At 40.1% G+C, this 57,671-nt stretch carries 55 protein-coding genes, 1 other RNA gene and 1 pseudogene; 46 read left to right on the forward strand and 11 right to left on the reverse strand.

Annotation, left to right across the window (positions count from 1 at the left end):
- Both BM266_RS12215 and BM266_RS12220 read right to left on the reverse strand, forming a co-directional pair.
- Nucleotides 1–262: transposase (locus BM266_RS12215; RefSeq protein WP_139220638.1), on the reverse strand; the 262-nt coding region annotated here is incomplete at its 3' end.
- Between the two features lie 356 nt (nucleotides 263–618).
- Nucleotides 619–1,893: a carboxypeptidase-like regulatory domain-containing protein gene (locus BM266_RS12220; protein WP_245760439.1), complete on the reverse strand. Its 1,275-nt coding sequence runs from the start codon at nucleotides 1,891–1,893 to the stop codon at nucleotides 619–621.
- An 839-nt stretch (nucleotides 1,894–2,732) separates the two neighbouring features.
- On the opposite strand from BM266_RS12220, the gene BM266_RS12225 reads away from it, so the two are divergent.
- The 23 genes and pseudogenes from BM266_RS12225 (at nucleotide 2,733) to BM266_RS12330 (ending at nucleotide 27,416) form a co-directional block, all read left to right on the forward strand.
- Complete coding sequence (locus tag BM266_RS12225) at nucleotides 2,733–3,839, forward strand: Fic family protein (RefSeq protein WP_093410136.1); 1,107 nt, start codon at nucleotides 2,733–2,735, stop codon at nucleotides 3,837–3,839.
- A gap of 1,227 nt (nucleotides 3,840–5,066) precedes the next feature.
- Nucleotides 5,067–5,858 (forward strand): annotated as a pseudogene (locus tag BM266_RS12230) (mannose-1-phosphate guanylyltransferase); the annotation flags it as partial.
- A complete protein-coding gene (locus tag BM266_RS17605) occupies nucleotides 5,841–6,071 on the forward strand; it encodes a hypothetical protein (RefSeq protein WP_394333127.1) in 231 nt (76 codons plus the stop codon). The pseudogene BM266_RS12230 and the gene BM266_RS17605, both read left to right, overlap by 18 nt.
- Nucleotides 6,072–6,077: 6 nt before the next feature.
- Nucleotides 6,078–6,500 carry a DUF2061 domain-containing protein gene (locus BM266_RS12235; protein WP_093410139.1) on the forward strand — a complete coding sequence of 141 codons (423 nt, stop codon included), beginning with the start codon at nucleotides 6,078–6,080 and terminating at the stop codon, nucleotides 6,498–6,500.
- A 7-nt stretch (nucleotides 6,501–6,507) separates the two neighbouring features.
- Nucleotides 6,508–7,098 (forward strand): adenylyl-sulfate kinase, encoded by a 591-nt coding sequence (gene cysC / locus BM266_RS12240; RefSeq protein ID WP_093410142.1) that lies wholly within the window; start codon nucleotides 6,508–6,510, stop codon nucleotides 7,096–7,098.
- Nucleotides 7,098–8,012 (forward strand): sulfate adenylyltransferase subunit CysD, encoded by a 915-nt coding sequence (cysD, locus tag BM266_RS12245; protein WP_093410144.1) that lies wholly within the window; start codon nucleotides 7,098–7,100, stop codon nucleotides 8,010–8,012. The genes cysC and cysD overlap by 1 nt, the downstream gene beginning before the upstream one ends.
- A 95-nt stretch (nucleotides 8,013–8,107) precedes the next feature.
- Nucleotides 8,108–9,364, forward strand: a complete 1,257-nt coding sequence (locus tag BM266_RS12250; RefSeq protein ID WP_093410147.1) for a sulfate adenylyltransferase subunit 1 — start codon at nucleotides 8,108–8,110, stop codon at nucleotides 9,362–9,364.
- Nucleotides 9,365–9,428: 64 nt separating this feature from the next.
- Complete coding sequence (locus BM266_RS12255; protein ID WP_093410149.1) at nucleotides 9,429–10,277, forward strand: 3'(2'),5'-bisphosphate nucleotidase CysQ family protein; 849 nt, start codon at nucleotides 9,429–9,431, stop codon at nucleotides 10,275–10,277.
- A 44-nt stretch (nucleotides 10,278–10,321) separates the two neighbouring features.
- Nucleotides 10,322–11,197: a glucose-1-phosphate thymidylyltransferase RfbA gene (gene rfbA, locus BM266_RS12260; protein ID WP_093410152.1), complete on the forward strand. Its 876-nt coding sequence runs from the start codon at nucleotides 10,322–10,324 to the stop codon at nucleotides 11,195–11,197.
- A gap of 6 nt (nucleotides 11,198–11,203) precedes the next feature.
- Nucleotides 11,204–11,797, forward strand: a complete 594-nt coding sequence (gene rfbC, locus BM266_RS12265; protein ID WP_093410154.1) for a dTDP-4-dehydrorhamnose 3,5-epimerase — start codon at nucleotides 11,204–11,206, stop codon at nucleotides 11,795–11,797.
- On the forward strand, nucleotides 11,769–12,695 hold the full coding sequence (gene rfbD, locus BM266_RS12270; protein WP_093410157.1) for a dTDP-4-dehydrorhamnose reductase: 927 nt from the start codon (nucleotides 11,769–11,771) through the stop codon (nucleotides 12,693–12,695). Before rfbC ends, rfbD begins: the two co-directional genes overlap by 29 nt.
- Nucleotides 12,696–12,715: 20 nt before the next feature.
- A complete protein-coding gene (rfbB, locus tag BM266_RS12275) occupies nucleotides 12,716–13,762 on the forward strand; it encodes a dTDP-glucose 4,6-dehydratase (RefSeq protein WP_093410159.1) in 1,047 nt (348 codons plus the stop codon).
- A gap of 82 nt (nucleotides 13,763–13,844) precedes the next feature.
- A complete protein-coding gene (locus BM266_RS12280) occupies nucleotides 13,845–15,125 on the forward strand; it encodes a flippase (protein ID WP_262506704.1) in 1,281 nt (426 codons plus the stop codon).
- A 1-nt stretch (nucleotide 15,126) separates the two neighbouring features.
- Nucleotides 15,127–15,687, forward strand: coding sequence for an acyltransferase (locus tag BM266_RS17265; protein ID WP_139220640.1), 561 nt, complete (start codon nucleotides 15,127–15,129; stop codon nucleotides 15,685–15,687).
- Nucleotides 15,687–16,628, forward strand: a complete 942-nt coding sequence (locus tag BM266_RS12290; protein WP_093410164.1) for a sulfotransferase family protein — start codon at nucleotides 15,687–15,689, stop codon at nucleotides 16,626–16,628. The genes BM266_RS17265 and BM266_RS12290 overlap by 1 nt, the downstream gene beginning before the upstream one ends.
- Nucleotides 16,629–16,651: 23 nt before the next feature.
- A complete protein-coding gene (locus BM266_RS12295) occupies nucleotides 16,652–17,548 on the forward strand; it encodes a glycosyltransferase family 2 protein (RefSeq protein WP_093410167.1) in 897 nt (298 codons plus the stop codon).
- A gap of 3 nt (nucleotides 17,549–17,551) precedes the next feature.
- Nucleotides 17,552–18,670, forward strand: coding sequence for an EpsG family protein (locus BM266_RS12300; protein ID WP_093410169.1), 1,119 nt, complete (start codon nucleotides 17,552–17,554; stop codon nucleotides 18,668–18,670).
- An 8-nt stretch (nucleotides 18,671–18,678) separates the two neighbouring features.
- Nucleotides 18,679–19,875 (forward strand): glycosyltransferase, encoded by a 1,197-nt coding sequence (locus BM266_RS12305; RefSeq protein WP_093410172.1) that lies wholly within the window; start codon nucleotides 18,679–18,681, stop codon nucleotides 19,873–19,875.
- Nucleotides 19,876–19,945: 70 nt separating this feature from the next.
- Nucleotides 19,946–21,070 carry a DUF1972 domain-containing protein gene (locus tag BM266_RS12310; protein ID WP_093410174.1) on the forward strand — a complete coding sequence of 375 codons (1,125 nt, stop codon included), beginning with the start codon at nucleotides 19,946–19,948 and terminating at the stop codon, nucleotides 21,068–21,070.
- Between the two features lie 99 nt (nucleotides 21,071–21,169).
- Complete coding sequence (locus tag BM266_RS12315; RefSeq protein WP_093410177.1) at nucleotides 21,170–22,513, forward strand: exopolysaccharide biosynthesis polyprenyl glycosylphosphotransferase; 1,344 nt, start codon at nucleotides 21,170–21,172, stop codon at nucleotides 22,511–22,513.
- Nucleotide 22,514: 1 nt separating this feature from the next.
- Nucleotides 22,515–23,918, forward strand: coding sequence for a capsule assembly Wzi family protein (locus tag BM266_RS12320; RefSeq protein WP_175494804.1), 1,404 nt, complete (start codon nucleotides 22,515–22,517; stop codon nucleotides 23,916–23,918).
- Nucleotides 23,919–24,202: 284 nt separating this feature from the next.
- A complete protein-coding gene (locus tag BM266_RS12325) occupies nucleotides 24,203–25,000 on the forward strand; it encodes a polysaccharide biosynthesis/export family protein (protein ID WP_093410182.1) in 798 nt (265 codons plus the stop codon).
- A gap of 7 nt (nucleotides 25,001–25,007) precedes the next feature.
- Entirely contained in the window at nucleotides 25,008–27,416 is a 2,409-nt protein-coding gene (locus BM266_RS12330; RefSeq protein WP_093410185.1) for a GumC family protein, read from the forward strand.
- Between the two features lie 1,081 nt (nucleotides 27,417–28,497).
- Here BM266_RS12330 and BM266_RS12335 read toward each other — a convergent pair.
- A complete protein-coding gene (locus BM266_RS12335; protein ID WP_093410187.1) occupies nucleotides 28,498–28,971 on the reverse strand; it encodes a UpxY family transcription antiterminator in 474 nt (157 codons plus the stop codon).
- A gap of 594 nt (nucleotides 28,972–29,565) precedes the next feature.
- Here BM266_RS12335 and BM266_RS12340 point away from each other — a divergent pair.
- The 12 genes from BM266_RS12340 to BM266_RS12400 all read left to right on the forward strand — a co-directional run bounded on the left by BM266_RS12340 (nucleotide 29,566) and on the right by BM266_RS12400 (nucleotide 40,059).
- The gene (locus BM266_RS12340; protein WP_093410190.1) at nucleotides 29,566–29,814 is read left to right on the forward strand and encodes a DUF6364 family protein; all 249 of its coding nucleotides are present in this window, start codon (nucleotides 29,566–29,568) and stop codon (nucleotides 29,812–29,814) included.
- On the forward strand, nucleotides 29,815–30,237 hold the full coding sequence (locus tag BM266_RS12345; RefSeq protein WP_093410192.1) for a type II toxin-antitoxin system VapC family toxin: 423 nt from the start codon (nucleotides 29,815–29,817) through the stop codon (nucleotides 30,235–30,237).
- A 521-nt stretch (nucleotides 30,238–30,758) separates the two neighbouring features.
- Nucleotides 30,759–31,391: a Crp/Fnr family transcriptional regulator gene (locus BM266_RS12350; RefSeq protein WP_093410195.1), complete on the forward strand. Its 633-nt coding sequence runs from the start codon at nucleotides 30,759–30,761 to the stop codon at nucleotides 31,389–31,391.
- Nucleotides 31,392–31,526: 135 nt separating this feature from the next.
- Nucleotides 31,527–32,324, forward strand: coding sequence for a sulfite exporter TauE/SafE family protein (locus BM266_RS12355; protein WP_093410197.1), 798 nt, complete (start codon nucleotides 31,527–31,529; stop codon nucleotides 32,322–32,324).
- A 948-nt stretch (nucleotides 32,325–33,272) separates the two neighbouring features.
- Nucleotides 33,273–34,520: an NAD(P)/FAD-dependent oxidoreductase gene (locus tag BM266_RS12360; protein WP_093410200.1), complete on the forward strand. Its 1,248-nt coding sequence runs from the start codon at nucleotides 33,273–33,275 to the stop codon at nucleotides 34,518–34,520.
- Between the two features lie 14 nt (nucleotides 34,521–34,534).
- Entirely contained in the window at nucleotides 34,535–34,987 is a 453-nt protein-coding gene (locus BM266_RS12365) for a methyltransferase family protein (RefSeq protein WP_093410203.1), read from the forward strand.
- Between the two features lie 603 nt (nucleotides 34,988–35,590).
- Nucleotides 35,591–36,889, forward strand: a complete 1,299-nt coding sequence (locus BM266_RS12375; RefSeq protein WP_093410208.1) for a cytochrome ubiquinol oxidase subunit I — start codon at nucleotides 35,591–35,593, stop codon at nucleotides 36,887–36,889.
- A gap of 2 nt (nucleotides 36,890–36,891) precedes the next feature.
- Nucleotides 36,892–37,929, forward strand: coding sequence for a cytochrome d ubiquinol oxidase subunit II (locus BM266_RS12380; protein ID WP_093410211.1), 1,038 nt, complete (start codon nucleotides 36,892–36,894; stop codon nucleotides 37,927–37,929).
- Between the two features lie 33 nt (nucleotides 37,930–37,962).
- Nucleotides 37,963–38,580: a class I SAM-dependent methyltransferase gene (locus tag BM266_RS12385; RefSeq protein WP_093410213.1), complete on the forward strand. Its 618-nt coding sequence runs from the start codon at nucleotides 37,963–37,965 to the stop codon at nucleotides 38,578–38,580.
- Between the two features lie 6 nt (nucleotides 38,581–38,586).
- Nucleotides 38,587–39,198 (forward strand): class I SAM-dependent methyltransferase, encoded by a 612-nt coding sequence (locus tag BM266_RS12390; protein WP_093410216.1) that lies wholly within the window; start codon nucleotides 38,587–38,589, stop codon nucleotides 39,196–39,198.
- 57 nt (nucleotides 39,199–39,255) lie between these two features.
- Nucleotides 39,256–39,567: a hypothetical protein gene (locus tag BM266_RS12395; RefSeq protein ID WP_093410218.1), complete on the forward strand. Its 312-nt coding sequence runs from the start codon at nucleotides 39,256–39,258 to the stop codon at nucleotides 39,565–39,567.
- Nucleotides 39,568–39,570: 3 nt separating this feature from the next.
- Nucleotides 39,571–40,059: a DUF2231 domain-containing protein gene (locus BM266_RS12400; RefSeq protein ID WP_093410221.1), complete on the forward strand. Its 489-nt coding sequence runs from the start codon at nucleotides 39,571–39,573 to the stop codon at nucleotides 40,057–40,059.
- Between the two features lie 128 nt (nucleotides 40,060–40,187).
- Here BM266_RS12400 and BM266_RS12405 read toward each other — a convergent pair whose 3' ends face one another.
- From BM266_RS12405 to BM266_RS12420, 4 genes are all read right to left on the reverse strand, one after another.
- A complete protein-coding gene (locus BM266_RS12405) occupies nucleotides 40,188–41,849 on the reverse strand; it encodes a bifunctional metallophosphatase/5'-nucleotidase (protein ID WP_093410223.1) in 1,662 nt (553 codons plus the stop codon).
- 31 nt (nucleotides 41,850–41,880) lie between these two features.
- Nucleotides 41,881–42,306, reverse strand: a complete 426-nt coding sequence (locus BM266_RS12410) for a DsrE family protein (RefSeq protein WP_093410226.1) — start codon at nucleotides 42,304–42,306, stop codon at nucleotides 41,881–41,883.
- 37 nt (nucleotides 42,307–42,343) lie between these two features.
- A complete protein-coding gene (locus tag BM266_RS12415) occupies nucleotides 42,344–42,745 on the reverse strand; it encodes a DoxX family protein (RefSeq protein ID WP_093410228.1) in 402 nt (133 codons plus the stop codon).
- Between the two features lie 72 nt (nucleotides 42,746–42,817).
- Nucleotides 42,818–43,183 (reverse strand): hypothetical protein, encoded by a 366-nt coding sequence (locus tag BM266_RS12420; RefSeq protein ID WP_093410230.1) that lies wholly within the window; start codon nucleotides 43,181–43,183, stop codon nucleotides 42,818–42,820.
- 137 nt (nucleotides 43,184–43,320) lie between these two features.
- Between BM266_RS12420 and BM266_RS12425 the strand changes: the two genes are divergently transcribed.
- From BM266_RS12425 to BM266_RS12435, 3 genes are all read left to right on the forward strand, one after another.
- Complete coding sequence (locus BM266_RS12425; protein ID WP_093410232.1) at nucleotides 43,321–44,694, forward strand: hypothetical protein; 1,374 nt, start codon at nucleotides 43,321–43,323, stop codon at nucleotides 44,692–44,694.
- A 334-nt stretch (nucleotides 44,695–45,028) separates the two neighbouring features.
- The gene (locus BM266_RS12430; protein ID WP_093410340.1) at nucleotides 45,029–45,922 is read left to right on the forward strand and encodes a sterol desaturase family protein; all 894 of its coding nucleotides are present in this window, start codon (nucleotides 45,029–45,031) and stop codon (nucleotides 45,920–45,922) included.
- A gap of 12 nt (nucleotides 45,923–45,934) precedes the next feature.
- Complete coding sequence (locus tag BM266_RS12435; protein WP_093410235.1) at nucleotides 45,935–47,290, forward strand: rhodanese-like domain-containing protein; 1,356 nt, start codon at nucleotides 45,935–45,937, stop codon at nucleotides 47,288–47,290.
- A 74-nt stretch (nucleotides 47,291–47,364) separates the two neighbouring features.
- On the opposite strand, the gene BM266_RS12440 is transcribed toward BM266_RS12435, so the two are convergent.
- Complete coding sequence (locus BM266_RS12440) at nucleotides 47,365–47,787, reverse strand: PepSY-like domain-containing protein (RefSeq protein WP_093410237.1); 423 nt, start codon at nucleotides 47,785–47,787, stop codon at nucleotides 47,365–47,367.
- Between the two features lie 187 nt (nucleotides 47,788–47,974).
- On the opposite strand from BM266_RS12440, the gene BM266_RS12445 reads away from it, so the two are divergent.
- Complete coding sequence (locus BM266_RS12445) at nucleotides 47,975–48,460, forward strand: acyl-CoA carboxylase biotin carboxyl carrier protein subunit (protein ID WP_093410240.1); 486 nt, start codon at nucleotides 47,975–47,977, stop codon at nucleotides 48,458–48,460.
- Between the two features lie 47 nt (nucleotides 48,461–48,507).
- Nucleotides 48,508–49,950, forward strand: coding sequence for an acetyl-CoA carboxylase biotin carboxylase subunit (gene accC, locus BM266_RS12450; protein WP_093410242.1), 1,443 nt, complete (start codon nucleotides 48,508–48,510; stop codon nucleotides 49,948–49,950).
- Between the two features lie 32 nt (nucleotides 49,951–49,982).
- On the opposite strand, the gene BM266_RS12455 is transcribed toward accC, so the two are convergent.
- Nucleotides 49,983–51,674 (reverse strand): M23 family metallopeptidase, encoded by a 1,692-nt coding sequence (locus BM266_RS12455; protein ID WP_093410245.1) that lies wholly within the window; start codon nucleotides 51,672–51,674, stop codon nucleotides 49,983–49,985.
- Between the two features lie 185 nt (nucleotides 51,675–51,859).
- On the opposite strand from BM266_RS12455, the gene BM266_RS12460 reads away from it, so the two are divergent.
- From BM266_RS12460 to rny, 4 genes are all read left to right on the forward strand, one after another.
- Nucleotides 51,860–52,150, forward strand: a complete 291-nt coding sequence (locus tag BM266_RS12460; protein ID WP_093410248.1) for a hypothetical protein — start codon at nucleotides 51,860–51,862, stop codon at nucleotides 52,148–52,150.
- Between the two features lie 9 nt (nucleotides 52,151–52,159).
- Nucleotides 52,160–52,450, forward strand: a complete 291-nt coding sequence (locus tag BM266_RS12465; RefSeq protein WP_093410251.1) for a cell division protein ZapA — start codon at nucleotides 52,160–52,162, stop codon at nucleotides 52,448–52,450.
- Nucleotides 52,451–52,500: 50 nt separating this feature from the next.
- Nucleotides 52,501–52,615: non-coding RNA, 6S RNA (gene ssrS / locus BM266_RS12470), on the forward strand.
- Between the two features lie 50 nt (nucleotides 52,616–52,665).
- Complete coding sequence (gene rny / locus BM266_RS12475; protein WP_093410253.1) at nucleotides 52,666–54,228, forward strand: ribonuclease Y; 1,563 nt, start codon at nucleotides 52,666–52,668, stop codon at nucleotides 54,226–54,228.
- A 78-nt stretch (nucleotides 54,229–54,306) separates the two neighbouring features.
- Here rny and BM266_RS12480 read toward each other — a convergent pair whose 3' ends face one another.
- Nucleotides 54,307–55,269, reverse strand: coding sequence for an aldo/keto reductase (locus BM266_RS12480; protein ID WP_093410255.1), 963 nt, complete (start codon nucleotides 55,267–55,269; stop codon nucleotides 54,307–54,309).
- Between the two features lie 94 nt (nucleotides 55,270–55,363).
- Nucleotides 55,364–56,260, reverse strand: a complete 897-nt coding sequence (gene xerD / locus BM266_RS12485; protein ID WP_093410258.1) for a site-specific tyrosine recombinase XerD — start codon at nucleotides 56,258–56,260, stop codon at nucleotides 55,364–55,366.
- 112 nt (nucleotides 56,261–56,372) lie between these two features.
- Between xerD and BM266_RS12490 the strand changes: the two genes are divergently transcribed.
- Entirely contained in the window at nucleotides 56,373–56,969 is a 597-nt protein-coding gene (locus tag BM266_RS12490) for a porin family protein (RefSeq protein ID WP_093410260.1), read from the forward strand.
- 161 nt (nucleotides 56,970–57,130) lie between these two features.
- On the forward strand, nucleotides 57,131–57,625 hold the full coding sequence (locus tag BM266_RS12495; protein ID WP_245760440.1) for a hypothetical protein: 495 nt from the start codon (nucleotides 57,131–57,133) through the stop codon (nucleotides 57,623–57,625).
- The last annotated feature ends 46 nt before the right edge of the window (nucleotides 57,626–57,671 follow it).

Consider the following 57,671-nt stretch of genomic DNA (forward strand, 5'->3'; position numbering starts at 1 on the left):
CCCGCAGGGCTTGTTCAATTTTTCGGGAAGAATAAATGTTGCGTAAATAGGCATAGATAACAACTTTGAGAAGCATCCGCGGATGATAGCTTGAAGTGCCACCACCTTTATAGCTCTTCTCCAAAGCAGAGATGTCTATATGTTCGATAATTGTATTTACTATTCGTACGGGATGATTCTTGGGAACTAAATCATCATAACTGGGAGGAAGAAGACTTAACTGGTCCTGTTGGTAAGTCTTGAATACTACTTTGCTGCTCATGCTTAAAAATAAACATGATCACTTAATTATACAAAAAAGAGGCTGCCTTTTTAGACAGCCTCTTTTTTGTTTCTATTTCTGCAATGGATTAAGTCAACTTCGGTCGCTTTTTCAAATATTAGATCGATAGCATCCGGTATGGAAGGAGTGAGTATAACTAATGTCACCCAGAGCTTGACTCAGGATCCCATAGGAGTGGGCTAATTATGTACGCCCGCTTCAGATCAAAAATCTATCTTAGATAATAACCGGCAAAAAAGAATAAACCGGGAAACCGACAATAATTAAGGACTACCGTCAACGACTATAAACCAAATTATATCGGGACTAAAGACCATCGCCTAAAGACTAATAAACTAATCCAGTTGTTCCCGGATCTTATCTATAGCGTTCTGAATATCTTTATCGGGTTCAATGATGTTGTTGCTGCCCCAGAATTCAGGATCGCTGAAGCCCGAAACGTCATCGGTCATCACCACGGTGGGCTTTAAGTAACTATCGCTTCTCCTCGGGTTAACATCTCCGGGATCGGGTTTCCATCCGGTAACCGCCATTTCGCTGTGGACATAGTACCGGGAGTTAAATAACTTCCGCTTCCAGTTCACCACGAAGGTAAGGTCGGCGCTGCCGTAGCCGTAGAACCATTTTCCGTCCTGCTGCTGGTAATCTATCAGGTATTTAACTTCAATAGGATACACCCGCGTGCTTCCGGGTTTCTTGCTCACAAAAAGCCTGGAGGCTACCGAGCGGTTATCGACGTTTAAGTTGAGCTCTGCCCTAACCAGGGTATGGCTCTGCGCGTCTATATACAGCTTTCCGAAGTACCAGGGAGCACTTCTTTCCCTGGCTTCAAAATCCACCACATAAAGATACCGGCCATCGATCTGGGTAGGCTCATCAAAACTGAAACTGTAATCGCTGATATCATCGATATAGAAAACATATTCCGGATACTTCATTACATCAACATAAAGCGCGTTGTAAGGTCCTCCGCGTAATTTAAGGGCCAGAGTATCTAACTTATCATAATCGGCGGTCTTACGGGCTTTTATCAGCTCTATTTCTTCTTTTCGGGAGGAGGTGTAAGGTTTTTTATGAATCCTGATCACCGCCTCGCTCAGGGAAACGTTCTTGCGCCCCTTGCGGATACTCTCCCGGTAAAAGGCCGTCATATTGGTATTCTGATTCAGGTAATTATCTTCCCGCTTAGAGAGCATAGTTCTAACCAGTTTCCCCGCATCTTCTGCCTGGAAGATACTGATCTCGCTGAGTTCCTCTACGGAAGGCTCCAGGAAGATCTCGGTGTTTTCCTCGCTGAAATATTCTAACGCGACGTTCTTGCTCTCAAATCCCAAATAGCTTACCCGCACCACAACCTGACTTAAATTGGAGGGCACCTTCAAAGAAAACTCTCCATCGGCATTGGTAACCGTTGCAATATTGGTATTGAGAACGGTGAGTTGGGCAGAACCCACAGGTCTTTCCCGGTCGCTGCTAAGCACCCGACCTTTATATTCGGTGTATTCCTGGTCCTGTTGCAGGTCCTGGAAAACCGCGGCTGCCTGAATTTCCGGGGAAACGGGAAACAAGACTGCCAGTATGAACAATATATTTATAACAAAAATTTTCACAGCAGTTATAGTTATGATTTATACTCCCTAAGATACTGAATTTTAACTTCTTTCTAAGTTGTATAAGTGTTAATTTCGGTTGCATCAGTCTGTAGTCTTTTGGCAATAGTCGTTAGAATTGGTGTGTACGTCCCTGATCAGGGTTGATAGTTTTTGAGTGGAGAGTGGAGAGTGGAGAAAAGGAGAACAGGAGGCTTGGGGAAAGACAGGCAAGGAGTAGAGGTAGAGGTAGGGATATTGTGTTCAACGTTCAATAATCCTCGTTTCGTATTTACGCACGTTGGCTTCGAGTGCCCCGACCTGGTCGGGATGTATCGAGAAGTCTTAATAGTTCGTACTTCTAACCTGTTCTCGATACAAATTCAATCCGCTCCCGCGTTTTGAATCCACTCGAACTCAATGGTAAGATAAGTGGAGAGAATTGCAAGCCTCAAGTCTAAAGAATTAATTTGTTACCGCAACTTAAATTTACTCAATTAAATATGGGTTTCAGGATCCCGATGTAAAATCGGGATTAGTTCAACCAACAGAATTGTGTGCAAACTGCGCCTTTCTCAATTCTGGGTTTCACTAAAGGGAGCCGCAGATTTCTACAACAGCCCTAGTGACTAATATCCGTCTAATTTTCTTAAAGTTTTGATAGGGAGTTTAGCCTGGGTGATTTCCACGGAAGAAGGTTGCGCAGCGGGGCCCCGAAAGAGGTTCCAGAATAAAAAACCTGAAATTTTAATCGGGAAATTAATGATAAAACACTTATGAGTAAAAAATGAGTCGATTACAATACTTAATCGACTCAAAAAACCATTATATTTGAGTTAATTAATTTATTTTATCGACTCATGAAATATAATTGGCAACAACCGGACTGGCCAGAATTTAAATATTCAATAAAAGAGTTAGAACCTCTTTTATATAAATTTTCAGAACGTGCCGGTAGGATTGATGGGATTCTTAAAGGCCTTTCTGACGAAACCCAGTATAACACTTTAATAGAACTATTGGTTGCTGAAGCTATCAAAACTTCAGCGATTGAGGGTGAATTTTTGAGTCGAAAAGATGTTATTTCTTCTATTAAAAATAATTTGGGATTGAATATGCCAAAAGAGCCGGTAAGGGATAAACGAGCTCAGGGGATTTCTGAATTAATGATAGATGCCCAAAAAAGTTTCCGGCAAGCCTTAACTCAGGATTCTCTTTTTAAATGGCATAAAATGTTGATGAAGGGGAATAATAGTATAGAAAGCGGTGTCTGGCGAACTCATACAGAACCTATGCAGGTTGTTTCAGGGGCAATAGGAAAAGAAATCATCCATTTTGAAGCGCCGCCGTCGAATCGTATTCCCGAGGAAATGAAAAATTTTATTGAGTGGTTTAATGCTACAGCATTGGGAAAAGAGAAGGCAATAACTCAACCCATCATAAGAGCAGCAGTGGCACATCTTTATTTTGAAAGTATTCATCCTTTTGAGGATGGGAATGGGCGGATTGGACGTGCGATATCTGAAAAAGCTTTGTCTCAGTATATTGGAAGACCTGTGCTTTTGAGTCTTTCTAAGGCTATGGAAGCTAACAAAAACGAATATTATAATGCCTTAAAACGTGGACAGCGATCTAATGAAATAACAGATTGGGTTTTTTATTTTGTAAGTATCAGTCTCGAGGCACAAAAGGATACCGAAGAGTTAATAAGCTTCACCCTAAAAAAGACCAAATTCTTTGACAGGTTTAAGAGAGTATTGAATAGCCGTCAAACGAAATTGGTAAAGCGAATGCTTGAAGCCGGACCGCAGGGTTTTGATGGCGGAATAAATACCCGGAAATATGTTTCCTTAACCCGAACTTCACGAGCTACAGCTACCCGTGATCTGCAGGACTTATTGGACAAAGGTGTATTGATTAGAATTGGAAAAGGCAGAAGCACCAGATACGATTTAAATATATTATAGTAAGACAAACTTGAGATCTTTATTCTTGAATTTGAGTTCCTGCCAGGCAGGCTTGAGTCAAAAAGCTATTAAGATTCTGTTATTTGCCAATTCATCATTTAAGCTTTTTTGCTCCTGTCTATGACTTTTTTAGCGAAGCTTTTTTTAGAGACGAAACTTTTTCGAACGAAGAAACTCCTTCGGTGTAAGAGAAAAGGAGAAAAGCAGGGCGAATCGAATTAACGGCTCTCGAGTTAACGAATTATCGAATCCCGGATACACGAACTAACGAATCACGAATTAACCAATCCCCAATTAACTAATTAACCAAATCACTCCATCACAACATCACTCCGTCACTCCATGCCAGTTCGGACAAACTCCTTCGGCGTAAGAGAAAAGGGGAGGAGGAGAAAAGGAGAAAAGCAGGGGGAATCGAATTTACGGCTCTCGAGTTAACGAATTATTGAATCCCGGATACACGAACTAACGAATCACGAATCACGAATTAACCAATCCCCAATTAACCAAATCACTCCATCACAGCGTCACACAGCATCACAGCCAAAAAACTACAGCTAAAAGTCTAAAGTCTAAAGACTACGGACTTAAACACTTTGTGTACAAATCATAAAAATTTTAACAATTTAAAATTGTCTTAACGAAATGTGAAAGTTTATATTTGCCTTCCCTTAAGAGGATGCATCTTTATTACGGATTCCCGTAATTTTTTAAGCTAAAAGCCCATTATTTTTGCATTTGTCTTAGAGGGTTAATTAACAAATAATTAAGTTTTCAGGGAGGCACAGCAATGTGACTCACGGCGGCGAAGCCGTATTCAAGCCCTTCCCCTGGCCCCTTCCGAAGGGACGGGGAGATTCTTTAAAAGAACTTTATTAAACCGACAACCGAATAAAACTACCGTCTAACGACTAACAAAGATACCGTCTAAAGTCTAACGACTAAAGTCTAACGACTAAAGACTACAGACTAAAGACTAAAGAAAATTTCCAAATCTACCGTCTACGGACTAACAACTAACGACTAATCCTTCTTTTGCAATCCCTACAACCGCAAAAGATTTAAAAATGTTTATGGTGTAATTCACTCCGCATTCCGGCGGAAAAAAATCTAAATCTTTTATCATCAAGGCATACGTATTTGTTACTGTATGTAGCGAAGCTTTTGTTTTGAAAGCACGGATTTCACGGATTATACCGAATTTCGCGGATGCTTACTAACAACAATATGGGCGAAAAAATTCAACACGTAATATTAACAGGAGGAGTGGGGAGCAGACTTTGGCCGCTTTCTCGGCAGTCCAGGCCTAAACAATATTTAGAGATATTTTCTGAAAGGTCTTTGTTTGAGCTCGCTGTAGAACGGAATCTGCCGTTTTCTGATTCGCTTATTGTTGTTGGGAATAAAGGGAACAGGCAGCTATCTGAAGCCAGTCTGAAAAAAGCTGGGATAACCGAATATGCCGATATTGTAGAGGTAACTCCCCGAAATACTGCTCCGGCTATTGCTTTCGCTGCCTTTGCAGCTTAGGCTGAGGATATCCTGCTGGTAACCCCGGCCGATCATATAATAAAAGAAGGCCCGGAATATTCTATGGCTATTCAAAAAGCTATTGAGCTGGCAAAACAGAATAACATAGTGACCTTCGGGATCCAACCCACAAAACCGGAAACAGGCTTTGGATATATAGAGTTCAAGGAAAATGAGGTGCTTTCCTTCAGGGAGAAGCCTGATCTGGAAACTGCTAAAGATTTTCTTAAAACAGAAAATTTTCTCTGGAATAGTGGGATGTTTTGTTTTAAAGCAAGGGTCTTCCTGGAAGAATTAAAGAAATACAGCCCCGAGGTTTTTGAAAGCTCTTTGGCTGCCTGGGAAAAGGCTACAGACTGCCGCCTGGAAGAACAAAGCTCTTTAGAGATTCCTGCTATTAGTGTTGACTACGCGTTGATGGAAAAAAGCGAAAAGATAAAAGTGGTGCCTTCCGATTTTGGATGGAGCGATATGGGAAGTTTTGAGGTGGTTTATGATTATCTCAAACAACAAGGACACCCGGTAGATGCCTCCGGGAACATGCAAATTGGCAGTGACAAACCGGTTTTCTTTACCGGACTTAAAAATTCTATCCTGGTGGATACTGATGATGCAACCTTGGTGCTGCAAAAATCAGCTTCACAAAATGTAAAGGAAATTTATCAATCGCTGGAGGCCAGCGGATCTGACTTACTTTTTTAAGAAAAATTGACAAGTACTCAGAAAAGGCATATAGTAAAAACCATAACCTGGAGAATAATTGGTACTCTCGATACCATTATTTTATCCTGGGTGATTTCGGGAAATCCTTTGACCGGTTTGAAGATCGGTGCCGCCGAGGTTATCAGCAAGATGATATTGTACTACCTACATGAAAGATTGTGGTTTAAAAGTGAGGCTTCCGATTCTAAATGGAGACATATATTAAAAACCATAAGCTGGCGGTTTGTAGGAACTATGGATACGATGCTGTTGGCCTGGCTGATTTCAGGAGATCCAATGATTGGACTTCAAATTGGGTTTGCAGAGGTGATCACTAAAATGTTGTTCTATTATCTGCACGAAAAGCTTTGGTATAAAAGTAATTACGGATTAGAAGAAACAGATAGGAATACAAGAACAATAGAATAAAGCAAGAATGGAAAATGTTATTGAACAGGTTTATCAAATAAATGTGGAGCATCGCGCTCAGCTTAAAAAACATAAGCCGCTGGTAATTTGGTTTACTGGACTTTCAGGATCAGGGAAATCTACCCTGGCCAATACATTAGAACAAGAACTGTTCGAAAATAATATACATACCTATAGCCTGGATGGTGATAATATAAGGAGAGGGATCAATAAGAATTTAGGTTTTACTAAGGAAGATAGGTCTGAGAACCTGAGACGAATTGCTGAAGTTGCAAATCTGTTTACTGAGTCCGGATTGGTGGTTCTGGCGGCCTTTATTTCTCCATTACAGCAGGACAGGGCATTGGTAAAACAAATTGTTGGCCCCGATAATTTTCTGGAAGTTTTTGTAGACACCTCTCTTGAAGAATGTGAGCGAAGAGATGTCAAAGGTTTGTATCAAAAAGCCAGGGCGGGAGAGATTAAAAATTTTACCGGAATTTCAGCTCCTTTTGAAAAACCCAAAAATCCGGACATACACATAAAAACGGAAGATCAATCTATAGAGGAAGCTATAAAGCATATTAAAAACTCTGTGCTTTCTAAAATTGAATTATAATGAGTACTCAAAACAAATATTATTTAAATTATTTAGATGAATTGGAGTCGGAAGCTATCTATATTTTAAGAGAAGTATGGGCGCAATTTGAAAATCCCGTGATATTATTCTCAGGGGGAAAAGATTCTATTTTAGTTACGCATCTGGCCAAAAAAGCCTTTTATCCCAGTAAAATTCCATTCGCCTTAATGCATGTTGATACCGGACATAACTTTCCGGAGACTATCCAATTTCGTGATGATCTGGTTGAAAGCTTGGGAGTAAAACTAATTGTAGGTTCTGTACAAGATTCTATCAATCAGGGAAGGGTTTCCGAAGAAAAAGGAAAGAACGCTACCCGTAACGCGCTTCAAATCACCACGCTGTTAGATGCAATCGAAGGGAATAAGGTAGACTGTGCAATAGGCGGTGGCCGAAGAGATGAAGAAAAAGCCAGGGCTAAGGAGCGATTCTTCTCACACCGTAATGATTTCGGGGAATGGGATCCTAAAAATCAAAGGCCGGAGTTATGGAATCTCCTAAATGGAAAACAATTTGAAGGTGAACATTTCAGGGCTTTTCCGATAAGTAACTGGACCGAGATGGATGTTTGGAATTATATCAAGCGAGAAAACATCAGTATTCCATCATTATATTACGCGCATGAAAGAGAGGTGGTTTTTAGAAGTAATTCCTGGATTCCTATGTCGGACTTTTTAAAACTTGAAGAAAATGAAAAAGTTCATACCAAAAAAATACGTTTCAGGACTTTGGGAGATATTACTATCACCGGAGGAATAGAATCTGATGCGGATACTCTGGAAAAAATAGCTTTAGAAGTTTCCGCAATGCGTAAGACGGAACGGGGAGATAGGTCAGACGATAAAAGGAGTGAAACGGCGATGGAGGATCGGAAGAAGCAAGGCTATTTTTAACGCGAATTTCGCAGATTATAGCGAATTGCGCGGATTATGGCGGACCCGTCAAAAAAGCGGGACAGGTTTCACGGATTAATAAAAGGATATAAAAAATGCAGATAGATAATAATCAGTTATTAAGATTCACGACTGCCGGGAGTGTAGACGATGGAAAGAGCACTTTGATCGGGAGACTATTATACGATTCTAAATCAATTTTTGAAGACCAATTGGAATCGGTGAGTAATACCAGTGCAAAAAAGGGACATGATGGAGTGGACCTGGCGCTTTTTACCGATGGGTTAAAGGATGAAAGAGAACAAGGCATCACTATAGATGTGGCTTATCGTTATTTCACTACTCCTAAACGTAAATTTATTATCGCCGATACTCCGGGCCATATACAGTATACGAGAAATATGGTGACCGGTGCTTCTACAGCCAACGCGGCGGTTATTCTTATCGACGCCCGTCACGGGGTTATAGAACAGACGAAAAGACATTCCTTTATTGCTTCTTTGCTGAATATTCCGCATTTGATCGTGTGTATCAATAAGATGGACCTGGTGGACTATTCTGAAGAAGTGTATAACAATATCGTTGGGCAATTTGAAGAATTTTCTTCTAAGCTTTTGATGAAAGATGTTCGCTATATCCCTATCAGTGCTTTAAACGGGGATAACGTGGTGAACCGTTCAGAGAATATGGCATGGTACCAGAACGGAACCCTGCTAAGCACCTTAGAAAATCTTCATATCAGCAGTGATATCAATAAGATCGATGCGCGTTTCCCGGTGCAAACCGTTTTACGTCCACAAAGTGACAAATTCAGAGATTACAGAGGCTATGCCGGGAGAATCGCGAGTGGTATCTACCGGGTAGGAGATGAAGTGGCTGTATTGCCGTCAGGTTTTCAGTCGAAAATAAAATCGATTAATGCCGGGGAACAAGAAGTTCAGGAAGCTTATGCTCCAATGTCTGTCTCAATCACCCTGGAAGACGATATAGATGTAAGCCGCGGGAACATGATCGTGAAACAAAACAACCAACCTGAGCAGGAACAGGAGTTTGATGTTATGTTATGTTGGTTGAATAACGAGGCTATTAAACCACGTGCTAAATATACTATCATGCACACCTCGAATGAGGAACGGGCAATGATCAAAGAAGTGGTATATAAAATGGATATCAACACTTTTGAAAGGAATAGCGAAGATTCGAATTTAGAGATGAACGATATTGCCCGGGTAAAAATTAGGACTACCCGAAGGTTGATGCTGGATTCTTACAGAGATAACCGTAATACCGGGAGTATTATATTGATTGATGAGAGTACCAATGAGACGGTGGCGGCAGGAATGATCGTTTAAAAACGCGAATTGACACGAATTAAAGCGAATTCACGCGAATTATAAAAACACGAATTACACGGATTTGAACGGATTACACGAATTATTAGAGCTCGCAATTAAAGCTTCTCTCGCTGCAGGAAAGCGGATTATGGAGATCTATGAGAATGAAGATTTTGAGGTGGAGGCTAAGGGAGATGATTCTCCTTTGACTAAGGCCGATCTGGCTTCTCATAAGATCATTATGGAATACCTGGAAGAAACAAATATTCCGGTGCTTTCTGAAGAGGGAAAAGATTTGCCTTATGAAGAACGAAAAAAATGGTCACAGCTGTGGATCGTGGATCCAATTGATGGCACGAAAGAGTTTATTAAAAAGAATGGAGAGTTCACAGTGAATATAGCGCTGGTTGAAAACCAGATTCCCATACTGGGGGTCATCTATGTGCCTGCAATGCAGGAACTATATTTTGCATCCAAAGAAATCGGGTCGTACAACCTAAAAGGAGTAATTGAATTTTCAACTCAGGAGGAAATAATAAAAACGGCCATAAAACTTCCTCGAACTACAAACTACGAACTACAAACCCACCCTCGCAAAAGCTATGGCGGGCAGGCAACAAACCATAAACCCTATACAGTAGTAGCCAGTAAATCGCATTTATCGCCAGAAACTGAAGATTATATCAATTCCCTGGAAAGTGAGCACGGCCAAGTAGAAACCATTTCTAAAGGAAGTTCCCTAAAACTATGTATGGTGGCAGAGGGACAAGCCGATGAATACCCGCGTTTTGCACCCACTATGGAGTGGGACACCGCTGCAGGCCAGGCTATTTGTATGTATGCAGGGAAAAAAGTTATAGATCAGGAAACTAACCTGGAAATGCTTTACAATCGAAAGGAGCTTTTGAATAATTGGTTTTTAGTAAAATAGTTTAATTAATTAAAGCTTATCATCTTAAGCTTAAAAATTTAATAATGAAAGGAATAATATTAGCGGGTGGTTCCGGAACCAGACTTTATCCTATTACAAGAGGAGTCTCAAAACAATTACTGAATATCTACGATAAACCGATGATCTACTACCCTCTATCGGTTTTAATGCTCGCCGGTATTAAAGAGATTCTTATTATATCCACACCGGAAGACTTGCCCAATTTTCAAAAATTATTGGGTGATGGATCAGAAATTGGTATTTCTCTTTTTTATAAGGAACAACCAAGCCCTGATGGATTAGCCCAGGCATTTATAATTGGGGAAGAATTTATTGGCGGTGATGATGTTTCATTAATTCTGGGTGATAATATTTTTTACGGTCACGGGATGAGTGATTTATTAAAGGCCTCTGTGGCCAATGTGAAAAATGAAGGAAAGGCTACAGTTTTTGGGTATTATGTAAATGATCCACAGCGCTACGGGGTTGCCGAATTTGATGCCACTGGGAATGTGATTAGTTTGGAGGAAAAACCGGAGGAACCAAAATCTAATTATGCAGTTGTAGGTCTATATTTTTATCCCAATTCGGTTATAGAAGTGGCAAAGAATGTTAAGCCAAGCCATCGTGGGGAATTGGAAATTACTTCGGTAAATGAAGCTTATTTAAATGATGGAAACTTAAAGGTTGAGTTGATGGGCCGTGGCTTTGCCTGGCTGGACACCGGGACTCATGAATCTATGTTGGAAGCTTCAAATTTTATACACACTATAGAAAAAAGGCAAGGTTTAAAAGTGGCTTGTCTTGAGGAAATTGCTTATGAAAAAGACTATATAACCAGAGAGGAACTTATTTCTCTGGCAGAACCCTTGAAAAAAAATGGATATGGCCAATATCTATTAAAACGCGCTCAAAAATAATAAAGTATGGATTTTATTAGAACGGATATTCCCGATGTAGTTATTTGTAAACCGAAGGTCTTTGGCGATCATAGAGGCTATTTTACCGAAACTTTTAGAAAAGATGTTTTGGAAGAATTCCTTGGGTACAGAGTTAATTTTTGTCAGGATAATGAATCGCGATCTTCATACGGAGTTTTAAGAGGAATGCATTACCAAATGCCACCTTTCACTCAAACGAAACTGGTTAGAGTAATCGAAGGCCGGGTTTTAGATGTAGCTGTAGATATCAGAAAAGGTTCCCCATATTATGGAAAAAGTGTAGTGGTAGAATTGAACGAAACCGAGAAGAATCAATTATTTATTCCCAGAGGCTTTGCGCATGGTTTCGTAGTACTATCTGAAACTGCCACCTTTGCCTATAAATGCGACAATTTTTATGCGCCGGAATATGATAGCGGTTTTTTGTTTAATGACTCATTTCTGGAAATAGACTGGCAAATACCTTTAGAGGATCTAATTCTCTCTGAAAAAGATAAAAACCAGCCCTTATTTTCTGAAGCCGAAAAATTTGATTTCTCTAAAAAGCTATATGAAAAATATATTAGTAACGGGCGCTAAAGGGCAGTTAGGCTCTGAAATTCAAGAGCTCTCATCTCAATATGCCGATCATTATTTTCATTTTACTGATGTTGCTGAACTGGACATTTGTGATAAAGAAGCAGTACATCAGTTTATAAGAACAAAAAAAGTTGATGTTATCATAAATTGCGCTGCATATACCGCTGTAGATAAAGCAGAAGCGGAAGCAGAGCTTGCTGAAAAGATCAATCATACCGCCGTGAAATACCTTGCCGAAGCGGCAAAAGAAAACAATAGTAGTCTTATTCATATTTCAACCGATTATGTTTTCAATGGAAAAGCTTTTCAGCCATATTCACCAGATTATCTTACCGACCCCGTAAATAGGTATGGAAAAACCAAGCTACAAGGTGAAGAAGCTTTAAAATCAATAAACCCTGCGGGTTCAATAATTATTCGGACTTCCTGGGTGTATTCTTCTTATGGGAATAATTTTGTAAAAACAATGCTCCGGCTTGGGGAAGAGCGTGAAAGTTTAAATGTTATTTATGACCAGGTTGGGGTACCCACTTACGCTCAAGATCTGGCCCGGTTTATTTTAGATAATTGCCTTAAGCTGAAAAACGAAAAGATAGAAACTTATCATTATACCAATGAAGGAGTATGCTCCTGGTATGATTTCGCTATAGAAATAATGGATATGGCCGGTTTGGACTGCAAAGTAATGCCTATTCCAACCACAGCATATCCAACTCCGGCTAAGCGGCCGTACTACTCCCTTATGGACAAAACCACTTTAAAAGATGATTTTAGGGTTGAAATTCCCTATTGGAAAGACAGCCTTAAGAACTGTATAACCCAATTGGGAGGTCAAGCAGAATCTAATGTCAGTTCGAGCACTTCGGTAGCCCTCAGTACAAGCTCCGTCGAGAACTAACTCTATAAGTACAAAATAAAATGGCAAATAAAACAATACTAGTTACCGGCGGAGCCGGCTTCATCGGTTCCAATTTTATCCCTTATTTCCTAAAAAATAATCCCGATACTGCCGTCGTAAACTTAGACCTGTTGACCTATGCGGGTGATGAGGCTAATCTTGCGGAAATAAAAAATAATGAAAGATACACTTTCGTAAAAGGGGATATTTGTGATCGTAGTTTGGTAGAGAGTATATTCAAAGAATATAGCATAACCGGCGTTATTCATTTCGCAGCAGAATCTCACGTAGATAATTCCATTAAAAATCCCGGGGTTTTTATAGAAACCAATGTCAATGGAACTTTCACATTGATAGATGTAGCGTATAAATTCTGGATGGAGAAACCTTTTCACTACAAACCAGAATTTCAAGATTCACGTTTTCTTCATATTTCAACTGATGAAGTTTATGGAACACTTGGTGAAACAGGGCTATTTACCGAAGAAACTTCTTATGCACCAAATTCTCCATACTCTGCCAGTAAAGCCGGGAGCGATATGATTGTAAGAAGCTATCATCACACGTATGGCTTAAATACAGTAATTACCAATTGCTCCAATAACTACGGACCAAAACAACATGATGAAAAATTAATTCCAACTGTAATTAGAAAGGCCATTAAAGGCGAAAATATCCCTATCTATGGTGATGGGAAAAACATAAGGGATTGGTTGTATGTACTAGATCACTGTAAAGGCATTAACCTAGCTTACCTAAATGGCAGTGCCGGGGAGGTATATAATATTGGGGGGCGAAACGAACGTAACAATAATTACATCGCTAAAGCCATTTGTGAATTGTTGGATAGCTTAAAGCCCAAAGCCCATGGCAGTTATTTGGAACAAATAACCTACGTAGAAGACCGTGCCGGCCACGATCGCCGTTATGCCATTGACGCCACAAAAATTGAAAACGAATTAGACTGGAAGGCCGATGAGGATTTTGAAAGTGGTATAAAGAAAACTATTGAATGGTATTTAAATAAATATGCTACTCGTCTTCCTGAATTTGTTTCCGAATCTTAACTCGATAATAAGCTCCTAATTAATATTGCAATTGCTCCAAAAGTTTAAGAACAAATTAAATAAAGACGCCAACCTTAAAGAATTGCTTTCAGGTAGCGCGGTGACTTTTGCGATCAAAATCACCGGAATGCTTATTGGTTATGGGGTGGTCCTTTTGGTATCCCGAAAATACGGTGCAGAAGGTACCGGGATATATAGTCTTACCACAAGTTTGTTGAACAGCCTGGCCATCTTTGGGGGGCTTGGACTAAATATCGCAGTACTACGCTATGTAGGCCAGTTTAATAAAACGGAAAATGGCCTGGCTAATATGAGAAAATTGTTTAGCTATATCTTTCAATTTGCTTTCCCCTTTGCTGTTCTGGTAGGTATTTCTTTATTTCTCTTGGCAGAAGAAGTTGCTACCAAGCTTTTTGAGAATCCTATGTATATACCGGCATTGAAAGTGGGGGCAGTTGCTTTACCTTTTTTTACTTTAAACCTTATTAATGTAGAATTTATTAGAGGTTTAAAAATGCTTAAGGTGAGTGAGTACCTTAGAAGTATTAATCGCCAGCTCGTAGTTATTATCTTGTTGCTGCTATCTGTTTTCTCTTTTGGGATTTTAGATGCAGTATACGCTATGGTAGTGGGCATTCTAATAAGCTTCGTAATATCAATGGCTTATATTGGAAAGTACTTCAAACAACATAAGAGTCAAGACGAAACATCAAATTTAGAGAGGAAAGAACTTTTAAAAACATCCATGCCCATGATGATTACAGCTGTAGCTTCTTTTATCCTGGCCAATGCGGGAGTTGTCTTTTTGGAGATATATAGCACAACAGACCAGGTAGGTATTTTTAATGTTTGCGTACGGCTCGCACAACTTGTAAGCCTTGTATTAGTAGTAGTAAATACAATTTCTGCTCCTAAATTTGCGGAATTATTTTGGGCTGGAAAAATGGTGGAACTCCAAAATGTAATCAGGCAATCCTCCAGAATTATTTTTTTAGCGAGCTTTCCTATTTCTCTATTTTTAATGCTTTTTTCAAGCTTCGTATTAGGCCTATTTGGCAAAGAATTTACGACAGGAACCCTTGCATTATTGGTGCTTATTATTGGACAAATGGTAAATGCTTCGGCTGGATCTGTGGGCATTTTTTTAAACATGTCTGGGAATGAAAGGCTTCTGAGAAATCTGATTGTATTTACTGTACTTTTAACACTAATCGGGTATTTAGCATTTATTCCAAAATATGGAATAGTTGGAGCTGCCTTTGCTTCAACGTTTGGAACTGTTTTGCTAAATGTTGCTTGCGTTCAACAAACCTACAAAAAGTTAAAAATTAAAACTTATTACCTTCCATTTCTATCTAAATAAAATGAAAACTGTTGGTCAGATTAAATTAGCATTATCAGGAAGATTCTACACTTTTTTGTTTAAGTGTAGATACAAGGGACGAGTCAAATTAAAAGGAAAAAATAATATTCAAAAAAGAGTTAAACTAATTCCTTTCTATAATCTTCAATCGAGATTGGAGTTAATAATGGAGTATAGGGCGAGAATTAAGCAAGATGTCATTATTCAAGGCTCCGGAAAACTAATAATAGGGGAGAACTCATATATAAGTTCATTTTCGGTTATTGGTGTAAATGAATTAATCAATATTGGGAAAAATGTAATGATTGCTGACAGTGTTTCGATAAGAGATACCGATCATAATTTTTCAGAATCAACTGTTCCAATGATTAAGCAAGGATTTTCAACTGCACCAGTCATAATAAAAGATAATGTTTGGATTGGATATGGTGCTGTATTAACAAAAGGAATCATCGTTGAAAGTGGTGCCATAATAGCGGCGAATGCCGTGGTAACTAAAAATGTACCATCTAATGCCATTGTGGGGGGAGTGCCGGCTAAAATAATAAAATTTAGAAATTAATGAAATTAGATTTTGTTTGCATAGGAGCGCAAAAAGCAGGGACTACTACTTTACATGATATTTTAAAAGGTCATCCTGATATTTATTTACCTGACCGTAAAGAAGCCCAGTTTTTCGATATTAATGAAATGTATCAAAGAGGTTTAGATTTCTATTTTTCAACATTTTTCAGAACTTATAAGAATCAAAAAGTAGTTGGAAACATTAATCCAAATCTTCAATTGGAAACCAGATCAATTGACAGGCTTATTTCCTGTTTTGGGAAGAATATTAAAGTTATTTTTATTTTAAGAAATCCAATTAAGCGTGCCTACTCTCATTATTTAATGTCAAAGAGGAGGGGATACGAACAGTTAAGTTTTTTGGAAGCTCTTGAGCAGGAAGATTATAGAATGAAATATCCATCAGAACATTCAAAGTATTTTTCTGAAGAAACCGGCCATTATGAAAAAAACCATTTTGGCTACGTTTATAGAAGCAAATATTTAAAGACATTAAAATATCTCTATTCTCAGCTTCCACCCCAAAACATAAAAGTTGTTTTTTTTGAAGAATTTCTTATTAATAAACCCGTAGTTATTGAAGACATTTTGAAGTTCTTAAACTTACCCCAATCAAATGCCTTAGATTTCAATATTAAAAGTAACTATGCGTCTCAACCTAAAAGTGTAGTCATTAGGGATATTATATATAAGCCTTTAATATTTAAAAGTATTATTGGTGCAATTTTGCCCTCTCATTTAAAAGAATTTTTAAAAAATCGGCTTGATAAGCTTAACAGTAAACCATTAAAAATAGAAGAAAAAAACCTAAGCCCTGAAGATCAAAGCTTCATTTACGAAACTTATTTTAAGAAAGAAATAGAGGAAATAGAAACATACTTGAACCTAACATTAGATGATTGGAAGCCAATAATGTCCACACATCAAATCAACGGCTGAGAACTTTCTAATAAATTATATTAATGCAAAATTTAAAAATCACTTCTATAATAATTACTTTTAATGGCGAGCAGTGGATCACAAAATGTCTCAGCAGCCTCATTAATTCTAGTATAAAAACCGAAATAATTGTAATAGATAATGGTTCAAACGATCAAACGAAGGAAATTATTGAAAAATCTTTTCCAAATGTGCAATTATTAGTATCTGGTGTTAATCTTGGATTCGGCAAGGCCAATAATATGGGCTTTGCCAAAGCTTTAGAAATGAATTCCGATTATGTTTTTTTATTGAACCAAGATGCATGGGTTGAGATGGATACAATAAAAAAATTAGTTGAGGTTCATCAAAGAAATCCAGAATTTGGAATCTTAAGTCCAATACATAAATCCGGCGGCAGTGAAATAGACCAGAATTTTCTGAAATACCTAGGACCCAAATTTACACCAATCCTTTTAAGTGATTTTCTCTTAGACAGAAATCTAAAAGAAGTATACCCTACTCACTTTGTAAATGCTGCGATTTGGTTACTGCCCAAAACGACTATTCAAAAGGTGGGCGGCTTTTTAAATATCTTCAATCATTATGGAGAAGATGATAATTATATCGATAGGTGTATTTATCACCATTTTAAAATAGGTATTGTTCCGAAGGCATTAGGGGTCCATGACCGACCTCAAAAAAATAACAATCCTGGAAATTTTTCGAAGTCAAAATTCCAGAATTATGTTTTTAGTCATTTATTGACTCTAATTCTAAATCCGAATGTTAACAAAAAAAGAAAACTAACTCCTATCTCTTTTCTTCTTCTTAAAAATTTTTATCGAAAGCCCTATCCCACTACAATTGCTGCTTTTCTAATCCTAAGAAAATTAAGAGTAATTAAAGAACAGTATAAAACATCAAAGTTGTTAAAATAGTCAATGGGTTTTATTGAAAATTTCTTTTTTAGTATAGCAGGTTTAAGCTATATTTTTCTCTGGATTGTAGTCTCACTAGCTACGATTGAAAAAAAACCTATCCTTAATTATTTAGCTGAGTTTCTTGTTTATCTATTCAGTTTTCTATTTTTAGGCCTAAGAGATTCTAATTCTGGTACAGATACAGCTGCTTATATTTCATTTTTTGAAAAAATCCAATATTCGCAAAATTTCGAATTTACCTGGGAATATATATATAATGTTTTTGCTTATTTAATAGGTTTAATTTTTGATTCCACTGGTTTTATAATAGCCAATGTTGTCATTCAATTACTTTTAATTTCTTTTATTTCCAGAAAATTAAAAATAAAAGAAATATCTCTCATTTTACTCGCATATATAAGTTTCTTGCCTGGATTTGATATGCTAACTAATGGGATGCGACAAGGCTTATCTATCCCTTTGGCAATGATAATTTATTTCATTTGGCAGTACAAAAAGAGTATCAACAAGCTTAGTGTTTTTATATTATTTATTTTACACAAATCAATTTTAATTTATATTCCTTTCCTAATAGTTTCTTCTTTTACAAAGACCAATCATAAATTAAAACTAATAAACCTGTTTTTGTCCCTTTTTGTAATTTTTATTTTACTTTGGCATCTTATGGATTTACGGGATGTTCTTAGTCCAGTTATGAATTCAATTACCTTTCAATTATCCGAATCCAATCTTACATTAGGTGAAAAATTTAACGTATATCTAACTAATGATTCTGATATGCTTTCTGGAATATATAAGTATTATTTTTTAATGATTTCTATATTTTTCTTATTCTTTGTCTTCAAATCAAGAAAGGAGATTTCTGAACACACAAACAACGTTGTATTAAGGGATTATGCTTTTTTTGTTTCTTTCTTAGCTCTTCCCTATGCGATAATCTGGATTAGTCCTTTCTCATACCGCTTCATGTATATCTTTTATCTTCCTGGATTGATTTTTTCAGTTTACTTTCTGAATATCCAAAATCAGATTAAGTCTTATTACTTCTACCTTTTAGTTGTTTTAGTAGCCGGTCTTTTTACCTATGGGAGTAATACCTTTAGCAATTTCAATTATTAATAAATAGTATGAAAAATTTAGTTATCATTCCTTTCCATGATTTTAAAAAAGCTATAGCCGAGGGCTTTAGAACAAGAGATACTCACATTTATGAAAACTTTATAAATAATGAAAGTTTAGATAAGGTTATCATAATAAACAGACCCACTTCTTTAATTGAGCGCATTTTAAAAAAGAAGAAAGTTCTGACCCTAAAGAATGATGTTATTTATCAAAATGAATACTGCTACATCCAGCAGTTAAAGGAAAATGTCTATATAATTGATTTTTTTGTGTTTGATGTAATGGAAGTTATTACCAAGCGTCATTCCTGGCTCCCTTATATTTATTCCCGAAATGATATTATTGAAAAGGTGAATAACGCACTCCATTTTTTAAATGTCCAAACTTTTTCGGTTTATATGTCGTCTCCGTTTTCTGTAAGACTTGGGAATGAAATTAACCCAGGATATAAAATTCTAGATGCGGTTGACAACTTTTCTAAGTATGAAAACTGGAAATTTTTCAGAAACGAGATTCACTCCCTATATGAATTAGCTAAAAAAGATTATGACAAGATTTACGTTAATTCGGAAGACACCTTCAATTATCTAAAAAACAATTGTAAAGCGTCTTTACAACTTGTTCCAAATGGAGTGGATTCCTCAAAATTTCAGGGGAGTTTTTCTAGGCCAAAAGATTTACCTCAAGGAAAAATAATTGTTGGCTATGCAGGAAAAATGCAACGTATGTTTAATGCCGGCTTATTAGCAAAAGTAGCGGAGTTAAATCCCCAAGTAGATTTTGTGCTTTTGGGTGTTTTCTTAGACAAGTCTTGGAAAAGAAAATATTGGAATAATAACCTAAGCAGATTTTCTAATATCCACTATTTAGGAGATAAAAAATATACGGATTTACCAGCCTACTATAGAAATTTCGATATTTGCATGATACCTTATTTCATTGAAAAACAGCATGGAGGCGATCCAATAAAGTTTTATGAGTACATGGCCTGTAATAAACCTATTGTATCAACAGATATTGGAAACATAGCAAAATATCATAATAATGAAAACATAATAATAAGTCCAAATGAAGAAGAGTTCATTACCGGTCTCCAAAGACTGTTGAGCAATATCTATAAGAATAAAATTAGCCATGAAATTCCAATAGAAATGGAATGGAAAACTATATCATCTCAAATGCTAGATGATGTCTTTGTATGATTTTTTGTACCGAGGGGTTTTTGAAATCACTTAAAGATATTTTGAGAAGCTAACTTTTTAACAATATCTAATGAAAATAGCCATTATTGGCACTCGTGGTATTCCTAACCACTACGGAGGCTTTGAACAATTTGCAGAATATTTATCAAAGTATTTAGTGCAAGAGGGACAGGAAGTGACTGTTTATAATTCCCACATGCATCCTTATCAGGAAAGCAACTGGATGGGAGTAGATATTGTGCATTGCAAAGATCCTGAAGACAAAATAGGCACTGCCGGGCAATTTATCTACGATCTTAATTGTATTCGGGATGCCAGAAAAAGGGATTTTGATATGATCCTGCAGCTGGGCTACACTAGCAGTTCCGTATGGGGCAGATTACTGCCAAAGAAGGCTGTAATTATAACAAATATGGATGGTCTGGAATGGAAGCGCAGCAAGTTTGGTAAGAATGTTAGGCGCTTCCTTAAAAAAGCTGAAAAACTGGCCGTGAAAACCAGCGACTATTTAATCGCAGATTCGGTAGGTATTCAGCAGTATCTGCAGAAAAAATATAATGTGAGATCCCATTACATTCCATACGGGGCCAATCTTTTCACCAAGCCTGATGAATCTTTTCTGGAACAGTACAATTTACTCCCTAACAACTATGATATGCTGGTGGCACGGTTAGAGCCGGAGAACAGTATAGAAATTATCCTGGATGGAGTCGCTAAAGCAGCCGGGGACCGTCCTTTTCTCGTAGTAGGAAAGCACGAAACCAAATTTGGAGAATATTTAAAAGAAAAGTTTAGGCACTGTGAAAAAATCAGGTTTCTAGGGGGTATTTATGATATCGAAACCCTGAACAATGTTAGATGTTTTTCAAATATTTATTTTCACGGGCATACGGTAGGAGGGACAAATCCTTCCTTATTGGAAGCTATGGCTTCACAGGCTTTTATTTGTGCCAACGACAATATTTTTAACAAAGCTATTCTTGAAGGAGATGCCCTTTATTTCAGGACGTCTAAAGATGTTCAAAAAACAATCGAAAGTTACGTTAAGGAAAGCCCAAATGCTCAAAAAATGTTGCAAGCAAATGACGAAAAAATCCTCCGCTTATATTCCTGGGATATTATCAATAAAGCTTACCTGCAGCTGATAGAAGAATGCCTATACAGATCTTCAAAAAGAAATTTAAAATATCTATAGATTAACTCTAAACTATTATAATTTTTTCCATTATATAACGATCTAAGCTATATCCCTACAGTAGCAAAGTCCTAACTCTATCTAAACCAACTTTGAATTATGAAAAGATCAGATCTTATCATACCCATTTCTATTGTAGTTCATTTAATAATTATTAGTGGAACATTAATTTATTTTAATCCAATCAATTATTTCGGATGGAAATCACTACTGTCAATTAATACCTTCTGGCTTTTGATTTGTTTTTTTATGGATTTTTATCCTACCGGCAGAAAGGAAAATTTTTTTTCAAAATTGCACCGCTTTATTCAGGTGTTTCTATTATTTAGTTTAGGATACTTTACAGTTTTAGCCTTTAAAAGGTATGATTTTTCAATAAAACATCAATTTTTTGTACTAAGTATTCTGTCCACTTTTCTTTTAATTTACCGTGCGGTTTTCTTTTATTTCCGCCAAAAATATAGGATTCTGGGAGGTAACTCTGCCACCGCAATTATTGTAGGCAGGGATCGCGGTTATGAAAAATTAATGGAGATATTCAGGGAACCTGAATTAGGATATAGATATCAAGGATATTTTGATAATTTAATTTCATCCGGAATGGACTATAAAGGTCCAATTAAACATGTTTTTGAATTTATTGCCAGGCATAATATAGATGAAATTTATTGTCACGCTTCCAGGCTAACTAAAAAGGAATTATATGAAATAATAGAATTTTCAGACAATAACTTAAAAAAAATTAAAATCATTCCCGATAATAAGGAGGTCTTTACCCGCGCCATGGTGCTGGAGATGTACGATCAAATACCCATATTGCATCTTCGCAAATCACCTTTAGAAAATACTTATTCTTATTACGGGAAGCGTTTTTTTGATATTATATTTTCAGGCCTTGTAATCATTGGTCTTCTTTCCTGGTTAGTCCCTTTGATGTATCTATTAATTAAAATAGAATCTCCAGGTCCCTTATTCTTTAAGCAAAAACGCCATGGTTTGAATAAAAAGGTCTTCTACTGCTATAAATTTCGATCTATGGCCGTTAATAGAGACTCAAATTTAAAGATGGCTACAAAAAATGATATGAGAATAACAAAAATAGGCAAGTTTATTCGTAAGACCAGTATAGATGAACTGCCACAGTTTTTAAATGTTTTCATGGGGCAAATGAGTGTAGTAGGTCCAAGACCCCATATGGAAAATCATACTTTTAAATATGAAACTTCGGTAAATAAGTATCTGGTTCGACATCATGCGAAACCCGGTATTACCGGTCTGGCACAGGTTAGAGGTTATAGGGGAGAAATTGTTAAAGAGAGTGATATAATAAATAGAACGAGATTAGATATCTTTTATTTAGAAAAATGGTCACCTGTTTTGGATGCAAAGATTATATATTCTACCATGAGCAATGCACTAAGAGGAGATGAAAAAGCTTATTAATATGAAGAAACATCACCTAATATATATCTTGTTTTTTACTTTTAGTTTTCAAGTTAATGCGCAATGGACTTTCAGTGGTAATCTTGAAACCAAAGGAATTGTTACTAGTGATGAGGAATCCCCCTTTTGGTTGTATACTAATCAAAAAGGTAGGCTGGATAAGGGAACAAATTTCTTAGGGTTGTTTGGATCCACCGCAGATTATTCCTGGAAAAAGCAAAATAACATAAGCTTTGGGGGCAGTATTGCTTATAGTGACAGGAATAGTGATGAATTTTTTATAGATGAGGCCTACGCATTATTTCAACATAATTGGTTGGAAATTTTGGTTGGTAAAAAACATAACCAGGTTTTATATGATGGAATGAGTGTTTCTAATGAAAATATTTTATGGTCCCTAAATGCACCTGCTTTACCCGGGATTCGTATCAAAACTTTAAAGCCAATTTTTTTTAATGAAAATGAAATATTTGGTTTTGAAGCACTATGGAGTGATTATTTGCTAGAAAAAGACCGCTTTGTAAGTAAAGCAAGATTACATCGTAAAAGCTTACATTTTATTTATAAACCAAACCAAACCTGGAGACTTAAATTTGGTATTCAACATTTTGCACAATGGGGAGGTAACTCTCCTGTTCATGGAGAACAACCAACGGGTTTTAAAGATTATATAAGAATTATTAGTGGTAGAGGAGGAGGAGAAAATGCAAGCCTGGGGGAGCAAATAAATTCTTTAGGTAATCATTTAGGGAGCTATGAATTGTATATTGATAAAAAGTTTAAAAATTTTAAGGTGCAATTCATCTATAATTCAATATTTGAAGATGGCTCCGGAAGTCGCCTGGCTAATTTCCCTGATGGGAGGTATGGGGTTTTTCTGGATTTTGATAATAAAGGTTGGATAAATTCATTTTTATATGAATTCTATTACTCCAAAAATCAGAGTCAAACCCGGCCACATCTTTGGGATGATTATTTCAATAATTACATATATGCATCAGGGTATACTTATAAGAATCAGGTCATAGGCTTGCCATTTTTCACTACCAATTATTATGAAAACTACCCTAGAAACAGTAATACCACTCGAATAGGTAATAATTTAATTACAGCACATCATTTTGGAATTTCAGGTTTTGTTTTTAAGCAAAGACCATATAAATTTCTTTTAAGTTTTAGAAACAATCATGGACATAATGTGAATACGGGAGTGGCAGATTATGAATATTTTTCATCAAATGATCCCCGAGGTGAAATTAAGTTATCGAGAAATGTTATTTCAACCTATTTTGAAATTAATTTAATAGATAGCTTTTTAAAACTAGACGCTTTTATTGGGGCTGATTATTCAAAAAGTGATAAGAACCTTGGTGGAGGTGTCAATCTTAAGAAAGATATATTTTAGGGCTATATGTTTATAACCTGCTGTGGGTTTATGATTCCTTTCGACCCAACTCAGCAGGTACTTCAAGATGACAAGCATATATCACATGTCACCCTAAACTCGATTCAGGGTCTCATATGAGTAAGTCCGAAACTTTGACAAACAATACCAGGATGAGATTCCGGATCAAGTCCGGAATGACTAAAAGAAGAAGACTACCAACTAGGATACTACCGACCAAAGTCTATCGACTATTTTAAGAGATTATTAACAAGAATCTATATATTCGCAGAAATTTTAAAAGAATGAAATTCCCCAAATCATTTAGAATACCGGCCTTCGGGCTTTTTGCTTTAATAATGGCTACATCCTGTGTTTCGAGGCAGGAGGTGGTTTACTTCCAGGGACTGGATGAAGCGCAGGCCAGGATGGATAATGAGCAGCAGAAAAATTTACGCATAAAACCCAACGACCAGCTTACCATAAGTGTTTCAGCACCCGAGCAGGTAGCGGCTTTGCCATTTAATCTACCGGTGATAGGGGTGGATCCGGGTGGTTCAGACTTAGGATTATCTGCAACAGGTAGGCAGCAATTGCAAACTTTTCAGGTAGAAAAAAATGGAACCATTGATTTTCCCGTATTAGGCAAAGTAGAAGCAGCAGGATATTCCCAGGAACAACTGGCCGCGAAGCTGAAGGAGCAGATAAAGGTATATGTACAGGATCCTATTGTGAATGTGCGGGTGGTGAATTTCCATATCAGCGTGCTGGGAGAGGTGACCCGTCCCGGGACCTTTGAGGTGCAGGATGATTATTTTTCGTTGCCACAAGCCCTGGGGATGGCCGGAGATATGAGTATCTATGGTCGGCGGGATAATGTGCTGGTTGTTCGCGAGGAAGGCGGGACCAAAACCCACGCCTACTTAGATCTTGGTGATGCTGATGTGATCAACTCGCCTTATTATTATTTGCAGCAAAACGATGTGATATATGTGGAGCCGAACAAGGCGCAGCGCCAAAGTGCCAGTTATAACCGTAACGCAGGTATATATATATCCATCGCCTCAGTTTTAGTTTCAGTAGCCGTACTCTTAACAAGATAAATTTAAAATGTCTCAACAACAACAACCTACTTATAATCGCCCCCAGGAAGAAGAGATCAATTTAAGGGAAGAACTGGACAAGTACCTTCGGTACTGGCCCTGGTTCGTAATAGGAGTGGTCTTGGCCGTACTCCTCGCTTTTATTTATTTAAATTATACCACTCCCGAGTACAACACTACTGCCAGCATCATCATCAAGGATGAAGAAGGAAGTGCTCCTTCAGAATTGGCGGCATTTGCTGATCTAGGCATGCTCAGTGGCATGGGAGCCAGCAGCATAGAGAATGAGATTGGGATACTGCAGTCTAAACGTCTTATGACCAATGTGGTGAAGGCTTTGAATCTGAATGTGACTTATTTCGAAGAAACCCCGGTAAAGGCGGTGGAGTTATATGAAAGGAGTCCGTTGCAGTTGCAGGTACTAAAGATGGATGAAAGAATACTGAATCGAACTATTGAAGAGGAAACCGGAAATAGCTACCGTATTAAGCTTTCGGAAAACGGGAAACTACAGGTCACCAATACTGAAACTGAAAAGACACAAACCACAGAGATTGGAAAACCTTTCAGTCTTGACTTCGCTGAAGTGGTTGTTGTGGAAAATAAGGATATAGATCCTTTGGACCTGGCAGAAACCGAAACGATACTTGTAAAGTTCAGTCCGGTGGAAAGCGTGGTGCAAAAATACCGGGAGGATGTACAGGTGAATTTAACCGACAAGAATTCGAGTCTGCTGGAGCTTAGTCTGCAGGACCCGGTAAAAAGCAAGGCCCAGAATATTTTAGACCAACTGGTGCTGGAATACAACCGGGAAGCCATAGAAGACAAGAACCTGGTAGCGCGAAACACCGCTTCTTTTATCGATGAGCGGCTTGCCATTATCAACGAGGAACTGGACTCTGTGGAAGTCGGCAAGGAAGATTTCAAGGAGAGCAACCAGCTTACCGATATCCAGGCGGAATCGGAGATGTTCATTGAGAATGCCAGCGAATATAAAAAACGCAATCAGGAGGTAGGTACCCAACTGGAGCTTGCCAACGCCATGATCGACTTTTTAAAGGCCTCCAGTGAGAGCGACCTGCTGCCTGCCAATCTCGGGCTGCAAGGTGAAGGCGTGAATCAGCAGATAGAAGAATTTAACAGCCTGGTGCTCGAGCGGAACCGAATTTTAAGCGGTTCTACCGAACGCAACCCGGTGGTGCTTCGTCTCAACTCCCAGATCAACCAGATAAAAGGCAATATCCTGCAAAGTCTGGAGCGGATGCGTTCTAACCTGCAAATTGCGCAATCAGACCTGCAGCGTCAGGGAGCAGCAATAGGCTCCCAGATCGCAGCGATTCCGGCACAGGAAAGACAATACCGGGGCATAGAGCGACAACAAAATATCAAGGAAGCGCTTTATTTGTTTCTTCTGGAGAAACGCGAGGAAAATTCCCTGAGCCTGGCGGTAACTGCCCCCAAGGCCAAGATCGTAGACCGGGCTTACAGCGGAGATGAACCGGTATCGCCAAAATCGAAGATCGTGCTGCTGGCAGCATTGATCCTGGGCTTACTGATTCCGTTCCTGTTTATTTATCTAAGGGACCTGCTAAACAATAAGATCAAAAGCAGGGAAGACATCGAGAAAGCAACCAGAGAGATTCCAATCGTTGGAGAGATCCCAAAAATCACCAAAAAGGAAAGCGACCTGATCCAGGTAAATGATCGTTCTGTTTTGTCTGAAGCTTTCAGGATCATGGTGACTAATCTGCAGTATCTCCTGGTGAACTCAGATAAACAGGAAAGAGGAATAAAATTATTTGTTACCTCTACGGTAAAAGGGGAAGGGAAAACCTTTATTGCCTTCAACCTGGGGATCACCTTTGCCAATATGAAGAAAAAAGTTGTAATTGTTGGTGCCGACCTAAGAAACCCACAGCTCCAACGCTACGAAACCGATGCCCGTAAATATAAGGGGGTAAGTGACTATCTCTACGATCCCCAGGTAAATACTAATGATATCATCACCCCATCTAACGCCCATTCTAATATGGATATCATAGCTTCGGGGAGCATTCCACCCAATCCTTCAGAATTACTTAGAGGTGATAGAATGGCGAAATTATTAAGTGAGCTGGAGGAAATCTATGATTACATTATTGTGGACACCGCGCCTTCAATGTTGGTAGCTGATACCTTCCTTATAAATAAATATGCTGATCTCACGCTTTATGTAACCCGTGCCGGTTATACTGAAAAGAAACTTCTTGGTTTCGCAGTAGATGCCAAAAACGACGGTAAATTGCACGACGTGAGTTTTGTACTTAATGATGTGGAAATGGCCAATTTCGGTTATGGAAATAAGTATGGCTATGCGTATGGGGAGGAGAAGAAATCTTTCTTTAAACGACTAAAAGATAAAGCCGCAATATTTTAGCGGTTCTCGGTTACCAGTTGTGAGTTATCAGTTATCAGTTGTGCGTTTGCCCGGAATCTCTTCTTGATTCATCCGAGGCGTTGACTTCGGGTTTTTTTTATGAAGCGCTAGCGGAATAAAAAAAGTATCGAGAAGTCTTAGGAGTTCATGCTTCTATGCTGTTCTCGAAACACTTTTACTGCGCTCTCGCTCTGCAAAAGCACCCACCTGTTGGTCGGCAGGCTCGAACTCAACGGATGGGAATGAGACATGGAGAAGAGGAGAAGCGGAGAAAAGGAGGGAACCAGGGGAAATCGAATTAACGACTCTCGAGTTAACGAATTAACCAATCCCCGATTAACCAGTTAACTCCATCACTTTGTTACGAAATAATATCTGTATGAGATCCCGGATCAAGTCCGGGATGACGGATTAATCCTTTCTCGCAGAGATTTCAACAAGCAAAATAATCTCGAATTAACGAATTAACGATTCCCGCCCTTCGATACACCATCTCCTCTCGTCGATGGCACTCAGGATGACTGCAGAAACTAATTAACTACTTCACTTCGTCACATCGTCACTCCAAGACTCCATCACAGCATCCAAACCAATTACCAATTAACCATTCAACTCCATCCCACCGTCATTCCATTACTTCGAATATGAGCTCGAACCTGACGTAAGAGAAAGAAGAAAAAAGGATAAAAGGTGATCAGAAGAAAGGGAGAGAAGAAGGATGCCGAATTAACGGCTCTCGAATTAACGAATTAACCAATCCCCGATTAACCAATCAACTCCATCACTCCATGCCAGTTCGGACAAACTCCTTCGGCGTATGAGAAAGGAGAGGAGGAGAAAAGGAGAAAAGGGGAGAATTAGGGGGAATCGAATTAACGGCTCTCGAGTTAACGAATTAACGAATCCTGAATTAACACTTCACGATTCCCAAATTAACCAATCCCCGATTAACCAATTAACTCCATCACTCCGTCACAACTTCACCTTCAATCCAAAAACCCTTTTACTTTTAAGCAGCGGCGGACAAGCCGGGAATTCAGAATGGGAACACCAAACAACAAACTCGAAACAATAAACATTTTTAAAGAACCTCCCTGGTATTCACAACTACCGTAAATCCCATTCCGGGGAGGATGAGGCGCATTTGTTTTTTGCCGACTTCCCGCACTATGGCTTCCCGGCCTTCAAGGGAGCCTTTGCTGATCACGAGCTTGTCTCCGGGGGAGATCTCGTTTATTTCGATTTGATCCACCTCGTCGTTGTTTAGCCATTTCTCAATGGTTTCTATCTCGTGGTTACGGACTACCGCCGGCTTTCCGAGCCAATGCATATAGTGCACGACTCCGGGGACATCAAAAACCCGGTTTCGTTCCTTTTCCGGCAGTTTTACAAAGACATAGGACTTGAACAGGGGAGTGCTCACCTTTTTCTTGCGGTCGCTCCATTTGCGAACTTCGGTGATTATCGGGCAATAGACCTGGATCCCTGTTTTTTCAAGTCGTTGCGCGACCTTTTGTTCCGATCTCGGTTTAGTGTATAAGACGTACCACAACATATTATCTTTATTTTGCGCTCTCTTAAAGGAAAACGCCGTTATGCCGGAGACTATAAGTCACCGATGCGAACCCGATCTAATCAGAAACGGGAAATAAAGACCTTCTTGTAGGGTGTCTCAGATATGAGGAGAAAAAGGTCAGTTAGTTAGAATTAGTTGAGCAAAATTACGAACATTTCATAATAATTAAGCTTTTTTCAAGGGTTTTTTGGTGGGAGAATCCGGAGGCTTTTCTATTTTGTTCGTTGTTTGGAGTTTAAATGTTGTAGAGTCCTGAATAGGCTTGGTAAGCTTTAGTGGAGAGTGGTTTTTTCTTTCGGTCAGTAAGCTTTTCCCGCCTCCCTTTGGGCTTGGGGTAGGGCGGAAAAAGATAAAAAGATTTTCAACTTTTAATAGGTAAAAGCGGGAAAGCTTATAAGACCCTATATACGTCCTTTAGGCCGTTTCAGAGCGACGGCGGACTGATAACGAAGGAATCATTTAAAAGACCTCTATAACCCCTGGGTTTCACTTGTATAGATATATATTAAAATTATATTTCAATTTAGTTTATACGGATATTTTTATTATTTTTACACGTATAATTAATTTGTTATGGATACGAAACTGACATTAAAGCTTAATCAGGAAATAATCGAACGGGCAAAAAAATATGCGTCTGATAAAAAAGTGAGTTTATCCAGAATTGTAGAAGCTTATTTGCAATCTCTTACCACTGAAGAAGAAGATACAGATTTTGAAATTTCTCCATTTGTTAAAAGTTTAGCTACCGGTGCAAAAATTCCAGCCGACTTGGATTATAAAAAAGAATATTCAGAACAATTGTTGGAGAAGTATAAATAGATGAAAAAAAGATTATTTCTGGATACATACGTAATCCTTGATTTACTTGGGGAGCGGGAACGGTATTATGAGCCAATGGCTAAACTGGCAACGCTTGCTGATAAAGGTGTACTAGTTTTAGTGGTTTCACCAATATCTTTCGCTACTTTAAATTACTTTCTTGCAAAATATGAATCTGCAAAAATCGCTCAGGAAAAATTGAGGAAATTTAAGATCATATGTGAGATTTGTAAACTCGATGAACATATAATTGAGAAAGGATTAAATTCATCTTTTAAAGACTTTGAAGACTCACTTCAATACTTTAGTGCTGTCGATTCAGATTGCGAAATAATAATTACCAGAAACGGAAAAGATTTTAAAAAATCTCTATTGCCGGTTATGACTGCAGATGAATATCTGAAGAGTATAAAAACAAAATAATTACGCCCTAATATTCCATTCTTCTGAGAATAGATTTAAGATTGAATTAATAGTGAAGGCCGCCTCCCTTTAGACCTGTCCTGAGCGCGAAGCAGCCGAAGGAACTTGTCTCGATTTCATATCGGGAGCCTGTCCCAAATTTAGTTTGGGAGCTGGGGTTAAGCGGGAAAAGATTTGAAAGATGTAGAACTTGAAAAATCCTTTTACCCCACCTCTTGATTGAGTAAGAGACATGAAGAAGAGGAGAACAGGGGAGAACCATGGGAAATCGAATTAACGTCTCTCGAGTTAACGAATTATCGAATCCCGGATACACGAATCCCGAATCCCGAATTCACGAACTAACGAATCCCGAACTAACGAATCACGAACTAACGAATTAACCAATCCCTAATTAACCATTAAACTCCATCACCCCGTCACAAGATCACAGCCTCACAAAATCTTAGAACAAGGAACTATCAAAAAAATTCCATAACCCATAAAAAACTCCTAATTTAGGCCTCTAAATAAAATATTTCATGCTTGCAAAACTAGAGGAGGCTTATCATTTTATCTTTGAAAAAGCCCTAATTAAAGAAATATCAGAGGTAGGGATCCTCAAACACGTGGAACCGGGGGAGAAGATTATCGAGATAGGCGATTATGTGAAGATGATGCCGCTGCTTTTGGAAGGTGCTGTCAAGATCATGCGCGATGATAAGGATGGAGACGAACTGCTGCTGTATTTTCTGGAGCGGGGAGATACCTGCGCGATGACCCTTTCCTGCTGTATGGGACAAACCCGCAGCGAAATCCGTGCAGTAGCCGAACGCGATACCACGATTATCATGATTCCTATCGAAAAGATGGAAGAGTGGACTTCAAAGTATAAGAGTTGGCGCAATTATGTCTTTGAAAGCTATCATGCCCGACTTACCGAAATGCTGGATACCATAGATACCATCGCCTTCATGAATATGGACGAAAGGCTTATGAGATACCTAAAGGATAAGGCTAAGATCAATCAGCATGAGATCGTAAACAATACTCACCAGCAAATAGCCTACGATCTTCATACCTCGAGGGTAGTGATTTCTCGTTTGCTGAAAAAACTGGAGCTGGAAGGTAAAATAAAACTCCAACGCAATAGCATTGAGGTACTTCAACTTTAATTTTTAACTAAAAAAGTATTATCTTTTCATAAGTTTTTCCGAAAGGATTTGCTAATATTTTCTTGTGTAACCCTTGTTACTGTAACCGGGCACTCAAGACAGTACTTTTGCAGCGGTAAAAACTAAACTAAACTTATGGAAATTCTTGAAATTCTTGGTTACGTTGGGGCGTTAACCATTGGAGTTGTTTTAGGCTTAATTGGTGGAGGAGGATCGATCTTAACCGTACCGGTACTGGTGTACCTTATGGCGATAAACCCTGTTACCGCTACCGCGTATTCGCTTTTTGTTGTTGGATCGTCTTCCCTGGTGGGGGCGATAAAAAATATGAAAACGGGGCTGGTAGACTTAAGAACTGCAACAGTATTTGCCATTCCTGCATTTATCGCGGTGTACATAACCCGAATGTATATAGTGCCGGCAATCCCCGAGCATTTATTCAATGTTGCAGATTTTGAGATCACTAAGAATATAGGGATCATGCTTTTCTTCGCGATCATTATGATCCTGGCCTCTATCTCGATGATACGGGGGAAGAAATCCTTGAAACCTGAACCTACTGAGGTTGCTTATAATTATCCTCTTATCATCGTTGAAGGGGTAGTGGTAGGAGTGCTTACCGGGATCGTTGGAGCCGGAGGAGGTTTTCTTATCATTCCTGCGCTGGTATTACTGGCGAAACTGCCGATGAAAAAAGCGGTTGCGACCTCTTTACTTATCATCGCGGTTAAATCGCTTATCGGCTTTATAGGAGATGTGCAAAACCTGGAGATAGACTGGATATTCCTTCTTGTCTTCACTTCGCTTTCTATAGCCGGTATTTTCCTTGGCGTATACCTGAATAAATTTATTGATGGGAATAAACTGAAAAAAGCTTTTGGTTGGTTCGTTTTAATTATGGGGATTTATATCGTTTGGGCTGAATTGGCTTAGGTTAGTTAATTCGGTTCTCGGTTGCGAATTCTCAATATTAGGCAGTGCCCTTCTTAGCCAAGGCTAAGGAGGGTTTGTTGTTCTAAGTTTTCCCGTTCTCAGTTGTGAGTTGTGGATTCCCGGCCTGTGGAGTTCTGAATCCGATTGACCGGAGTGGATCTTCTTCCTAATAATAAGCTTTTCCCACCTCCCTTTAGAATTTGTCCCGATTTTAGTTCGGGAGCCTATTCCAAATTTACTTTGGGAGTTAAGGCTTAAGCGGGAAAAGATTTTAAAGATGTAGAATTCGAAATCTTCATTTTACCCCTAACCTTAAAGAATTAATTTGTTACCGTAACTTAAATTCATTCAACTAAACATGGGTTTCAGGAGGATCCCGATGTAAAATCGGGATTAGTTCAACCAGCAGAATTGTGTGCAGGCTGTGCCTTTCTCAATTCCGGGTTTCACTAAAGGGAGCGGAATGAAAATATAAGTTTGAATTTAGTGTTCAAATTATGAGCGTTGACTTCGAGTTTTTTTATGAAGCGGTAGCGGAATAAAAAAGTATCGAGAAGTCTTAGGAGTTCGTGCTTCCAACCTGTTCTCGATACACTTTTACTCCGCTATGGCTCTGCAAAAGCACCCACCTGTTGGTCGGCAAGCTCGAACTCAACGGATGGGAATGAGACATGGAGAAGCGGAAAAGAGGGGAAATCGAATTAACGGCTCTCGAGTTAACGAATTATCGAATCCCGAATCCCGAATCCCGAATTCACGAACTAACGAATCACGAATTAACGAATTAACCAATCCCTAATTAACCAATCCCGCTTCCCCATCACTTCGTCACAAGGTCACAATCTCAAACCTGATCAATATCAGTTACTCTTAAATTTCCTGTTAAGTGTAACCAGCGTTACAAGGATTTAGCTTAACTTTAACTAAATTAGTGCAAAATTATATACAATGAATTCCAAACATCAGATACTTGTTATAGGCGCCGGTACCGGCGGCCTAATGATGGCTTCACGCCTTAAAAAAGAACATAAAGATTTTGATATTGCGATCATCGATCCTGCCAAAACCCATTATTATCAGCCTGCCTGGACGCTGGTAGGAGCAGGGACTTACGATTTCGAGGATACAGCCAAACCTATGGCCGATCTTATTCCCAAAGGAGTAAAATGGTACCAGGATAAGGTGACCGCTATGGATCCCGATAGTAATTCGGTTTCTACTGAAAAATCGGGGGAGATCAAATACGATTACCTTGTGGTGTCACCCGGACTTACTTACGATATGAGCCTTGTGCCGGGACTTAGCGAAGCAATAGATAAAGGTAATGTTTGTTCTAATTATACCGACCCTAAACATACCCTGGAGGTACTTAAGAACTTCAAAGGAGGAACCGCTTTATTTACGCAGCCTACCACGCCTATTAAATGTGGGGGAGCGCCGCAGAAGATCATGTACCTCGCCGAAGCTTACTTTAAAAAACACGGGTTGAAAGATAAGACCAATGTGGTTTTTGCTACCAACGGAACCGTGATCTTTGCCGTGCCTGAGATCAAGGAAACCCTGATGAAGATCGTAGATCGAAAGAATATCAACCTGAAATTCTACCATGCTCTTAAGCGAATTGATGCTGAAAAGCAGATCGCCTGGTATGAACTTGCGCCTGAAGCCTACGAGCATAATCCTGCCAAGCTGGAAATCGAGAAGGAAGGAAATATGGTAGGTATCCATTATGATATGCTTCACCTGGCTCCACCATCGGTGGCCCCTGAATTTGTGAGGAAATCGAAACTGGCCAATGCCGAAGGCTGGCTGGATGTAGATCATCATTCCCTGCAGCACAACAAATACCCCAATGTATTTGGATTGGGAGATGTTGCTGCCCTGCCAACCGCGAAAACCGGTGCGGCCATCAGAAAACAGGTTCCCGTAGTGCTTGATAACATTGAAAAACTGATGAAGAATCAAGCGGCCGATAATAAGAAATACAATGGTTATTCTTCTTGTCCGCTGGTTACTGAATACGGAAAGATGGTGTTGGCAGAATTTGATTATGATAATAAATTTACCCCCGATCCCGAATTAAAGAAAATGCTGATTTTCGATTCTTCGAAAGAACACTGGCGTTTATGGATTTTGAAAAAATACGGCCTTCCATACCTTTACTGGAATAAAATGCTAAAAGGGCAGGACGTATAAAAAGCTCCGGTAATTTGAATCTTAAAGCGAAGGATATTGCTTATGTGGGTTTGCAGTTGACGCTGTTTTTAAGTTTTTTATTAGATATTTCCCTCCTAAGCTTCAGATTACCGGTATGGATTGATTATTTATTACTACCCCTCATCTTAATTGGTGGAGGGGTAGTTTTATTAGCGCTTCTTCAGCTGAAAACCAATCTTTCTATATTCCCAAGTCCTTTAAGAGGCTCAAATCTTATCACCCACGGACTCTTTAAATATGTCAGGCATCCCATCTATTCTGGGATTCTGCTTTCCGCTTTTGCCTTAGCGCTTTACCTGGGTTCCGGCTATAAACTGCTTATCGCTTTTCTGTTGCTCATTTTGTTCTATTTTAAAAGCAGTTATGAAGAAAAGCTACTCCTTCAGAAATTCCCGGAGTATAAGGAATATATGAAACGCAGTGGGAGATTTTTGCCAGGGATCTAAGAAAGGTTCCCGGTTTCCGGTTTTTGGCTTGCCCGATGGAGCATTGGTAAAAATGGGTTGGTAGTTTATTGTTTGGGTATGTTGTTCCGGGTTTGAAGTTTCAGGTTAAATGTTTCCCGTTCAAGGTTTAACGTCAGTTATTTGCGTGAAAAATCCTCTTAACGAGTCCCGAAATCTTCCTTTTACCCCAGCTCCCGAAGCCAGTTCGGGACAGGCTCTAAAGGGAGCAGAAAATTCAGAAGTAAACAAATCAAAGATTACAATTAGACCTAACCAGTCGGATTTTAGATCCTTACTAATTGATGTTGGAGTTTGGCCTGAGTGATTTCGACGAAAGGAGAAATTGTACCGAAGGCTCATTCCGGGCCTGACCCGGAATCTCATTTTCAGAATTCTATTCTTCAAACATTTCCTTGTAGGACCAAACCCAATTAACCAATCTCGAATTAACGAACCAACGAATCCCGAATTAACGAATTAATCAATCCCCAATTAACCATTAGAATTACTTCCAATATTATGAGCAGAGCGAGATATTTTTCCTAAATTTAAGTTTGTAAAGCCGCGCCTTATTAAGGCTGGGGCTTGAAAAATATATACTTGATGGAGAATCTGGATTATGCAAGGCTGCAAATGGCCTTCACCCTTGGCTTTCATATAATTTTCGCCTGTATAGGGATGGTGATGCCCTTTTTCATGGTGGTTTCGCACCACAAATGGTTAAAGACCCGTAACCCGATTTACCTTAGACTCACCAAGGCCTGGTTAAAAGGGGTGGCTATATTTTTTGCCACCGGTGCGGTTTCCGGTACGGCATTATCTTTTGAACTCGGAATGCTCTGGCCGGAATTCATGAAACACGCTGGACCGATTTTCGGGATGCCGTTCTCTCTGGAAGGCGCTGCTTTTTTTGTAGAGGCCATCGCCCTTGGCTTTTATCTTTACGGCTGGAAGAATTTACCTGAAAAATTTCACTGGTTTACCGGTATTATCGTGGGGGTGGCCGGAGTGGCCTCGGGGATCCTGGTGGTCTCGGCCAACGGCTGGATGAACGCCCCTTCCGGATTTGATTATATCAATGGTGAATTTCTCAATATCGATCCGGTGCAGGCGCTGCTCAATCCCGCCTGGTTTACGCAGGCCCTGCATATGACTCTGGCTGCTTTCGTAGCTACCGGGTTTGCTGTGGCTGGAGTACACGCCTTGCAGATCTTCCGCGGGAAAAATGTCGAACTGCATACTAAAGCCTTTAAAATAGCCATTGTCTTCGGGGCAGTGGCTGCATTTCTACAACCCCTGAGTGGTGACCTTTCTGCTAAGGATGTGGCTGAACGCCAGCCGGTAAAACTCGCCGCTATGGAAGCACATTATGAGACGCAAAATGGCGCCCCGCTTTATATCGGCGGGATTGTAGATGAGGAAAACAGGGAGGTCAATTTTAAGATCGAGATCCCGGGAGCTTTGTCCTTTCTCGCTTTCGGAGATTTTGATGCAGAAGTAAAAGGCCTGAACGATTTTCCCGATGACGAACTGCCGCCGGTACCCATTGTGCATTATGCCTTTCAGCTTATGGTTGGTCTGGGCACTTTACTGATGCTTGCCGGGTTGGTCTATTTTATTAGTCTGAAGAAAAAACACTGGCTGAAAAGTCGGAAGTACTGGTTGCTTTTTATCATCACGGCTCCGTTGGGATTTATCGCCCTGGAAGCCGGTTGGGTAGTGACCGAAGTGGGGCGACAGCCCTGGATCATTCATCAGGTGATGCGTACCGAAGATGCTGTAACCCCAATGCCGGGAATGAAATACAGCTTCTTCTTTTACCTGCTTTTATATATTATCCTGGGTATTACCGTAACCTGGCTGATGAACCGGCAGTTGAAAGCTTTGAATAAAGAAGAATAATTATGTTGTATATAGTGCTTTTTTTCCTGATGTTTTCCCTCCTGCTATACGTGCTGCTTGGCGGCGCCGATTTCGGGGCGGGGATCGTGGAATTATTTTCTTCCCGGGAGAACAGAAAAATTACCCGAGATACGATTTACCGGGTGATGGGTCCAGTTTGGGAAGCCAATCATATCTGGCTTATCATCCTGCTGGTGATCCTGTGGGTGGGATTTCCGGGATATTTCAATGTGATGATGATCTACCTCCATATCCCGCTGGTACTGGTACTGCTGGGAATTACCATCAGGGGTGTAGCTTTCGTCTTCAGGCATTATGATGCGGTGTTAGACAGCTCGCAGATCTGGTATAACCGGCTTTTCCGGATTGGAAGTATAATCACCCCGGTATTCCTGGGAATGTCTTTTGCCTCACTAATCAGTGGAAAAATAATAATCACTAATGATTATACCAATTACGGTTTTTACGACCTGTTTATGGAACCCTGGCTGCATCTTTTCGGCTTGCTGATAGGATTGTTTTATGCAGCCCTTTGCGCTTTTCTCGCTTCCAATTACCTGATAGCCGAGACCGAAGGCGATGCCAGGAAACTCTACAGGAAGAAATCGGCTATGTACACTGTGGTGCTGGTAATTCTGGGATTTATTCTGCTTGTTTACGGCTATTTTGCAGGCTTTAAGTTCATCGAGGATTTCATTCATAATCCTGTTTCTTTGATTAGTGTAGGAATTTCAGGTTTGTTGTTGATTCCTTTATGGCGTAATATTAAAAGAGGTAACAGGATCTGGAGCCGGTACCTGGCAGGGCTGCAGGTAGTATTGGTTATGTTTGCAGCTATTATGGCTCATTTTCCCTATATTATAATCACTGCGGAAGAGGAGCTGAGCCTGCTGGAGAACCTCGCACCTGAAGCTACTATAGATAACCTTGCGATAATGTTACTGATAGGTGGATTTGTAATCCTGCCAGGATTATTTCATCTGATGAAAAGTTTTAATATGATAAAGATCCTGGATAAGTCTAAACCTAAGGAGATGTAACAGGAATTATGGAATAGAAAAGAATAAAAAATTATGAATGCAGTCTTAAAAACACATTGGGAGAAAGTATACGAAAGCAAGAAATATGAAGAAGCCACCTGGTACCAGGAAAAGCCGGAGACCTCTCTGGAAATGATTGCAGCCCTGGATCTGCCCGAAACCGCCGGGATAATAGATATTGGTGGGGGCGATTCTAATCTGGTAGATCACCTTCTTGAAGATGGATACCGTGATATTTCGGTCCTGGATATTTCAGAAAAGGCACTGGGTCACGCCCGGGATCGACTGGGCGAGAAGGCAGAGCAGGTGAGCTGGATCGCTGCCGATGCGGCCTCCTTTGAACCGGAAAAGCAATACTACCTTTGGCACGACCGCGCCGCTTTACATTTTTTAACCGAAGATGAACAGGTGGAAGGATATATCAACAACCTTGAGCGCTCAGTAAAGCGTGGGGGCTTTGTGGTGCTCGCCACTTTTTCTGAGAATGGCCCCACAAAATGCAGTGGCAGGGAGATCAGGCAGTATTCAAAAGAACAGCTGAGCGATCTTCTGAAAGAAAAATTTGAAACCCTGGAATGCAGAAATGTAGATCATATCACCCCTTCGGGAGGGAAACAGAACTTTACTTTTTGCAGTTTCAGAAAAAAATAGAGGATTATGAAAGATTTTTGGAATGAACGTTATGCGGAAAAGGAGTATGTCTACGGAAAAACACCAAACAGGTATTTTCAGGAGAAGTTGGATGAATTAAGGCCCGGCAGAATTCTTTTGCCGGCTGAAGGGGAAGGAAGAAATGCGGTGTATGCCGCCAGGATGGATTGGGAGGTTTCGGCTTTCGATATTAGCGAGGAAGGGAAAAATAAGGCCATAAAACTTGCCCGGGAATATAATGTGGAGCTTGACTATCAGGTAGGGAAGCTGGAGGTTTTGGATTATAAAAAAGAAGAATTTGATGCCATTGCGCTCATCTTCGCGCATTTTCCGAAAGAGGTCAGGGAGAATTACTTTCAGCAATTCGATAAATACCTGCGTCCCGGGGGAGTGGTGATCTTTGAAGGCTTCAGCAAGGAACAAATAGAATATCAGAAGCAGAACCCGCAATCGGGCGGGCCAAAAGATGCTGAGCTGCTCTACACCAAGGAGGAGCTGGAGGCTGACTTTAGAGGTTATAAATTCGAGGAATTTGAAGAGCTGGAGGTCGAACTGGAAGAAGGGGAGTACCACAAAGGCAAAGCCGCGGTGATAAGATTTCTAGCTCGCAAAGCATAAAAAATTGCGGTTTAATGCGTAACTTAGATAAGGATTAACAACTAAAATTAATTAAATATGAAAAATGCAATATTAAAAAGCATGTTTGCCGGCTTGATCTTTATGTTTTTTGCCTGCGGGGAAACCAATACCGTGGAGTCCGGAACCTATCAGGGAACCGTAGATGAGGTAGAACCCGATAAAACAGAGATCTATGTTAAAACCGACGACAACAAAACTCTCGAGCTTTATTTCACTGATGAGACCGTGCTAAGCAGAGGCGGGAATGAGGTGGAATTTTCCGAACTTCAGAAAGGACAGAAGGTAGAGGTGGAAGTTGAAAAGGTAGGAAAGAGATTAGATCCACTTACAGTAAAAATTCTGGAATAATTTATGACTGAGATCCCGGAATTCTGGCGGACGGAGGTGTTTCATCCTCTGTCCGTACATTTCCCAGTAGCTTTACTTCTGGTAGCTACTTTATTTAAAATTGTTTCGCTGTGGAGCAGGAACAAAGTCTGGCCGCAGGCCGGAAGTATTCTTCTTGGACTGGGTATAATTGGTGCCTGGATAGCTATCTATACCGGGGACCAGGCCGATGGAATTGTTTCCCGCAAACTCTGTGATCCTACTGTTTTAAAGGATCATGAAAACATGGCCTATATTACGGCCTGGATCTTCACCGCGGCACTCGTCCTGGACCTGGCGCTAACTTATGGGATCCTCAAATTCAAAAGAAATATCCTTAAATTCTTCCTGGTATTGATGATGCTAACCGGATCAGTGTACCTGGGCCTTGTTGGGCATTTAGGTGCCGAGCTGGTTTATCAGCAGGCTGCAGGAGTTTATACGCCTTCTGAAGAATGTTTGGAGTATAACTAGTATAACTAGTATCACGACCAAGCCTATCCTGAGCGGCAGCCGAAGGGCTCGATGGGAGATCAGAAAATAGGATAATAAAAAAGGGCTGTCGCAAGACAGCCCTTTAAGTTTTTATAATTCAATAATTCCTAGTGGAACTCATAGTCTGTTCCGGGAACGGTTGAGAAGGAGTTAGGGCCTAAATGTTCACAGTAAGCTCTTTTCTCCAGCCTTGGCGATACAGGCGAGTTTTCCTTAAGATACTCCTCAACCACATCGTGAATGTAGTAATCCTTGACCTCTACATCCTTCACATTTGGCATACGACAAAGGTTGTCCAATGGATCTCCGGGACGTACACAGGCAGAGATGGTGTAATATTCATCATCTTTCATCTCTTCTCCTTTTACTTTAACCGATTTTATGCGTTCTCCTTTTTCTCCCTGGCTGTTGAAATCAACTTCCATTCCTGAGAACCGCACCAACCAGCCTCCAAAACGTTCGGTGGCAACCTCGGCGAAGGCATTATGCATTTCCTTTTCCAACCAGTCTTTTATCTGTTTTCCTGTTGCTTTTCCGGTTTTCACCTTTTCGTTTACTGGTAGCAGGTTCCATAGATTAGCACGGGTAATTGGTGCCGGTTTTCCATCTTCGGGTACAATAGGATTTCCGAAGCGGAAACCATTGGAAATAGAGATGTCGGCGCCGGTTTTCCAGCGGGCGGCATCGGTGATCATATTATCCATTGGGTTTTCTACGGTAAGATACCTGTAAATAGGCGTTTCGGTATAGCCAACCACGGTTTCCAGATGCTCTTCGTAGGGCTCTTTAGCTTTGTCTACTAATTCAGCTATTTGGGGGTCTGCCGGGTATTTTTCAGGATCTACATCCATAAGTTCATAATCTTCCTTCACGATCTTTCCGTCTACAAAATACAGATCCATTTTCCCAACGAAGGAACCAAAGGCTCCAGGTTCGGTCACCCTGGCATATTTCCCCTGAATGGGCTCACGTACACGTTCGTGGGTGTCGTTACCAAGAATATAATCCACACCTTCTATAATTGGATTGCTGGCCAGCTCCACCTGCTTGAAGATCCCGAAATGGGTTACCAGGAACAGCGCGTCAACGCCTTCTTCCTTTTTCACTTTTTGAATGAGGTCTTTTACGCTGTCATCAATTCCGCTGAAACCTATGCCTTCACTAAAGATAGGATTTTGGCGTACAGGTACATCAGGGTCGTTGATCCCGATAAATCCGAGTTTTACCCCGTCTATTTCCTTGATCCAGTATGGTGGAAAGAGCTCTTTTTTCTCCTCATCATCATGGAACATATTCTGAGCGATGATAGGTGTTTCAAAACCTTGCATAACATCCATCATCACGTCTTTTCCATATACCACTTCCCAGTTTCCCGGAACGATGAGGTCATAATCCATATTTTTTATGATATCGGGAAAGATAGCTCCTTCTGAAAGGGCCGCATATCCGCTTCCCTGGATAAGATCTCCACCATCCAGAATTACAGTATTGCCTGGATTTTTGGCTTTTTCTTCCTTAAAAAGTGTCTGGATATGGGCCAGACCACCGCGATCTCTAAAGATGATGCTATCGTCTTCCCAGAATAATTCAGGATGTGGATCCAGCTGCCCGTGGATATCGGCGGTTTGCAAGATGGTGATCTTTGTCGTATCCGCGGCTTTTTCGTCATCTTTATCGCCGTTAGAACCGGAAATACTATTGCAGGAAGTAAATACTCCCATGCTAATTATTGCCAGTCCCAAAAGCATTGTCTTTAATTTATATGTCATTGTTTAGTTTTTAGTGATTGATACTTATTGATTAGAGTCCGAGGCTATAGAAGCCTTTTTTCTGAAGTTGCAGGTTGTGGAGAATTCCATTCTCTACTGTAGTCATATCCTTAGGAATCTCATTGCGGTCTACCTCGAATTTATTCAGGGAAAAGCCACAGGCAACCAATTCTACTCCTAATTTATTGGCTTGCTCTACGTAAGGAGCCATTTTTGATTTATTGGTTAGCTGAGAAATATCCTTTCCGCAAACGATTATCTGGAACTCTCCAAAGTGGTCGCCATCTTCTTCAGCAAGGGCTTCGGCGGTGAGAAGGATAGGTTTTAATTGGTCCACTTTCTTGGTAAGCACCACATAGTCCTTATTATGATCGTGGTTTGGTTGTTCCTGTGCAGATACCTGCGTGCTGAATAATACCAGGAACATTGCGAAACTGCTTAATAAAATAGTCTTCATTTTGTTTTTGAATTTAATACGCTATTGCGTGTGGTTATTATAATTTTTCGGTTTTACTGAAATCGTTAAATATAAAAAATATGAGTCCGCCCATAATTGCGATATTCTTAAAGAGCGGTCCCAGGGTGTTGATCTGTCCTACCTGTACAGTAAGCGTGATCGGCAATAAAACCAGGGCGAGTATAATTGCGGCATACCGGGTTTTAAAACCGATTAGCAGCGCAAATCCGGCAATTAACATGGTTACTCCTGAAAGGATTACCAGGAGCTCAGGATTTCCGAAAAAATAGGCTATCCCTTTGAAACTGGCCTGATCCATTCTGTTTACTGTTTTTTCAATGTTCAGGAGGTGATTAAAACTTGCTACCAGAAAGATTCCGCTAAGCATTACCCTGAATATCTGAACCGATCTTTGGTTCACTAATATTTTAGTTGTCATTCTGTATTAAAGTTATGAAAGTAATTTATTATAGAGTCTTTAGAATCAATATTCTGCAGACTTTTATAGCTATTAACCAATCAAAACTTTTGGAGGGGGATAAAATTTATCGTGATATGCTGAAATCACCGCGGGGTTTCGGTAATCATAATATTGAAAATTTGGCTCGGCTTGAGCTGCGGGCCAATTCAGGCTGGAAAAATTAAAAGGAGAATTACAGATCGCATCAGCGTTAATGACCAACGCATTCGCTGCTTGTTCAAAATCGGCCGATTTGTTTTCTTCCGAAGAATTCAAGAGGTTGTTTTCACAATAGGAATTCACCCAGGCGATATTTTCGGTTTCCAATATGCTTCCCAGGAATTTGGAGTCAAGCATAAAGAATTTCCCCAGAAATACCAGGGTAAAGAAAATAGCTATGTAAGAATTAATTTTCATCGATCAACTGCCAAATATAAACTATGAGGTCGAGACATAATGTGACTAATGTTACATAGTCCTGTAACCCTTGTTACTGATTTCGGTTTTTATTTTTGCTTTTTTCGCAAGCCTATTTCAGAAAAACTTTATAGGATATGAATTATTTAAAATGGCCATTGGCCCTGTTTTTATTATTGCTGAATTTATCGGTTTATTCCCAGGAGGAGCATCATGCTGAAACGCAGGAACCCGAGCGGCTTAGAGATCTATTTACGGAGGCCCATCTGCATGGACATCTCAGGAACTATTTTATGAATACTGTGAACCGGGGCGATCTAAAGAACTATTATACGAATGCTACCGGTGGAGCGGTTGGTTTTACTACCGGAAATTATAAAGGTTTTGAAGCCGGGGTGAAAGGAATCTTTACTTATAAAACATTCGGGAATGACCTGGGAATGGAAGATCCTATTGCGGGTAAAAATGCCAGGTACGAATATGAACTTTATGATGTGCTCAATAAAGGAAATTTTAAGGATCTGGACCGGCTTGAGGAATTGTTCATCCGTTACAGGTTTGGAAATTCTTATCTCACCTACGGAAAAATAGAAACGGAGTACACTCCCTTGCTAAATCACAGCGATGGCCGGATGAAACCTTTTGCACATCGCGGAGCCTGGGCACACCTTAATTTTGGGAAGCCGCATCAGTTCAATCTGGGATGGCTAAACGGAATGTCTCCCCGGGCCACCACCGAGTGGTTTGACTTTGAGGAAGGAATAGGTCTTTTTTACAACGGCTTTCAACCCGACGGACAGGAAGCTCACTACCACGAGCATTATGCGTCTTCCGGAATGGGGATATTCAATTACAGATACCGAAGAAATAACTTTACATTCAAAGTTTACGATTATTACCTTGATAAGGTGATGAATACCTTATGGACCCAGGTAAACTATGAGTTTAAAGATTTTAACCTGGGAGTTCAGTATGTATACCAATCGCCGTTTTCTTATAATGAAGACCTGGCCTATGAAAATCGATATGTACAACCCGGTGAGAACGGGCAGGTGCTCAGTTCCCAACTTAGCTGGCAGGAATCCCGCTTAAGGCTCGCCATGGCTTATACCCATGCTTTTGATTCCGGGAGGTTTTTATTTCCGAAGGAACTGGGGAGAGATCATTTCTTTACTTCCATTTCACGCTCCCGCCTGGAAGGAATGGGCGATGTGGATATTGTTGCTCTAAAAGGAGAATATTCCTTTTTAAAGCCCAATCTTCACCTTGGTGTTGAAATGCAACAGATAAAGGGGGCAGAGCCTGGTGATTATAGGTACAATAAATACAATGTAGATGAATCTTTTCAGTTGAATACCCACCTGCGCTATAATGTGGAAGGATTCCTTGATGGGCTAAGCTTCGATCTTTTATGGGTGTACCGGGAAAACCAGAATCATAATGATGCAGAAAGTATCTTTAATAAAAGTAACTTCAACCAGATCAATTTCGTTACGAATTTCTATTTTTAGGCAGAAGAATTTGAAATAGCCGCCACCACGGCTATTTATCTTTTCTAGTGGTTTTTGGAGTAGTGAAAGCGATCTCCAACTATCATGCTGATAGTGATACTAAGGCTTATTATTGTCGGGATAATATTAAGAATGGATACAGAGATAAGGTTGCAATTAAGATCCCTGGTTGGTTCAATGGTTAAAATGAGGTTAATTTTAATGGGAGAATTATCCCGGAGCTCGGGAACATTAAATTATTTCGTAACTTACAGTAGGTCAGTTATTGTAACAAAAGTTACTGCTTAAGCCTTATGATTTGTATATTTTTGCATTTGTAATTTTAAAAATCTGGTTGGAGAAGTACCTATACATTATACAGAATTCCTTTACAGGATATTTTAATTACCTGGTAGAGGAAATAAGCAACCCTGGCTGGACCAATTATTTTTACTGGCTTCTGCTGTTGTCCCTGTTGGTTTGGGTGCTGGAAATTTTTATTCCCTGGAGGAAGAGCCAAAAGGTTTTTCGGAAAGGATTCTGGCTGGATACGTTCTATATAATATTTAATTTTTTCCTGTTTTCCCTGGTGGGGTATAACGCGATCTCGAATGTAGCGGTGGAATTGTTCAATGATTTCCTGGCCCTCTTCGGAATAAGCAATGTTGTGGCCATCGAGGTGCAGAATTTTCCCGTTTGGGCGCAGTTGTTAATCATGTTCATCGTAGCCGATTTTATTCAGTGGAATGTACACAGGCAATTGCATAAGCGCTCCTGGTTATGGGAATTTCATAAGATTCATCACAGTGTAAAGGAGATGGGTTTTGCGGCACAGTTCAGGTTTCATTTTATGGAGACCATCGTTTATAAAACCGTACAGTACATCCCGTTGGCGATGATAGGTTTTGGAATACAGGAATTCTTTGTGGTTCATATGTTCGCTGTTTTGGTAGGACATTTAAATCACGCGAATGTGGGCTGGAGCTATGGGTTTTTAGGTTATATTTTTAACAATCCTAAAATGCATATCTGGCATCATTCAAAAGAACTCCCCGAGGCACATCCCTACGGAATGAATTTCGGGCTTAGCCTGAGCCTTTGGGATTATTTGTTTGGCACGGCCTATATTCCGAAGGAAGGAAGAGATATAGAACTTGGTTTTGAAGGAGACGATGATTTCCCTGAAGATTTCAAAAATCAGATGCTCTTTCCATTTAAGAAAAATAAACAATCACTAAATAATAATTAAACAAAAATTAAGATGAAGATAAAACAGTTTAAAGACGAGCCTTTAGCGCATTATTCTTATGCTCTGGTAAGTAATGGGGAGATGGCCCTGGTAGACCCAAGCCGTAACCCAATGCCTTACTATAAGTATGCTGAAGAAAACAATGCAAAGATCGTAGCGGTTTTTGAAACTCACCCTCATGCCGATTTTGTGAGCAGTCACCTACAGATTCACAAAGAAACCGGAGCAACTATTTACATTAGCGAAATGGTAGGGGTAAGTTATCCGCATACTGGTTTTGACGAGGGGCAGAGCGTAAAAATTGGAGGTGCGACGGTAAAACCATTGCATACTCCCGGTCACTCTCCAGACAGTTTGACCTTTATCGCAGAAGAAAACGGAGAAACTGCAATGTTTAGCGGGGATACCCTTTTTATCGGGAACGTAGGTCGTCCTGACCTTCGTGAGAAAGCAGGTAATATGAAAGCCAAGCGAGTAGAACTTGCTAAGGCTATGTATAAAACCATGCAAAGCAAGTTCAATGATCTTCCGGATGATACTATAGTATATCCTGCTCACGGTGCCGGTTCACTTTGTGGTAAGAACATGAGTGATGCTTCTTCAAGTACTTTAGGAAACGAGCGTCAGGGGAACTGGGCTTTTCGCGACCAGACAGAGGAAGAATTCGTAGAAGAGATCCTGAAAGATCAACCGTTCATCCCAGCTTACTTCGGATTTAACGTAGATGTTAACCGAAAAGGAGCGATGAACGTCCAAAAAGCGAAATATAGTGTACCGGTAAAACTATTGGTTGAAAGCCTTGAGGATGACGCCGTAGTGGTAGATAGCCGTGGCCGTGAAACCTATAGAGAAGGTCACCTTCCCAATAGTATCAACATTATGGGAGTAACAGAAGAGGATAAGCTGGAAACCTGGTTAGGTGCCATTATCGCTCCTGAAGAACCATTCTATATGGTGGTGAAGAGTGTGGATGATATGGAAGACACTCTTGAAAGAATCGCGAAGATCGGTTATGAACAGCAAATGAAAGGTATTGTAACCCTTTCAGAGAAAGTTTCGCTTTCTACTGAAGCCTTCGATCACGAAGATTTCAAAAAGAACAGAGATAAATATACTGTTGTAGATGCACGTAACGAAGCTGAAGTTGAAACCGATGGTAAATTCATAGAAGGTTCTTTGAACATTCCTTTGAATGAACTAAGAAACAGAGCCGATGAAGTACCAACCGGAAAGCCTGTTGTAGTACACTGTGCTGGTGGTTTTAGATCTGCAGCCGGTAGCAGTATCCTTGAAACTAAACTTAAAGATACTAAAGTTTACGATTTCAGTGAAGATATCGAAGAATACAAAGCAGAAACTGCCGAGTAATTCCGATTAGATAATCTATAAAAAAAGTGGCTGTCCTGAAAAGGCAGCCACTTTTGCTTTTTATTATTTTTCAGTTAATCATCTTCTTCATGAACCTGGCCGTTACTGTCGAATTCCAGTTCAGTGCCATTGGCTAATTTAACTTCGTAGCCATCCTCTTCCTTTTTATATTTTAACACCTTCACATCTTTGTGATTGGTGTTGAGATAATTCGCGATGTTTTCAGGGAGGGCCTCCGGCCAGAAACCTTTTTTGCTCTTAATGCTGGTAGGGTGACCTTCAACATCGAATTCGATCTCGCTTCCGTCAGACATTTTTACCTCGTAGGCATCTTCCTGGTCATCAAGATCTACATGCATATCCATAATGCTTTCATTGGAAAAATGTTCTGAAAGCCATACGGAAATTTCTGCAGAGACCTGTTCTTCTGTTTGGGCTAACCCAATATTCATAGCAAATATGGAGAGTAGCCCAGTTAAAATTAATTTTTTCATCATTTACCGGTTTTTAGGTTCATTCTAAGTTAAGATGAATAGAGAAGCCATACTTTAATATTATGTGAATTCACGCTTTCTTAACAGTTGGATGGAAGTACAATCTTCTGGTACCGCTATTCTTTAAAAGCTGTATAGTTTTTCTATATTTACATCAGCAGCTTCAAATTCTATTTGAAAACCAATAAATATGGAAAAAAAATTCAGCGTTAAGGTGAACGAATCTTTTGAATTCGAATTTACCCAGGACGAGATCAATGCTTTAGATACCCAAAAGGTTTCCGCCTATAATTATCATATGCTAAGGGAAAACCGAAGTTTTAAGGCCGCAATTGCCAAAGCCGATTTTCTAAACCGGGAATACCAGGTGAAAATTAATTCCAATAACTACCAGGTTAAGATTTCCAATGAGCTTGACCAGCTTATTGATAAGATGGGATTAAGCCTGAGCTCTGCTTTGATGGTTAACGATATTAAAGCGCCAATGCCGGGGCTAATCCTGGATGTGATGGTGAAGGAAGGCGATGAGGTAAAGGAAGGTGATTACCTGCTTGTCCTGGAGGCGATGAAGATGGAGAATACCCTAAGTGCACCCCGTGACGGGGTGGTGAAAGCCATTTCGGTAGAAAAGGGCCAGGGTGTTGATAAAAATCAACTGCTTATTGAAATGGAATAAGTCTGGGTGCCAAAGAGGTAGAATAATTACAAAAGTAAAAGTCAGAAATGAAAAAAATATTAGTTGCCAACCGTGGAGAGATCGCTTTACGGGTAATGAAGACCATACAGAAAATGGGGATAAAGAGCGTTGCCGTCTATTCTGAAGCCGACAGGAATGCACCTCACGTGAAGTTTGCCGATGAAGCGGTTTGTATAGGCAAAGCAGCCTCCAGCCAATCTTATCTTAGAGGTGATAAAATAATTGAAGTGGCACAAGAGCTTGAGGTAGACGGGATCCATCCCGGTTACGGTTTCCTTAGTGAGAATGCCGAATTTGCCGAAGCTGTGGAAAAGGCTGGTATTACCTGGATTGGTCCGGGTTCTAAAGCTATTCGGATAATGGGAAGCAAGCTCGCCGCTAAGGATGCCGTAAAAGATTATGATATTCCTATGGTACCCGGCATAGATGAGGCCATCACCGATGTTGAGAAAGCGAAAAAGATAGCCGATAAGATAGGCTATCCCATTCTCATAAAAGCCTCTGCCGGTGGTGGGGGAAAGGGAATGCGCATCGTGGAAAGAGATAAGGACCTGGGAGATCAGATGAAAAGGGCTATCAGCGAAGCCGAGTCCGCATTTGGAGATGGGTCGGTTTTTATCGAAAAATATGTGACTTCTCCAAGACATATTGAAATTCAGGTGCTGGCCGATACCCACGGGAATATTATCCATTTATTTGAAAGGGAGTGCAGTGTGCAGCGAAGGCATCAAAAAGTGGTTGAGGAAGCTCCATCGGTTGTTTTAGATTCCAAAATCAGGAAGCAGATGGGGAAAGCCGCGGTAAAAGTTGCCCGTGCCTGTGATTATGTAGGAGCAGGGACGGTGGAATTCCTTTTTGATGAAAAAAAGAACTTTTATTTCCTGGAGATGAATACCCGCCTGCAGGTAGAGCATCCTGTAACCGAACTCATTACCGGAATCGACCTGGTGGAAGAACAAATAAGAATCGCCCGGGGAGAAAAGTTACAATATCACCAGGAAGACCTGAGCATAAAAGGCCACGCCCTGGAACTAAGGGTTTATGCCGAAGACCCTATGGAAGATTTTATGCCTAGTGTGGGAACCCTGGAAAGGTACCGGATGCCTTCGGGATCTGGAATAAGAGTGGATAACGGATTCGAAGAGGGGATGGCAGTGCCTATTTATTACGATCCCATGCTCAGTAAGCTCATCACCTACGGAAAAACCCGGGAAGAAGCTATCCAGCTAATGCTGAAGGCTATAAGTGAATATGAGGTGAAAGGGGTGAGTACGACTCTTCCTTTCGGGAAGTTCGTTTTTGAACACGAGGCTTTCAGAAGCGGGAACTTCGATACGCATTTTGTGAAAAATTATTATTCAGCAGAAAAGCTGCAGGAGGAGATCAGGGAAGAAGCCAGAATGGCTGCATTGCTTGCCTTGAAACAGTATATCTCAGATAAAAAACAATTGCGGTTACCGCTCACCTAAAACTTTAGCTTGGGGCGGTAACCGCCTGTACTTTAATTCTTTCTGAAGAATTTAGCTTCATAGGTGCTGCTGTTCCCAACATTATCGGTTACAATAAGCTTAAAGTCATTTTCGGTTTCGGTAACCACCCCATCCTCGAAATTGTGGGTTAAGGTGTTGTTCTTGTATTCATACTCCATCAGAATGAATTTTCCATTTACCGTAGCCCGATAGCTTTTTATTCCTGAGAGATCATCTGAGATCTTTACCCGGAGGTTGTGATTAGAAGAGATCCACTGCCCATCACTGAAATTCACCGGAGTAATCTTCGGGGCGGTAACATCAGCTGCCAGGGTATATTCTCCAAAGGTTCTGATGCCCGTGGTGAAGCGATCTCCCTTTTTATAGGTTGAAGTGTAAAGTGGCCGGCCTCTATATCCCAAACGGGCGATAAATAGTTTTTCCCGGTCTGCAGGGCTATATTTGCTTACGTCAAATCCCAGGGTGATATTTTTATGGATGGGGGTCTCTTTGGTATGGAAATCTATAGTATCCCCTTTGAATTTCACATCCAAATAGGTGTTCTCATATAAACTTCCCGCAGGAACGTAAAAGTCTATTCCGTTTTCTTCGGCTGCGAAGGCTTGATTGGCATTGACGAAATAATCGGTCTTGTTTATTTTTTTAGGCTGAATCTCCTCGCTGTTGCGACCTCGGATAGGGATCCTTATCAATCGTTCATTTCCGGAGAAATCGGTGACTCTGATATTATAATTATAATCAAGGCTATCCTCAATATTCAGTTTCCCTTCTGAAATCACGTTGTCGTAAACACTAAGCGGATTTCCGGGTTCTACATAGAGTTTCTTGACCCTGCTTTTGTGGCTGCTGTAGTATTCGTAATCTATAAGCTGGTTGAGGTGCCTGGATTCGGCAAAAGAAAAGCGGTTAAACTTAATGGAGAAGATATCGTCTCCATTTACCGAAGCTTCAACCTTATACACCCCGTTTTTGTTAGGGGCCATATCCTGCTGGTCTACCGTAGAAACCCCGAAGCCAATATTTCCGCAGGCGTCGATCTTTTCGGTGGTATAGCTTCCGTCTTGCAATGGGATGAGCCGTATTTTTTGTCTCTCTGCAGAATTATTAACGTGGGATTCTGCATCAAGCGGGTAAGCAAAAAGTGAATTGATGATAGGAGGACGCGAATCCTTGATCTGATAGCCAAATAGTTTAGGGTTCATAGGGCGTTGACTGCCGTCCCTTATTTCGTAGTGCAGGTGAGGGCCGCCACTGCCGCCGGTGTTTCCGCTTAAGGCAATCAGTTCATTTTGAGAGATCTTAAGTTCTCCGGTTTCAGGGAAAAGTTCAATTTCATAGGTTTCGTTGGCGTATTGGTGCTTTTTTACATAGGCTTCAATTTCAGGTGAAAATTTCTGTAAATGCGCATAAACTGTGGTGTAGCCGTTAGGATGTTGTACGTACAGGGCTTTTCCGTAGCCATAATGCTGAATATTTATACGACTAACATAACCTTCGGCCGTGGCCAGCACATTCAACCCCTGGCGTTGCTGGGTTTTAATATCCAGGCCGCTGTGAAAATGATTGGAACGCAATTCCCCGAAAGTGCCGGAGAGCACGAGGGGAACCTCAAGGGGAGAAGAGAAATAATCTTCCGGGACACTGGGTTGGGCATAAAGGCTAAGCCCCGTTAAAAATACGCTTAGAATGGTGATAATTTTCATAAGTATGGGTTAAGAATAGCAATTTCCTGGTGGTAAATTTAATCAAACTTTATGCAAAAAATAAAGCCTTAAGCATTAAGATGTTAGCCTTGGGTTTACGTGAAATCTAAAATAGCAATAAAAAGTATTGGGATATTTCAAAGCGTATGTTAACTTTGTGGAAATAAGCATTAGATTGCGCTTTTATGAGTGAATTGACAGAAATAGTTGATAATCTTGAAAATAGAATCAGCAAGTTGCTTCATAAGTATGAAGCTTTGAGGCAAAACTTGGGTTCCCTTCAGTATGAAATGGCAACTCTTACTTCTGAAAATACCCGTCTCAAAGAAGAACTTGAAAATTCTGAAGGACGAATTCAAACTCTTAAAGCGGCCAATGCGATGCTGGGCAGTAAAGATTACAAGACAGAAACAAAGCTCAAAATAAATAGCTTAATAAGAGAAATTGATCAATGCATTGTTCAATTATCGGAATAAATAAGCTTCATGGACAAACTAAGAATTAAGATATCCATTGCAGACAGGGTTTATCCCTTAACCATCGAGCCTCAACAGGAAGAAGGCTTAAGGAAAGCTGCAAAAAAGATCGAGGCCATGATAAAACAATTTGAGCAGAGTTATGCCGTTAGGGATAAGCAGGATGTACTGGCCATGTGTGCCTTGCAGTTTGCAGCCCAAACCGAGCAAAATGATATAGAAGCCGTGGGAGATATGCAGGAAGCTGAAGAAAAGTTAAGGTCGCTTAACGAGCTCTTGCAACAACACTTGGCCTCTTAAAGTTCTTTAAATAAAATAAGGTTACTGCCTGTATTAGTGATTTTTGAGAAACTCAACACGAATTCTTTGAGAAGGGTGAGTTTAAGTTGTAAAAGCGTGCCGTATCCCTCGGGAAAGCGGATTCTTGAGCAGCTTGTTAGCCCTAAACCTGATTTTAAAGAGTTTACTTCAAACCAAAACTAATACAGGCTTTTTTTTTATATAAAAATTCAACAATGGAAATCACTACTATAATTATAGGTTTGGTCGTAGGTATAGCATTGGGCTATGCCATAGCAAAATTGCTGGAACGCAAACAAGCCTCCCGTACAATTAAAAACGCCAAGAAATCGGCTGCTAATATCCTTAAAGAGGCAAAGTCGGAGGGAGAGAGCATTAAAAAGGATAAGATCCTACAGGCCAAAGAAAAATTCATCGAGCTTAAGACAGAACACGAGAAGGTTATTCTGAGCCGTGATAAAAAGATCAATGAAACCGAAAAGAGAGCAAGAGATAAAGAATCCCAGGTTTCCAGTGAACTTGCCAAAAACAAGAAACTCAACAATGAACTGGAAGAGAAGTTAAAGGACTATTCTTATCGTACAGAATATCTTGAAAAGAAGCAGGAAGAGATAGACAAGCTTCATAATAGCCAGATACAGCAGTTAGAGGTCATTTCAGGCCTTTCGGCCGATGATGCCAAGGCACAGCTTACCGAAACCCTTAAAGACACCGCAAAAGCTGATGCGATGGCCATGATACAGGATACTGTAGAAGAAGCAAAACTCACTGCACAGCAGGAGGCCAAAAAGATCATTATCAATACTATTCAACGTATTGGAACTGAAGAAGCGGTTGAAAACTGCGTTTCGGTATTCAATCTTGAAAGCGATGATGTTAAAGGTAGGATCATTGGTAGAGAAGGGCGAAACATACGTGCCCTGGAAGCTGCTACCGGAGTAGAGATCATCGTAGATGATACACCTGAAGCAATTATTCTTTCGTGTTTCGACTCGGTAAGAAGAGAAGTCGCCAGGTTATCGCTTCACAAACTGGTAACCGATGGGCGTATTCACCCCGCCAGAATTGAGGAGGTAGTTAAGAAGACCAAAAAACAAATTGAAGAGGAAATAATCGATATAGGGAAGCGTACCGTAATTGATCTTGGTATTCACGGACTTCACCCCGAGCTTATAAAGGTTGTGGGTAGAATGAAATACCGTTCCTCATACGGGCAAAACCTGTTGCAACACTCGCGGGAAGTCGCTAAGCTATGTGGAGTAATGGCTGCTGAACTCGGACTTAACCCTAAACTTGCCAAGCGTGCCGGATTACTGCACGATATCGGGAAAGTGCCGGATACAGAAACTGAAGTGCCTCACGCTATCCTTGGGATGCAATGGGCTGAGAAACATGGGGAGAAACCCGAGGTTTGTAATGCCATTGGAGCTCACCACGACGAGATAGAGATGAACTCCTTGTTATCGCCAATCGTACAGGTTTGTGATGCGATTAGCGGTGCCAGGCCAGGTGCCAGACGCCAGGTGTTGGATTCTTATATTCAGCGTTTAAAAGACCTTGAAGAGATAGCATTTGGTTTCCCCGGAGTTAAGAAGGCCTATGCCATTCAGGCGGGACGGGAATTAAGAGTTATCGTAGAAAGTGAAAAGGTGAATGATGAAAAAGCATCCAACCTTTCATTTGAGATTTCTCAGAAGATCCAGACCGATATGACCTATCCCGGACAGGTTAAGATAACCGTGATACGGGAAACACGGGCGGTGAATATTGCCAAGTAAATTAAATTATTTAGAGTTATATAAAACCAAAAGAGCCCTGCGATCGCAGGGCTCTTTTGGTTTTATACGGCTGAAGCACTAAGCTTTATAGTCGTCCTCATCAAAAATATTTTCATAAGAGTTGCCTTTGGTGACAAAGAATTCTCCGGTTACGTACCGAAAATGTCTGTCCAGGCTTGCGATTTCCTTGAGATCATCATCGTCAAGATTTACTCCCATACTCTGAATGTTTTCAATGATTCGGCCTTCATTGGTAGATTTTGGAATCACTGCTGTACCTCTTAGTACGCTCCACTTTATAAGTACCTGCCCCGGGCTGGCTCCGTGTTTTTTAGCGATCTTTTGTATTACCTTGTTTTCCAGCAGGGAAGGTTCATCAGGCGCTTTCATGGCATCAATACGGTCGCCGCTTCCTAAGGGAGAATAAGCGGTTAAGTGTATGCCCTGCTTACTACAAAACTCAAGCAAATCATCTTGTTGGAGGTAAGGATGCAGTTCCACCTGATTCATTTCCGGTATATCTTTTGTCTGCTCCATTAGTTCTTCCAGCTTCATAGAACTGAAATTTGAAACTCCAATATGTTTTACAAGACCCTGTTTTTTGGCTTCGATCATCATATTCCAGGTTTCTATGATTGGTGCTTCCTCAAGGCTTAGATAATCATCGTCTTTTTCAGGGAAGCCAACACCTCTTTTAAAAGCTACCGGCCAGTGGATGAGATAAAGGTCCAGATAATCCAGCTGAAGATCCTTGAGAGTTTCTTTTAAGGCAGGGATGACGTCTTCTTTTTTGTGAGCATCATTCCAGAGTTTGGAAGTAATCCAAACCTCTTCTCTTTTAATTTTCCCTTCTGAAAATACTTCCGTGAAGGCTTCCCCAATCTCAGCCTCATTACCATAAGTAGCGGCACAATCTATATGCCTGTAGCCGTTATTAAGCGCGATCTTTACCGCGTTTCCTACCTCGCCTTTTCCCGATTTCCAGGTACCCAGACCTATTGCGGGCATTTCATCGTGATTTTTGAACTTAAGTGTTCTCATGTTATTAAATATTTATATTCTTATAAGTGGCGTTAATTTAAGAATAATCCTCCGGAAAATTGGTAGTTTAAAGGCTTTAGTAGAAATTTAATACTCAGGCCCGGGGATGAAATTGCTCGATCACCTGCCGCAGGTGTTTTCGGTCTATATGCATATAAACTTCGGTGGTGGTGATGCTTTCGTGCCCCAGCATTTGCTGAATGGCTCTTAGATCGGCGCCGTTTTCCAGCAAGTGAGTGGCAAAAGAATGCCTGAAGGTATGCGGACTAATCTTCTTATCAATTCCTGCCCTTTTTGAAAGTTGTTTAACGATAGTAAAGATCATAGCCCGGGTGAGCTCATTCCCTCTGCGGTTTAAAAAAAGGGTGTCGGTGGCTTCTTTCTTTATGGGCAAGTGAAGTCTGATCTCCTTCAGGTAAATATTTATATATTTTTGAGTGTAGGGAGAAACCGGAACAAAGCGCTGCTTGTTTCCTTTCCCCGTGACTTTTATAAAACCTTCTTCAAAAAACAGATCGGAAATCTGCAGGTTTACAAGTTCTGATACCCGAAGTCCGCAACCATAGAGTGTTTCAAGAATAGCACGGTTTCTTTCACCTTCAGCTTTTCCCAGATCTATGGCAGAGATTAACTTGTCAATTTCTCCAGTAGAGATCACATCAGGAAGTTTACGGCCGGTTTTGGGGGCTTCGATTAAATCCATGGGATTTCCTTTTCTGTAATCTTCAAAAATCAGGAAATTAAAGAATCCCCGTAAACCTGAAATCAGCCTTGCTCTGGATCTCGGGTTAAGGCTCCTGGCCATCTCATAAATGAATTGTTGTATGGTTTCTTCAGAAATATCAAGAGGGGAGAATTTTATATTATTAATGTCCAAAAACTTGATAAGCTTATGAACATCCAGGCTGTAATTCTGAATAGAATTATCTGAGAGTCCGCGCTCTAAACGTAAATACAGGCGATAGTCTTCAAGGGCGCGGGTCCATTTCATGTGTTAAAGATAAAAACAATCGCGTAATATGTTAGTAATACTTTATGCTTGCATAACATTTTATTAAGAAGATGCCTCTTACATTTGCCCTGTAACTAAAAAATAGAATGTGATGAAAAAATCAGTTTTAATTGCAGTTTTAGCAGTATTTGGATTAACCTCAACCGCTTCTGCACAGGAATTTGTATATTTTGGAGTTAAGGGTGGGGTTAACTTTTCTAACATGACCTCTGATGGTTTTGAAGATGAGAACAGCCGTACCGGATTTCATTTAGGGCTGCTTTCTGAAATCCCCGTGGGAGATCGTTTTTCCATACAACCAGAGGTGCTTTATTCTACCCAGGGAACCGAAGCTTTTAGCAACAGATACGGACAGGGTGAATATAAATTAGATTACATACACGTGCCAGTACTGGCTAAGGTTTATTTAATAGATGGTTTATCTCTGGAAGTAGGTCCTTCTTTTAATTTTCTGGTAGAGGAAGAATATGAATTAATTGCCGGAGAAGGATTTGCCGTAATTGACACCGAAGCAGGTAGCACCTTTGAATTTGGAGGAGCCCTTGGTGCTTCCTATAAATTCAACAACGGATTTTTTGCCTCTGCCCGCTACACCCGTGGTTTCACCGATGCTTTTGATAGTGAAAACTGGGATGAAGATGCCGTTAACAATAACGGAATCCAACTTGGGGTAGGCTTAATGTTTTAAATCAGCTTATATCAAACACCTATGAAAAGCTGGAAAGCGGGAGAGAGATCTTCCGCTTTTTTTATGGATAAATCTTTACGGGTTATTATGTAATATTGAATTGAATATCAGGTGTTTGTGTGTATTTTCTTAAATTAATGCCTTGAACCAATAAATATAGTATGATGAAAAAATTACTCTTTCTTAGCGCATTGATCTTTATGGGGTTTAATCAAATACAAGCCCAGGGAGATTTAAAATTAGGAATTAACGGAGGTTTACCGGTAGGTGATGCCGAAGATTTCTCGAACTTTCAATTGGGAGCAGATATAGCTTACCTATTTGGGGTGATGAATGTTATTGAAGTTGGTCCAATGCTAGGCTACTCCGTGTTTTTTGTGGAAGATATAGAAACTGGTTTTGGTGAAATGGATACAGATGATGTAAGTTTCCTTCCTATTGCCGCTTCCGGAAGGCTCGGATTAGGCATGGCTTTTCTGGGCTTAGACCTGGGTTATGCGGTTAGCCTGAATGAAGATGGTGAAGGTGGATTTTATTACAGGCCAAAAATTGGAGTTGGTTTAGGGATTTTTTCCATTATCGGATCATACCAGGGTATAAGCAATAATGGGGAAAATCTTTCTTCTGTGAATGTGGGATTAGAATTCCAACTATAAAAGAATTTTAGACACCTAAAGAATATTGGATTGAGGTTTTTAATTA

This window comes from Salegentibacter flavus (assembly GCF_900115145.1).
Classification (GTDB): Bacteria; Bacteroidota; Bacteroidia; order Flavobacteriales; family Flavobacteriaceae; genus Salegentibacter; species Salegentibacter flavus.

Coding starts and splice junctions, on each gene's coding strand:
- BM266_RS12335 (WP_093410187.1), bottom strand. CDS start 28,971: ATGTTGTGGTACGTCTTATACACTAAACCGAGATCGGAACAAAAGGTC.
- BM266_RS12400 (WP_093410221.1), top strand. CDS start 39,571: ATGACTGAGATCCCGGAATTCTGGCGGACGGAGGTGTTTCATCCTCTG.
- BM266_RS12305 (WP_093410172.1), top strand. CDS start 18,679: ATGAAAAATTTAGTTATCATTCCTTTCCATGATTTTAAAAAAGCTATA.
- BM266_RS12420 (WP_093410230.1), bottom strand. CDS start 43,183: ATGAAAATTAATTCTTACATAGCTATTTTCTTTACCCTGGTATTTCTG.
- BM266_RS12250 (WP_093410147.1), top strand. CDS start 8,108: ATGCAGATAGATAATAATCAGTTATTAAGATTCACGACTGCCGGGAGT.
- cysD (WP_093410144.1), top strand. CDS start 7,098: ATGAGTACTCAAAACAAATATTATTTAAATTATTTAGATGAATTGGAG.
- BM266_RS12330 (WP_093410185.1), top strand. CDS start 25,008: ATGTCTCAACAACAACAACCTACTTATAATCGCCCCCAGGAAGAAGAG.
- BM266_RS12350 (WP_093410195.1), top strand. CDS start 30,759: ATGCTTGCAAAACTAGAGGAGGCTTATCATTTTATCTTTGAAAAAGCC.
- BM266_RS12490 (WP_093410260.1), top strand. CDS start 56,373: ATGAAAAAATCAGTTTTAATTGCAGTTTTAGCAGTATTTGGATTAACC.
- BM266_RS12325 (WP_093410182.1), top strand. CDS start 24,203: ATGAAATTCCCCAAATCATTTAGAATACCGGCCTTCGGGCTTTTTGCT.
- cysC (WP_093410142.1), top strand. CDS start 6,508: ATGGAAAATGTTATTGAACAGGTTTATCAAATAAATGTGGAGCATCGC.
- BM266_RS12445 (WP_093410240.1), top strand. CDS start 47,975: ATGGAAAAAAAATTCAGCGTTAAGGTGAACGAATCTTTTGAATTCGAA.
- BM266_RS12310 (WP_093410174.1), top strand. CDS start 19,946: ATGAAAATAGCCATTATTGGCACTCGTGGTATTCCTAACCACTACGGA.
- BM266_RS12345 (WP_093410192.1), top strand. CDS start 29,815: ATGAAAAAAAGATTATTTCTGGATACATACGTAATCCTTGATTTACTT.
- BM266_RS12315 (WP_093410177.1), top strand. CDS start 21,170: ATGAAAAGATCAGATCTTATCATACCCATTTCTATTGTAGTTCATTTA.
- BM266_RS12440 (WP_093410237.1), bottom strand. CDS start 47,787: ATGATGAAAAAATTAATTTTAACTGGGCTACTCTCCATATTTGCTATG.
- rny (WP_093410253.1), top strand. CDS start 52,666: ATGGAAATCACTACTATAATTATAGGTTTGGTCGTAGGTATAGCATTG.
- xerD (WP_093410258.1), bottom strand. CDS start 56,260: ATGAAATGGACCCGCGCCCTTGAAGACTATCGCCTGTATTTACGTTTA.
- BM266_RS17605 (WP_394333127.1), top strand. CDS start 5,841: ATGGGAAGTTTTGAGGTGGTTTATGATTATCTCAAACAACAAGGACAC.
- rfbA (WP_093410152.1), top strand. CDS start 10,322: ATGAAAGGAATAATATTAGCGGGTGGTTCCGGAACCAGACTTTATCCT.
- accC (WP_093410242.1), top strand. CDS start 48,508: ATGAAAAAAATATTAGTTGCCAACCGTGGAGAGATCGCTTTACGGGTA.
- BM266_RS12465 (WP_093410251.1), top strand. CDS start 52,160: ATGGACAAACTAAGAATTAAGATATCCATTGCAGACAGGGTTTATCCC.
- BM266_RS12355 (WP_093410197.1), top strand. CDS start 31,527: ATGGAAATTCTTGAAATTCTTGGTTACGTTGGGGCGTTAACCATTGGA.
- BM266_RS12460 (WP_093410248.1), top strand. CDS start 51,860: ATGAGTGAATTGACAGAAATAGTTGATAATCTTGAAAATAGAATCAGC.
- BM266_RS17265 (WP_139220640.1), top strand. CDS start 15,127: ATGAAAACTGTTGGTCAGATTAAATTAGCATTATCAGGAAGATTCTAC.
- BM266_RS12385 (WP_093410213.1), top strand. CDS start 37,963: ATGAATGCAGTCTTAAAAACACATTGGGAGAAAGTATACGAAAGCAAG.
- BM266_RS12425 (WP_093410232.1), top strand. CDS start 43,321: ATGAATTATTTAAAATGGCCATTGGCCCTGTTTTTATTATTGCTGAAT.
- BM266_RS12380 (WP_093410211.1), top strand. CDS start 36,892: ATGTTGTATATAGTGCTTTTTTTCCTGATGTTTTCCCTCCTGCTATAC.
- BM266_RS12435 (WP_093410235.1), top strand. CDS start 45,935: ATGAAGATAAAACAGTTTAAAGACGAGCCTTTAGCGCATTATTCTTAT.
- BM266_RS12480 (WP_093410255.1), bottom strand. CDS start 55,269: ATGAGAACACTTAAGTTCAAAAATCACGATGAAATGCCCGCAATAGGT.
- BM266_RS12410 (WP_093410226.1), bottom strand. CDS start 42,306: ATGAAGACTATTTTATTAAGCAGTTTCGCAATGTTCCTGGTATTATTC.
- BM266_RS12390 (WP_093410216.1), top strand. CDS start 38,587: ATGAAAGATTTTTGGAATGAACGTTATGCGGAAAAGGAGTATGTCTAC.
- BM266_RS12375 (WP_093410208.1), top strand. CDS start 35,591: ATGGAGAATCTGGATTATGCAAGGCTGCAAATGGCCTTCACCCTTGGC.
- BM266_RS12300 (WP_093410169.1), top strand. CDS start 17,552: ATGGGTTTTATTGAAAATTTCTTTTTTAGTATAGCAGGTTTAAGCTAT.
- BM266_RS12455 (WP_093410245.1), bottom strand. CDS start 51,674: ATGAAAATTATCACCATTCTAAGCGTATTTTTAACGGGGCTTAGCCTT.
- BM266_RS12415 (WP_093410228.1), bottom strand. CDS start 42,745: ATGACAACTAAAATATTAGTGAACCAAAGATCGGTTCAGATATTCAGG.
- rfbB (WP_093410159.1), top strand. CDS start 12,716: ATGGCAAATAAAACAATACTAGTTACCGGCGGAGCCGGCTTCATCGGT.
- BM266_RS12395 (WP_093410218.1), top strand. CDS start 39,256: ATGAAAAATGCAATATTAAAAAGCATGTTTGCCGGCTTGATCTTTATG.
- BM266_RS12295 (WP_093410167.1), top strand. CDS start 16,652: ATGCAAAATTTAAAAATCACTTCTATAATAATTACTTTTAATGGCGAG.
- BM266_RS12405 (WP_093410223.1), bottom strand. CDS start 41,849: ATGACATATAAATTAAAGACAATGCTTTTGGGACTGGCAATAATTAGC.
- BM266_RS12225 (WP_093410136.1), top strand. CDS start 2,733: ATGAAATATAATTGGCAACAACCGGACTGGCCAGAATTTAAATATTCA.
- BM266_RS12495 (WP_245760440.1), top strand. CDS start 57,131: ATGATGAAAAAATTACTCTTTCTTAGCGCATTGATCTTTATGGGGTTT.
- BM266_RS12320 (WP_175494804.1), top strand. CDS start 22,515: ATGAAGAAACATCACCTAATATATATCTTGTTTTTTACTTTTAGTTTT.
- rfbD (WP_093410157.1), top strand. CDS start 11,769: ATGAAAAATATATTAGTAACGGGCGCTAAAGGGCAGTTAGGCTCTGAA.
- rfbC (WP_093410154.1), top strand. CDS start 11,204: ATGGATTTTATTAGAACGGATATTCCCGATGTAGTTATTTGTAAACCG.
- BM266_RS12340 (WP_093410190.1), top strand. CDS start 29,566: ATGGATACGAAACTGACATTAAAGCTTAATCAGGAAATAATCGAACGG.
- BM266_RS12360 (WP_093410200.1), top strand. CDS start 33,273: ATGAATTCCAAACATCAGATACTTGTTATAGGCGCCGGTACCGGCGGC.
- BM266_RS12290 (WP_093410164.1), top strand. CDS start 15,687: ATGAAATTAGATTTTGTTTGCATAGGAGCGCAAAAAGCAGGGACTACT.